The 57671-nt window shown below is 36.2% G+C and carries 58 protein-coding genes (1 of these 58 only partly in view); 31 read left to right on the top strand and 27 right to left on the bottom strand.

Going from position 1 to position 57671, the window contains the following annotated elements; all coding sequences use genetic code 11:
* Positions 1-54: 54 nt before the first annotated feature.
* From ASG31_RS02130 to ASG31_RS02085, 10 genes are all read left to right on the top strand, one after another.
* Entirely contained in the window at positions 55-1050 is a 996-nt protein-coding gene (locus tag ASG31_RS02130) for an outer membrane protein assembly factor BamD (RefSeq protein ID WP_056028040.1), read from the top strand.
* A gap of 42 nt (positions 1051-1092) precedes the next feature.
* Positions 1093-1416: a DNA-directed RNA polymerase subunit omega gene (locus tag ASG31_RS02125; protein ID WP_056027429.1), complete on the top strand. Its 324-nt coding sequence runs from the start codon at positions 1093-1095 to the stop codon at positions 1414-1416.
* Between the two features lie 118 nt (positions 1417-1534).
* Positions 1535-2737, top strand: a complete 1203-nt coding sequence (coaBC, locus tag ASG31_RS02120; protein WP_056027427.1) for a bifunctional phosphopantothenoylcysteine decarboxylase/phosphopantothenate--cysteine ligase CoaBC — start codon at positions 1535-1537, stop codon at positions 2735-2737.
* Between the two features lie 37 nt (positions 2738-2774).
* A complete protein-coding gene (locus tag ASG31_RS02115) occupies positions 2775-3677 on the top strand; it encodes a DUF4835 family protein (protein WP_056027425.1) in 903 nt (300 codons plus the stop codon).
* 133 nt (positions 3678-3810) lie between these two features.
* Positions 3811-5460, top strand: coding sequence for a DNA repair protein RecN (locus ASG31_RS02110; RefSeq protein WP_056027423.1), 1650 nt, complete (start codon positions 3811-3813; stop codon positions 5458-5460).
* 250 nt (positions 5461-5710) lie between these two features.
* On the top strand, positions 5711-7174 hold the full coding sequence (locus ASG31_RS02105) for a DUF5687 family protein (RefSeq protein ID WP_056027422.1): 1464 nt from the start codon (positions 5711-5713) through the stop codon (positions 7172-7174).
* Between the two features lie 150 nt (positions 7175-7324).
* On the top strand, positions 7325-8107 hold the full coding sequence (locus ASG31_RS02100) for an ABC transporter ATP-binding protein (RefSeq protein ID WP_082504411.1): 783 nt from the start codon (positions 7325-7327) through the stop codon (positions 8105-8107).
* 275 nt (positions 8108-8382) lie between these two features.
* Positions 8383-8943, top strand: a complete 561-nt coding sequence (locus tag ASG31_RS02095; protein ID WP_056027420.1) for an RNA polymerase sigma factor — start codon at positions 8383-8385, stop codon at positions 8941-8943.
* Positions 8930-9541: a hypothetical protein gene (locus ASG31_RS02090; RefSeq protein WP_056027418.1), complete on the top strand. Its 612-nt coding sequence runs from the start codon at positions 8930-8932 to the stop codon at positions 9539-9541. Before ASG31_RS02095 ends, ASG31_RS02090 begins: the two co-directional genes overlap by 14 nt.
* Positions 9542-9570: 29 nt before the next feature.
* A complete protein-coding gene (locus ASG31_RS02085; RefSeq protein ID WP_056027417.1) occupies positions 9571-10608 on the top strand; it encodes an outer membrane beta-barrel protein in 1038 nt (345 codons plus the stop codon).
* Positions 10609-10855: 247 nt separating this feature from the next.
* Here the strand turns inward: ASG31_RS02085 and fumC are convergent, their stop codons facing one another.
* On the bottom strand, positions 10856-12250 hold the full coding sequence (gene fumC / locus ASG31_RS02080; protein WP_056028038.1) for a class II fumarate hydratase: 1395 nt from the start codon (positions 12248-12250) through the stop codon (positions 10856-10858).
* A gap of 198 nt (positions 12251-12448) precedes the next feature.
* On the opposite strand from fumC, the gene ASG31_RS02075 reads away from it, so the two are divergent.
* The 3 genes from ASG31_RS02075 to ASG31_RS02065 all read left to right on the top strand — a co-directional run bounded on the left by ASG31_RS02075 (position 12449) and on the right by ASG31_RS02065 (position 14965).
* On the top strand, positions 12449-14056 hold the full coding sequence (locus tag ASG31_RS02075) for a fumarate hydratase (RefSeq protein ID WP_056027415.1): 1608 nt from the start codon (positions 12449-12451) through the stop codon (positions 14054-14056).
* Between the two features lie 98 nt (positions 14057-14154).
* Positions 14155-14442, top strand: a complete 288-nt coding sequence (locus tag ASG31_RS02070) for a hypothetical protein (RefSeq protein WP_056027413.1) — start codon at positions 14155-14157, stop codon at positions 14440-14442.
* Positions 14443-14587: 145 nt separating this feature from the next.
* Positions 14588-14965: a MauE/DoxX family redox-associated membrane protein gene (locus ASG31_RS02065; RefSeq protein ID WP_056027411.1), complete on the top strand. Its 378-nt coding sequence runs from the start codon at positions 14588-14590 to the stop codon at positions 14963-14965.
* Positions 14966-15033: 68 nt separating this feature from the next.
* Here the strand turns inward: ASG31_RS02065 and ASG31_RS02060 are convergent, their stop codons facing one another.
* The gene (locus ASG31_RS02060; RefSeq protein ID WP_056027409.1) at positions 15034-16392 is read right to left on the bottom strand and encodes an acyl-CoA dehydrogenase family protein; all 1359 of its coding nucleotides are present in this window, start codon (positions 16390-16392) and stop codon (positions 15034-15036) included.
* A 290-nt stretch (positions 16393-16682) separates the two neighbouring features.
* Between ASG31_RS02060 and ASG31_RS02055 the strand changes: the two genes are divergently transcribed.
* Entirely contained in the window at positions 16683-17606 is a 924-nt protein-coding gene (locus ASG31_RS02055) for a DUF4349 domain-containing protein (RefSeq protein ID WP_056027408.1), read from the top strand.
* Between the two features lie 60 nt (positions 17607-17666).
* On the opposite strand, the gene ASG31_RS02050 is transcribed toward ASG31_RS02055, so the two are convergent.
* Positions 17667-19097 carry a glycoside hydrolase family 125 protein gene (locus ASG31_RS02050; protein ID WP_056027406.1) on the bottom strand — a complete coding sequence of 477 codons (1431 nt, stop codon included), beginning with the start codon at positions 19095-19097 and terminating at the stop codon, positions 17667-17669.
* 238 nt (positions 19098-19335) lie between these two features.
* On the opposite strand from ASG31_RS02050, the gene pgi reads away from it, so the two are divergent.
* The 7 genes from pgi (at position 19336) to ASG31_RS02015 (ending at position 26342) form a co-directional block, all read left to right on the top strand.
* Positions 19336-20976, top strand: a complete 1641-nt coding sequence (gene pgi / locus ASG31_RS02045) for a glucose-6-phosphate isomerase (protein ID WP_056027404.1) — start codon at positions 19336-19338, stop codon at positions 20974-20976.
* 112 nt (positions 20977-21088) lie between these two features.
* Positions 21089-21973 carry a bifunctional 5,10-methylenetetrahydrofolate dehydrogenase/5,10-methenyltetrahydrofolate cyclohydrolase gene (locus tag ASG31_RS02040; RefSeq protein WP_056027402.1) on the top strand — a complete coding sequence of 295 codons (885 nt, stop codon included), beginning with the start codon at positions 21089-21091 and terminating at the stop codon, positions 21971-21973.
* A gap of 73 nt (positions 21974-22046) precedes the next feature.
* Positions 22047-22676, top strand: coding sequence for a 7-carboxy-7-deazaguanine synthase QueE (locus tag ASG31_RS02035; RefSeq protein ID WP_056027400.1), 630 nt, complete (start codon positions 22047-22049; stop codon positions 22674-22676).
* 36 nt (positions 22677-22712) lie between these two features.
* Positions 22713-24080 carry an exopolysaccharide biosynthesis polyprenyl glycosylphosphotransferase gene (locus ASG31_RS02030; protein ID WP_056027398.1) on the top strand — a complete coding sequence of 456 codons (1368 nt, stop codon included), beginning with the start codon at positions 22713-22715 and terminating at the stop codon, positions 24078-24080.
* Positions 24081-24161: 81 nt separating this feature from the next.
* The gene (locus ASG31_RS02025) at positions 24162-24914 is read left to right on the top strand and encodes an MlaE family ABC transporter permease (RefSeq protein WP_056027396.1); all 753 of its coding nucleotides are present in this window, start codon (positions 24162-24164) and stop codon (positions 24912-24914) included.
* Complete coding sequence (locus tag ASG31_RS02020; protein ID WP_056027394.1) at positions 24914-25729, top strand: ABC transporter ATP-binding protein; 816 nt, start codon at positions 24914-24916, stop codon at positions 25727-25729. Before ASG31_RS02025 ends, ASG31_RS02020 begins: the two co-directional genes overlap by 1 nt.
* Positions 25713-26342, top strand: coding sequence for an outer membrane beta-barrel protein (locus ASG31_RS02015; RefSeq protein WP_056027391.1), 630 nt, complete (start codon positions 25713-25715; stop codon positions 26340-26342). The genes ASG31_RS02020 and ASG31_RS02015 overlap by 17 nt, the downstream gene beginning before the upstream one ends.
* Positions 26343-26376: 34 nt before the next feature.
* Here the strand turns inward: ASG31_RS02015 and ASG31_RS02010 are convergent, their stop codons facing one another.
* Both ASG31_RS02010 and ASG31_RS02005 read right to left on the bottom strand, forming a co-directional pair.
* The gene (locus tag ASG31_RS02010; RefSeq protein ID WP_056027389.1) at positions 26377-26694 is read right to left on the bottom strand and encodes a hypothetical protein; all 318 of its coding nucleotides are present in this window, start codon (positions 26692-26694) and stop codon (positions 26377-26379) included.
* Positions 26695-26751: 57 nt separating this feature from the next.
* Positions 26752-27558 carry a M48 family metallopeptidase gene (locus ASG31_RS02005; RefSeq protein WP_056027387.1) on the bottom strand — a complete coding sequence of 269 codons (807 nt, stop codon included), beginning with the start codon at positions 27556-27558 and terminating at the stop codon, positions 26752-26754.
* 108 nt (positions 27559-27666) lie between these two features.
* Here ASG31_RS02005 and ASG31_RS02000 point away from each other — a divergent pair, with 108 nt between their 5' ends.
* Complete coding sequence (locus tag ASG31_RS02000; protein WP_056027384.1) at positions 27667-28215, top strand: DUF4251 domain-containing protein; 549 nt, start codon at positions 27667-27669, stop codon at positions 28213-28215.
* Here ASG31_RS02000 and meaB read toward each other — a convergent pair.
* Complete coding sequence (meaB, locus tag ASG31_RS01995; RefSeq protein ID WP_056027381.1) at positions 28212-29198, bottom strand: methylmalonyl Co-A mutase-associated GTPase MeaB; 987 nt, start codon at positions 29196-29198, stop codon at positions 28212-28214. The genes ASG31_RS02000 and meaB overlap by 4 nt on opposite strands.
* A gap of 132 nt (positions 29199-29330) precedes the next feature.
* Here meaB and ASG31_RS01990 point away from each other — a divergent pair, with 132 nt between their 5' ends.
* On the top strand, positions 29331-29633 hold the full coding sequence (locus tag ASG31_RS01990; protein WP_056027378.1) for a c-type cytochrome: 303 nt from the start codon (positions 29331-29333) through the stop codon (positions 29631-29633).
* Between the two features lie 181 nt (positions 29634-29814).
* Positions 29815-30447 carry an NAD(P)H-dependent oxidoreductase gene (locus ASG31_RS01985; RefSeq protein ID WP_056027375.1) on the top strand — a complete coding sequence of 211 codons (633 nt, stop codon included), beginning with the start codon at positions 29815-29817 and terminating at the stop codon, positions 30445-30447.
* A gap of 81 nt (positions 30448-30528) precedes the next feature.
* On the opposite strand, the gene ASG31_RS18690 is transcribed toward ASG31_RS01985, so the two are convergent.
* The 8 genes from ASG31_RS18690 to hemA all read right to left on the bottom strand — a co-directional run bounded on the left by ASG31_RS18690 (position 30529) and on the right by hemA (position 36682).
* Positions 30529-30687 (bottom strand): hypothetical protein, encoded by a 159-nt coding sequence (locus ASG31_RS18690; RefSeq protein WP_206549380.1) that lies wholly within the window; start codon positions 30685-30687, stop codon positions 30529-30531.
* Positions 30684-31142 (bottom strand): DUF6934 family protein, encoded by a 459-nt coding sequence (locus ASG31_RS01980; RefSeq protein WP_056027373.1) that lies wholly within the window; start codon positions 31140-31142, stop codon positions 30684-30686. Before ASG31_RS01980 ends, ASG31_RS18690 begins: the two co-directional genes overlap by 4 nt.
* A 63-nt stretch (positions 31143-31205) precedes the next feature.
* Positions 31206-32237: a uroporphyrinogen decarboxylase gene (gene hemE, locus ASG31_RS01975; protein ID WP_056027370.1), complete on the bottom strand. Its 1032-nt coding sequence runs from the start codon at positions 32235-32237 to the stop codon at positions 31206-31208.
* A 30-nt stretch (positions 32238-32267) separates the two neighbouring features.
* Positions 32268-32945, bottom strand: a complete 678-nt coding sequence (locus ASG31_RS01970) for a uroporphyrinogen-III synthase (RefSeq protein WP_056027367.1) — start codon at positions 32943-32945, stop codon at positions 32268-32270.
* A 175-nt stretch (positions 32946-33120) separates the two neighbouring features.
* Entirely contained in the window at positions 33121-33777 is a 657-nt protein-coding gene (locus ASG31_RS01965) for a peptidoglycan recognition family protein (protein WP_056027364.1), read from the bottom strand.
* Between the two features lie 6 nt (positions 33778-33783).
* Positions 33784-34365: a DUF1287 domain-containing protein gene (locus tag ASG31_RS01960; protein WP_056027361.1), complete on the bottom strand. Its 582-nt coding sequence runs from the start codon at positions 34363-34365 to the stop codon at positions 33784-33786.
* 147 nt (positions 34366-34512) lie between these two features.
* Complete coding sequence (gene hemC, locus ASG31_RS01955; protein ID WP_185113188.1) at positions 34513-35421, bottom strand: hydroxymethylbilane synthase; 909 nt, start codon at positions 35419-35421, stop codon at positions 34513-34515.
* On the bottom strand, positions 35408-36682 hold the full coding sequence (hemA, locus tag ASG31_RS01950; RefSeq protein WP_056027356.1) for a glutamyl-tRNA reductase: 1275 nt from the start codon (positions 36680-36682) through the stop codon (positions 35408-35410). Before hemA ends, hemC begins: the two co-directional genes overlap by 14 nt.
* 236 nt (positions 36683-36918) lie before the next feature.
* Between hemA and ASG31_RS01945 the strand changes: the two genes are divergently transcribed.
* The 5 genes from ASG31_RS01945 to rodA are packed head-to-tail and all read left to right on the top strand — an operon-like array spanning position 36919 to position 42576.
* Positions 36919-37944, top strand: a complete 1026-nt coding sequence (locus ASG31_RS01945; RefSeq protein ID WP_056027353.1) for a rod shape-determining protein — start codon at positions 36919-36921, stop codon at positions 37942-37944.
* 28 nt (positions 37945-37972) lie between these two features.
* Positions 37973-38827, top strand: coding sequence for a rod shape-determining protein MreC (gene mreC / locus ASG31_RS01940; protein WP_056027350.1), 855 nt, complete (start codon positions 37973-37975; stop codon positions 38825-38827).
* Complete coding sequence (locus ASG31_RS01935; RefSeq protein WP_056027349.1) at positions 38820-39326, top strand: hypothetical protein; 507 nt, start codon at positions 38820-38822, stop codon at positions 39324-39326. The genes mreC and ASG31_RS01935 overlap by 8 nt, the downstream gene beginning before the upstream one ends.
* Positions 39323-41350, top strand: a complete 2028-nt coding sequence (locus ASG31_RS01930) for a peptidoglycan D,D-transpeptidase FtsI family protein (protein ID WP_056027347.1) — start codon at positions 39323-39325, stop codon at positions 41348-41350. Before ASG31_RS01935 ends, ASG31_RS01930 begins: the two co-directional genes overlap by 4 nt.
* The gene (rodA, locus tag ASG31_RS01925) at positions 41347-42576 is read left to right on the top strand and encodes a rod shape-determining protein RodA (RefSeq protein WP_056027343.1); all 1230 of its coding nucleotides are present in this window, start codon (positions 41347-41349) and stop codon (positions 42574-42576) included. The genes ASG31_RS01930 and rodA overlap by 4 nt, the downstream gene beginning before the upstream one ends.
* 51 nt (positions 42577-42627) lie before the next feature.
* Here the strand turns inward: rodA and ASG31_RS01920 are convergent, their stop codons facing one another.
* From ASG31_RS01920 to ASG31_RS19140, 6 genes are all read right to left on the bottom strand, one after another.
* The gene (locus ASG31_RS01920; protein WP_231433710.1) at positions 42628-43794 is read right to left on the bottom strand and encodes an HlyD family secretion protein; all 1167 of its coding nucleotides are present in this window, start codon (positions 43792-43794) and stop codon (positions 42628-42630) included.
* Between the two features lie 124 nt (positions 43795-43918).
* Entirely contained in the window at positions 43919-46186 is a 2268-nt protein-coding gene (locus ASG31_RS01915; RefSeq protein ID WP_056027337.1) for a peptidase domain-containing ABC transporter, read from the bottom strand.
* A gap of 20 nt (positions 46187-46206) precedes the next feature.
* A complete protein-coding gene (locus tag ASG31_RS01910) occupies positions 46207-47004 on the bottom strand; it encodes a GLPGLI family protein (protein ID WP_056027334.1) in 798 nt (265 codons plus the stop codon).
* Between the two features lie 72 nt (positions 47005-47076).
* Positions 47077-48315: a vitamin K epoxide reductase family protein gene (locus ASG31_RS01905; protein ID WP_056027329.1), complete on the bottom strand. Its 1239-nt coding sequence runs from the start codon at positions 48313-48315 to the stop codon at positions 47077-47079.
* Between the two features lie 20 nt (positions 48316-48335).
* Positions 48336-49163, bottom strand: a complete 828-nt coding sequence (locus ASG31_RS01900) for a GLPGLI family protein (protein ID WP_157844428.1) — start codon at positions 49161-49163, stop codon at positions 48336-48338.
* 65 nt (positions 49164-49228) lie between these two features.
* Positions 49229-49405, bottom strand: coding sequence for a bacteriocin-like protein (locus ASG31_RS19140; protein ID WP_410493178.1), 177 nt, complete (start codon positions 49403-49405; stop codon positions 49229-49231).
* Between the two features lie 255 nt (positions 49406-49660).
* On the opposite strand from ASG31_RS19140, the gene ASG31_RS01895 reads away from it, so the two are divergent.
* Complete coding sequence (locus ASG31_RS01895; RefSeq protein ID WP_056027323.1) at positions 49661-49939, top strand: helix-turn-helix domain-containing protein; 279 nt, start codon at positions 49661-49663, stop codon at positions 49937-49939.
* Between the two features lie 39 nt (positions 49940-49978).
* The gene (locus ASG31_RS01890; RefSeq protein WP_056027321.1) at positions 49979-50560 is read left to right on the top strand and encodes a pentapeptide repeat-containing protein; all 582 of its coding nucleotides are present in this window, start codon (positions 49979-49981) and stop codon (positions 50558-50560) included.
* Positions 50561-50605: 45 nt separating this feature from the next.
* On the opposite strand, the gene serS is transcribed toward ASG31_RS01890, so the two are convergent.
* The 7 genes from serS to ASG31_RS01855 all read right to left on the bottom strand — a co-directional run.
* Entirely contained in the window at positions 50606-51886 is a 1281-nt protein-coding gene (serS, locus tag ASG31_RS01885) for a serine--tRNA ligase (RefSeq protein WP_056027319.1), read from the bottom strand.
* 116 nt (positions 51887-52002) lie between these two features.
* Entirely contained in the window at positions 52003-52509 is a 507-nt protein-coding gene (locus ASG31_RS01880; protein ID WP_056027316.1) for a hypothetical protein, read from the bottom strand.
* A 62-nt stretch (positions 52510-52571) separates the two neighbouring features.
* Complete coding sequence (gene asnB, locus ASG31_RS01875) at positions 52572-54464, bottom strand: asparagine synthase (glutamine-hydrolyzing) (protein ID WP_056027312.1); 1893 nt, start codon at positions 54462-54464, stop codon at positions 52572-52574.
* Between the two features lie 52 nt (positions 54465-54516).
* Positions 54517-55767, bottom strand: a complete 1251-nt coding sequence (locus ASG31_RS01870) for a polysaccharide biosynthesis C-terminal domain-containing protein (RefSeq protein WP_056027309.1) — start codon at positions 55765-55767, stop codon at positions 54517-54519.
* A 1-nt stretch (position 55768) separates the two neighbouring features.
* Complete coding sequence (locus ASG31_RS01865; RefSeq protein ID WP_056027306.1) at positions 55769-56896, bottom strand: glycosyltransferase; 1128 nt, start codon at positions 56894-56896, stop codon at positions 55769-55771.
* An 86-nt stretch (positions 56897-56982) separates the two neighbouring features.
* A complete protein-coding gene (locus ASG31_RS01860) occupies positions 56983-57471 on the bottom strand; it encodes a hypothetical protein (protein ID WP_056027303.1) in 489 nt (162 codons plus the stop codon).
* A 71-nt stretch (positions 57472-57542) separates the two neighbouring features.
* A protein-coding gene (locus ASG31_RS01855; protein WP_056027300.1) for a hypothetical protein crosses the window boundary here: on the bottom strand, positions 57543-57671 show its final stretch. It continues 963 nt past the right edge of the window; the window shows 129 of its 1092 coding nt (coding positions 964-1092); its start codon lies off the right edge, out of view — the gene reads right to left on this strand; the stop codon is at positions 57543-57545.

The raw sequence follows: 57671 nt of genomic DNA, 5'->3' as shown, positions 1-57671 counted from the left end.
TTTTATTTTTGCAAATTAAAAGTTCGGAAAAATACCGAATCTGTTGAATTCCTTATGAAAAAGTATATTTTAGGTATTTTCGCTGTAGCGGTACTTGCTGCCTGTAAAAGCACTCAGCAAAAAGCATTAACCAGTGCGGATAAAACCTTTATCCTGAAAACTGCGAACGAAAATTTTGCTAAAAAGAAATGGAAAAATGCTTTGGCATTATATGACAGGCTTCCAAACCTTGTTGCCGGTACAGATGATGCTCCCAATGTAGTTTTCAATTCTGCTTATGCCAATTATTATGATAAAAATTATAAGCTGGCGGGGCACCAGTTTAAAAATTTCTCAGTAAGTTTTCCTCTGGACAGCAGAAAAGAAGAAGCTGCATACATGTCTGCACTTTGCTACTATAACGGTTCTATGGATTACAACTTAGACCAGTCCAGTACAGAATTAGCCATTAATGAGCTTCAGGATTTCCTTACCAATTATCCGGATTCTGAAAGAAGCAAAAACATCAACACCATGATTGATGAGCTTTCTTATAAGCTTGAGTTCAAGGCCTACGAAAATGCAAAACATTACTACAAAATGGGAGATTATAAATCAACCGGTGTGGCATTTGAAAACGTTCTGGAAGATTTCCCGAGTACAAAACTCCGTCCGAAAATCTACGATTATATGATGAATGCGCGCTATTCTTTAGCGATGGGTTCTGCTTATGAACTGAAAGATGAGCGTATTGAAAGTGCTTTAGCTTTCACAAGACAGGTTGAAAAAGAACTTCCAAATACAGAATATTCTAAAACTGCGGTTGAACTGAGAAGTAAACTGGAAAAAGAGAAGAAAGATTTTGTGGTAGTGAAGAAACAGAATGAAGAAAGAATTGCCTTACTGAACGAAAGACAGAAAAGAATTGCCGAGCAGGAAGCGAAAAAGGTAAAAATTGAAGGACAGATGAAAGATCAGATGGAAAACGAAAAGCAGGCAAACCAGATGAGGAGAGACAGTGCAGTGCTGCAGACACCTCCGCCGGCAGCCACTTTCAAAATCCAAAGATAAATCGTACATTTGCCATCTTAAAAATAAATTAATTTTCTCAAAATGAGCGTAAAAGATACAAAAGCAGAAGTAAATACCATTACTTACAACAAAGACAAGATTGAAGACAAAGTAGGATCAATCTACGAGGCGATTGTTATCATGGGCAAAAGAGCTGAGCAGATCAATGCAGAAATCCGTACAGAATTGCATAATAAATTGGACGAATTTGCAGTGCACAATTCTACTCTTGAAGAAGTTTTCGAAAACAGAGAGCAGATTGAAATCTCTAAACATTACGAAAAACTGCCGAAGCCAACTTCTATCGCTATTGAAGAATGGTTGAACGATGATGTTTACTTCAGAAAGACTGAAGAAAGAAAATAACAATATGTGTTTTTTATAAGCAAAGGTCATAAGAGAATTTTTCTTTTATGACCTTTGCTGTTTCAAACAGCGTTATTCCCTAAAAAATAAGTATTTTAGTATTTTAAAAATATTTTTAATGTCAATCTCAGGGAAAAAAATCCTTCTTGCAGTTTCCGGCGGCATCGCAGCTTTCAAAATTCATTTTCTGATTCGGGATCTGATTAAAAAAGGTGCGGACGTACAGGTGATTATGACTTCTGATGCCACGCAGTTTGTGACCAAGCTCAGCCTTTCAGTTTTATCTAAAAAACCTGTTTACAGCGATTTTTATGGAGAAAACGGATCGTGGAACAGCCATATAGATCTTGGGCTTTGGGCTGATCTGATGATTGTGGCACCATGCACTGCAAATACTTTAGCCAAAATGGTCAATGGGATTTGTGATAATCTGCTGATTGCAACTTACATGTCTGCAAAATGCCCTGTAATTATTGCTCCGGCAATGGATTTAGATATGTACAGACATCCGTCCACGAAGAAGAATCTTGATCTTGCTGAGAGCTTCGGTCACATCGTAATTCCCGCAGAAAGTGGCGAACTTGCGAGCGGACTCGTCGGTCAGGGAAGAATGGCTGAACCCGAAACGATTGTCCAAACCATCGAAGATTTTTTCAGTTCAAATCACAATAAAACTTTAGAGGGAAAAACAGTTTTAATAACAGCTGGTCCTACCTATGAAGCCATTGATCCGGTGCGATTTATCGGAAATCATTCTTCAGGAAAAATGGGCTATTCTCTTGCTGATGAAGCGGCAAAGCGGGGTGCGAAAGTGATTCTGATTTCCGGGCCGAGTTCAGAGAAAGTTTCAGAGCAAAATATTGAACTTCACAAAGTTACTTCGGCAAAAGAAATGTTTGACAAAGTTTTTGAGTTTTATGATAAGGTTGAAATAGGTATCGCAAGTGCTGCCGTCGCAGATTACACTCCAAAAACAGTGGCTTCTGAAAAAATTAAAAAAAATGAAGACAGTTTTAGCATTGAATTAATCAAAAATCCGGACATTCTGAAAACGATGGGCGAGCAGAAAAAACATCAGTTTTTGGTAGGCTTTGCCCTTGAAACCCAAAATGAAGAAGAAAATGCCAAGGGAAAACTTCACAAGAAAAATCTCGATATGATTGTTCTGAATTCGTTGCGTGACGCCGGTGCCGGATTTAAAAACGATACCAATAAAATAAAAATTTTCACGAAAACAGAAAAAAAAGAATTTGACTTAAAATCTAAAGATTCTGTCGCAAAAGATATCCTCGATTTTGTTGAAAATCAATATTTAAAATAAATTTAATAAATTTCCGTTCTCAATTTTAATCTTTGAAATGAAAAAATACATCATCATACTATTTCTGCTCTTGATTTCTCAGCTTTCTTCTGCTCAGGAAATTCTGGCAACTGTTCAGGTTAATTCCCAGCAGATACAGGGAAGTAATCAGCAGGCGTTTAAGGCTTTGGAAAAAAGTTTAAGAGACTTTATCAACAATACAAGCTGGACGGGGAAAAAGCTTCAGAATTTTGAGAAAATCAAATCAAATTTTTCTCTTGTTCTCAGCGAAAGAGACGGCAATAAATACCGGGGGAGCATCGTTGTGCAGGCCGTGAGACCTGTTTACAACACTACTTATGAATCTCCGCTTCTCAATGTTCAGGATACAAAATTTGCATTTGAATATGTTGAAAATGAAAATCTGGTATTCAATGAAAGACAGTTTTCAGGGAAAAATCTTATTGATGTGATCAGTTTTTATGTTTACGTTATTTTAGGGTATGATTCAGACAGTTTTCAGTCTAACGGTGGAACTCAGTATTTTGCAAAAGCACAGCAAATAGCCCAGAATTCTCAAAACAGAGGCTATGAAGGCTGGAACCAGATCAACGAACCGCGAAGCAGAACTATTTTAATTGGTGAAATTCAAAACCCGAACATGAATCAGTTGCGTGCCACGATGTACACCTATCACAGAGCCGGGCTGGACAATCTTTTCAATCAGGACCAGAGCCAGGGAAAAAAAATTATTGCCGATGCACTGCTGCAGCTTAAGATGTATGAGAATAATTTTCAGCAGAATTATTTCTTTAATCTCTTTATGGATAATAAAAGTGACGAGATTTATAATATTTTTAACTCCGGAAACAATGGCGCTGTCAACATAAATGATCTGAAACAGCTGATGATTGTTTTTGCACCAAAATTTGCTGAAACAAAATGGAATAAATGGAAGTAAAGGCTGAATGATGTTTCTTTTAAAGTATTCTTAAGATAATTCAGACCGAAATAGAAGTACCCCATCATTCGCACAATTGCTGAATTCTCGTTACTAAAATTTATATTTGCATTACAAATGCAGACTTCGTAATATGCTTTCCAGAATCTACATCAAAAACTTTGCGCTCATCGATGTGCTCGAAGTGAATCTTAATAAAGGCTTACAGGTAATCACCGGCGAAACCGGTGCAGGAAAATCTATTATCCTCGGGGCATTGCGTCTGATTTTAGGGGAGAGGGCAGATCTCAAATCCATATCAAAAGCTGAAGAAAAAAGTATTGTAGAAACCGAATTTTCTCTCAATAATCAGTTCAAAAAGTTTTTTATAGAGAACGATCTCGATTACGAGCATCAAACAATCATCCGTCGTGAAATTCTTCCATCAGGAAAGTCGAGGGCGTTTATCAATGATGTACCTGTGACTCTGGATATTCTTAAGGAGCTGACTTCGCAGTTGGTAGACATTCATTCTCAGTTTGAAACTTCCAATTTATTTACCTCCGAATATCAGTTTAAAATAATTGATGGAATTTCGGGTAATAAAACAATTCTGGAGGCGTATCAGAAAGAATTTTCAGATTTTCAAAGTCTACACCTTCAGCTTAAAAAATATAAAACCCAGCTTTCAGAAAATAATAAAGAAAGCGATTACAAAAATTTTCTTTTAACTGAACTGGAAGAAATTGATCTGGACAATATTGATTACGAAGAACTTCAGAACCAGCTTTCGGTGCAGGAAAATGCAGAAATGATTTCTGAAAATCTGGCTCAGATTCTTTCAAGATTTCATCAGGAAGAAATGGGGATTTTTTCGTTTTTCAATGAAGCTAAAAATAAACTTTCTAAAATTGCTGAAGTTTCGCAAAGTTTTTCTGAACTCGACGAAAGGCTGGAAACGTCTTTTTTAGAACTGAAAGATATTGTTTCTGAACTGGAAGATGAAGCGGAAAAAATTGAGATCAATCCTGAAAATTTGGCGCTTCTAAGTCTTCTCAATAACAAACTCAACACTCTTTTCATCAAACATAATGTTTCTGATGTTGATAGTCTGAAAGAACTGAGAGATCAGCTTTCCGGCGAACAAAAAGGAGCTACGGAACTGGAAGAACTGATTGCTCAGGTTGAAAAAAGCATTGTTTCAAAAGAAAAACTGCTGGTAGACCTTTCAAAGAAACTTTCAGATAAGCGAAAGAAAAACACACCGGTTTTCATCACGAAAGCAGAAAAATTATTAAAAAAACTCGGACTTGAAAAAGCTAAAGTAGAAATTGATCTTCAGGATGCTTTAGAATTCAACAGCTTTGGGAAAGAAAACATTCAGCTTTTATTTCAGGCCAATTCTGGTTTTCCTTTAAGACCGATTCAGACCGCTGTTTCAGGGGGAGAACGTTCCAGAGTAATGTTGGCTGTCAAAAAAATTATTGCGGAAAGCGACGAACTTCCCACTTTAATTTTAGATGAAATAGACACCGGAGTTTCCGGAAAAGTAGCCGAAGAAATCGGAAATCTGATGCGGGAAATGTCTGAAGATATGCAGCTGATTGTTATTTCTCACCTCGCACAGGTTGCAGCAAAAGGAAATGACAATTATAAAGTGGTGAAACAGGATGTGAACGGCAAAACGCAATCTAATATCATTGCTCTTTCGGAGGAAGATAAACTGAATGAAATTGCGCAGTTGCTTTCCGGAAGCAAGATCACGGAGGCAGCGATGGCGCAGGCAAAGGAATTAATAGGTTAAATAATTATTATGAAAGAATTTACTATCGAACATGTGGGAAAAGGATTACTTATGTGGCAGTTATTTTTATCGCTGCTTTTAGTCTTCATCATTTTTCTGTTATTTAAAGTTTTCGGTCGTTCTAAAAAAGACAAAAGCAGTAAATCGTAAAGCTCTCACCACAATTCATTAAAATCCAATTAAAATCACTGTTTCAGGACAAACTTGTAACAAATTTTTAATTATGTTTACCAATACAAAAAAGTAAACTATGTTTAAAAGGTTTTTGAAGCTGGAGTGGAAGAGTTTTTTTCGTGGCTCTTCGGTGGGAATCAATCTGGCGATGAAGATTTTCAGATTTATTGGGATATGTTTCTTCATTTTGTGGCTTGGGATGATGGCTTTTGTAGCCTTTTTCTACGTGCAGGAAGAGATGAAGATGGATCCGTTGCGAATGATTTCACGTTTTTTAATCATAGGATGGATTGGCGATTTGTATTTTAAATATATGCTTCAGCAAATTCCTACGCAGAACATAAAACCTTTTCTTACTTTAAATATCCCCAAGAAAGTAGTAGTAAACTATACTTTAATAAAAACATTTCTTACCCCACTCAGCTGGTTTAATTCAATTTTTCTCATAACATTCTGCGGAATTTTAGCCTACAGCGGTTATGATTTACCGGGAATTTTCGCCTGGTTTATCGGAGTATCATCTTTATTTTATCTGAATAATTTTCTCAATCTTTTATTTAACGATAAAGAAAACATTGCCATTGGCGTAGGAATTTTTACAGCAGCTCTTGCAGCTTTAAATTATTACGAAATTATTCCGGTTTTATCATACTCAGAAACAGTTTTTTACAGTTTTTATAAGCATCCTTATTTAGCTGTAGTTTCAGTTCTTCTGTTTGCCGCACTTTGGAAAATTACTTTCAACTACATCCGGAAAGGTTTCTATCTTGATGAAGGTCTTGAAGCCAAAAAAGAAATCGGAAAGACAGAAAACATTGAGTTTCTGAACAAATACGGAGCTATCGGAACATTTATCAACAATGATATCAAAATGCTGAAACGAAACAAGGTGACGAAAGGTGTCATGACGGGCAGTGTGATGTTTCTTTTTTACGGCCTTATGATGTTTGTGAATGATGTCTATAGTGGTCCGGCATGGATGATGTTTATGGGACTCATGGTGACGGGAGGTTTTCAGTTTACTTTCGGTGGGAGAGTTCCCGCTTTCGATAGTGCCTATTACCCTCTCATGATGACGCAGAATGTTCCGTACAGAGAATATCTGAAAGCAAAATGGTGGCTGATGAATATAGTCACGGCAATTTCCATTGTCATTGCTCTGTTCTACGCTTATTTTGGCTGGGAGATTTATTTCGCATTCTTCGCTGCGGGATTGTACAATATCGGAGTTAATTCACAATTTACCCTTCTTTCCGGCGCGTATAATAAAAATCTGATAGACCTTAATTCAAAAGAAAAAAGAGTGGGACAAAAAAACACGTTTACATTCAAAACTATCCTTCTGATTATTCCTAAAATGCTTTTGCCAATGGGAGTTTATTATGTGATGAATTATTTCTTCGGAATTTCCACAGCTGTAATTTCTATTGGGATTCTGGGCTTAATCGGATTTCTTTTCAGAGAAAAAATATTCGATATGATTATTGAAAAATATAAAACTGAGAAATATAGTACGATTGAGGCTTTTAAGAAAGACTAAGTTGAAAGAACCAGGTAAAAAGTGTAAAGAGCCAAGTAAAGTAATTCTGGTTCATACTGAAAAGTTCAAGTAACAGTCTTCAAGCTCGAAAGTAGTGTTATTAGCAAAACCAAACACCCATCATCCTACACCAACATAATACCCAAAAAAATGATTATAATTCAAAACCTTAAAAAAACATACGGAACTGCAACTGTTCTTAATATAGAAAATTTAGAAATTACCAAAGGCGAAACTTTCGGTCTGGTTGGAAACAACGGAGCGGGAAAAACAACGCTTTTTAGTTTGATGCTTGATTTAATACAGCCAACAACTGGTTTTGTAAGTGTTGAAGACATTAAAGTCAACGAATCTGAGGCCTGGAAAAATAAAGTTTCAGCTTTTATTGACGAAACTTTTCTTATTGGATACCTTACGCCCGAAGAATATTTTTATTTCATCGGAGAACTGAGAGGTCAGAATAAAGCTTCTGTAGACGAGTTTTTAAAGCAGTTCCATGATTTGTTTAACGGTGAAATCGTCAATGCAGGAAAATACGTTAGAGATTTATCGAAAGGAAATCAGAAAAAAGTAGGAATTGTTGGTGCATTAATCGGTAAGCCTGAAATTATTATTCTGGATGAACCATTTGCCAATCTCGATCCTTCCACGCAAATCAAACTGAAAAATATGATCCGTGATTTTGCAAGAGAAAATGGCGTAACGTTTTTAATTTCAAGTCATGATCTTGCCCACACAACAGAGGTATGCAACAGAATTGTGGTTGTGAATAAAGGCGAAGTCGTGCGTGATATCCAAACCACTCCGGAAACTTTGCGTGACCTTGAAAAGTATTTTGAAGATCAGGTCAACTCAGTAAAGCAGGAAGTGATTTCTGAAGAGCCTGTAATTAGAACTGATTTACCAACAGAAAATACAAGCGGGACGTTTTGACTAAATCTAAAAAAATATCAACGGTAAAGTGAAAGCCCTGAAGGGGCAACAACATCAGCATCGGGTGCAGCCCCATGTATATAAAAGAATTGTAATCATAAGCCCTGAAAGGGGCGACATCATACGAATCATATCTGATTCAATGTTTTTTTTAAAACAAATTAGTAAAATATAACATTCATTTTCAGTAGGTTACGAAAAATTTCAATAAAATTAAAAAAAGACTGTAACCATTTTAAACTTTTGCTGTCTTTAGTATAGAAACAGAATAAACCATGAAGCTTTTGTTTGGAAATAAAAAAGATGATTTGCTGAGCCGCCTCAAAAGGCAGGATCCGGCTGCGCAGAAAATCTTTTATGATCAGAGTGTAAAGAAATTTCTGAGTGTGGCAAAAAGCTACGTCAGCGATATCTATCAGGCGGAAGATTGCGTGATCAAAGCATTCTGCAAAATTTTTAAACACATTGAAAGCTTTCGTGGCGAAGGAAACTTCGAAGGTTGGGCGAGAAAAATTGTAGTCAACGAATGTCTCAATTTCATTAAAAGCCGCAAAACGGTTTTTTACCTCGACGACGTTCATGCTTCTGTTCCGGAAGATTTGCAGGAAGAGACTTTTGATTTTGACTTTAATGCTCAGGAACTTTTAGATCAGCTTCCGGATGCGTACAGAATGGTTTTCAACCTTTATGTGATTGAAGAATATTCGCATCAGGAAATTGCAGATACGCTGAACATTTCCTTAGCAGTTAGCAAAACCCAACTCTTCAGAGCAAAAGAAAAATTAAGAAAGATTTACTTTCAACAACAAAAACAACTGAAAAATGAACTCGTTTAATAATAATTTTGAAAAACAATTCAAAAAACAAATCGACGAAAGAGAGCTTACTCCTTCAAGAGATTTGTGGGCGGAAATTCAGGCTCAGACTGAAAATTCTGTTTCCGGAAAATCTAAATTTAACTGGGTTTATCTGGCTGCATGTTTTGTTGTAATCTTTGGTTTGGGAGCGGTTTTATTTTTTAATAATAATGCTGAACCAAAATCACAACTGGCTGAAACGGTAAACATACCTTCTCAAAAACAGGAAAATCCGGTAGAATCAGAGAAAATTAACTCAAAAGAAATTGTTCCAGAAAAAGCAGAAGAAAAATTTGCTGAGACTAAAAATATTCCTTTGCAGGAAAAAACAGTGCAGGAAATTAAGACTCAGAATAATCTGCCACTCATCAAAGAAAATCCTTCGGAAGTTGCTTCTCAAATCATTATTCAGAATCAGCCTGCGAAAATTATGGCAAAATCCGATTCTGTACAGGTGAAGAAGAAAAAAAGATTCGTTGATCCTTCAACCTTACTTTTTTCAATCGAGCATAAAGATGTCATTGAAAAATCTAAAGACGGCAGCAATGTCGCAACCATCGATCTGAACAATAAATAATTCAATTTTAAACTAAAAAAAATAATATCATGATTAAGAAATTTATCATCACAGGAATGTTGTGCCTTGTTGCAACCACAGTTAATGCACAGAAAAAAGCGTTGGGAATCAATCTTCAGTCTAAAGAAGACACTACGGTAAGTCCGATCGTTAAAGAGAAAGTAGAAGAATATGCTGCAAAGATCAATGCAATTATTCAGGAAGAAAAAAAGTTGATGGAGGGCGAATTGGCGACTCTTCAGGTAAAAAATTTAGATAAAGCTGAATTCGACAGGCAGAAAGCACAAATTGCGGACAGCTATTCGGATAAAATAGATGCAAAAATTGAGGCATTGGGTTTTGATTTGGATCAGGTCATCCAAAAACAAGTGAGATATTCTCTTTTAAATTCTGACGTAACTTCAAACGAAGAATTAAAATCACAATTGCTTAAAAAATACCGCCCCGTAAAAAATCTTGAAGGATATTTCTCTTACGGAATCATGACTTTGACCAACGATAAACCTGATAACGATTTAGATAAAAATTTAGGGTATGCCAACAATCTGGAATTTGGTTTGAAATTTAATTACCAGTTCAGCAGAACGAGCCCGTGGGGATTGATTTCAGGTTTAGGGTTTTCATGGAGAACGGTTCGTCCGGACAATAATATGATTTTCGCCAAACAAAACAGCGATGTGATGTTGGCAAAATATGAAGGAAGTTTAGATAAGTCTAAATTGAGAACGGGTTATTTGATGGTTCCTTTCGGATTTCAATATAATTTTTCTAAAATTAAAAATGCCGGAATGGATGTTCAGTACAGACCTTATTCAGACGGTTTGAGAATGACTGCAAACGTTTATGGCGGTGTGAGAATGTCAACTAATAATATCGTTAAAGGAGATTCTCAAAGTTTCAGAGACCGTTCCAACTATCAGGTAAATCCTTTTGTTTACGGCGCTCAGTTCACGGTTTCTTACGATAACTTAAGTGTTTTCGTCAAAAGAGATTTCAGCAATTTCTTCAAAGATTCTTATTTTGAAAACGACAAAGCTTTGGTTTTCGGAATTGCTTTAGGCTGGTAAGATTTTTCACATTTATATTTAACAGAAAACTCCGCAGAAATTTATTTTCCACGGAGTTTTTATCAAATTATTTGTTTTAATTCTCTCACAGATCTCAAGGATTTTCACAGATGAATTTGAAAAAAAAATATGCTGAATCTGTAAAAAATCACTGTGAGATTATCTCACGCAGATTTTGTAAATAAAGCAGATCAAAAATCTGTGCGATCTGTGGGGCAATAAATCTATGCGATCCGTGAGCAATATTCTATTTCAAACTTCCCACCATATCTTCTGGTTTCACCCACTCATCAAACTGCTCCGAAGTGACAAAACCAAGGTTAATCGCTTCTTCTTTTAAAGTCGTTCCGTTTTTGTGAGCGGTTTTTGCAATTTTGGCAGCATTTTCATAACCGATATGCGTGTTCAGAGCGGTTACCAGCATCAGAGATTTATCAACCAGTTCTTTAATTCTCTCATGATTCGGTTCAATGCCAACGGCGCAATGGTCATTGAATGAAATACAAGCATCAGCGATTAATTGAGCCGACTGCAGGAAATTGTAAGCCATCACCGGTTTGAAAACATTCAGTTCATAATTTCCCTGAGTTCCCGCAAAAGAAATTGTAGTGTCATTACCTAAAACCTGAGCACAAACCATTGTCAAAGCCTCATTCTGTGTAGGATTTACCTTTCCAGGCATAATGGAAGAACCTGGTTCGTTTTCCGGAATATGAATTTCGCCAATTCCAGAACGTGGTCCTGAAGCCATCAACCTGACATCCTGAGCGATTTTATATAAAGAAACCGCCAATTGCTTCAACGCGCCGTGAGATTCTACAATCGCATCGTGAGCGGCCAAAGCTTCAAATTTATTTTCGGCGGTTACAAAAGGAAGATTCGTGAATTTTGCTATGTAATCCGCTACTTTTACATCGTAACCTTGGGGTGTATTTAAACCAGTTCCTACTGCAGTTCCGCCCAAAGCCAATTCAGAAAGATGGGGTAAGGTGTTTTTTAAAGCTTTGATTCCGTAGTTCAACTGAGAAACATATCCTGAAAACTCCTGACCTAAAGTCAATGGTGTTGCATCCATCAAATGCGTTCTCCCGATTTTTACAATGTCTTTAAATTGAATTGCTTTTTCATTCAACGTATTTTTTAGTCTCTCAACTGCAGGAATTGTAACTTCAACTACTTTTTTGTACGCCGCTATGTGCATTGCTGTTGGATACGTGTCGTTGGATGACTGAGATTTATTCACATCGTCATTCGGGTGAACTTCAGTTTTGTCGCCTAAGTTTCCGCCAGCGTTAAAATGAGAACGGTTGGCAATCACTTCATTCACATTCATGTTCGACTGTGTACCAGATCCGGTTTGCCAGATAACCAAAGGAAACTGATCATTCAGTTTTCCATCCAGAATCTCATCACAAACCTTGCCGATCATATTCCTTTTTTCTGCGGGAAGAACTCCCAAATCTGTATTGGTAAATGCCGCAGCTTTTTTTAAGTAAGCAAATGCTTCGATAATTTCATGGGGCATTGAACCTTCGGGACCGATTTTAAAATTGTTTCTTGAACGTTCTGTCTGCGCGCCCCAAAACTTGTCAGCAGGAACCTGCACTTCACCCATGGTGTCTTTTTCTATTCTGTAATTCATTGTGAAATTGTTTTCTTCAGATTTAGGCTGAGGTTTAGGTTTAATCAGACTTAACCTTAAGCTCAGCCTCAATTGCTAAAGTTAAACAATGTAAAACAACTCCGCAATTTATAATCATTATAAATACGCATCTAAATCATTGATTTTACTCATGCTTTTTTCACGATGTTTTATTTTTGCACCGAAAATAGAAAGTAAATGGATTTTAGATATCAGGATCCGTATCCAATTTTGAAAGATGATACGGTTTATAAAAAATTGACTTCAGACTATGTGAAAGTGGAGCAGCATGGTGAAAGAGAAATTTTAACCATCGACCCGAAAGGCTTGGAGCTATTGGCTGAAGAAGCTATGGCAGACGTTTCTTTCATGCTCCGTTCTTCGCATTTGGAAAGTTTAAGAAAAATTATTGACGATCCTGAGGCGACTGATAATGACAGATTTGTTGCTTATAATTTACTTCAAAATGCTGCGGTAGCGGTGGAAGGTGCTTTACCTTCTTGCCAGGATACAGGAACGGCAATCGTGATGGGAAAAAAAGGTGAAAACGTTTACACAGGCGTTGAAGACGGCGAATATTTAAGCAAAGGAATTTTCAATACCTACCAGAAAAGAAACCTAAGATATTCTCAGGTCGTACCTTTGACGATGTTTGATGAGAAAAATTCAGGTTCAAATCTTCCGGCGCAGATTGATATCTATGCTAAAAAAGGAAATTACTACGAATTTTTATTCTTGACGAAAGGTGGTGGTTCTGCCAACAAAACTTTCCTTTATCAGAAAACGAAATCTTTACTGAACGAAAAATCTCTTGAAGCTTTTGTAAAGGAAAGAATTTCAGATTTGGGAACAGCGGCTTGCCCGCCTTACCATTTGGCTTTGGTAATTGGAGGAACTTCTGCTGAAGCAAATTTGGCAGCGGTGAAAAAGGCATCTGCAAAATATTACGACAATCTTCCGACAGAAGGAAATGAAGCCGGGCAGGCGTTCAGAGATTTGGAATGGGAAGCAAAAGTTCAGAAAATCTGTCAGGAAAGTGCAATTGGTGCTCAATTTGGCGGGAAATATTTAACGCACGATGTTAGAGTAATCAGATTGCCTCGTCATGCAGCTTCCTGTCCGGTAGGAATGGGAGTTTCCTGTTCGGCAGACAGAAATATTAAAGGAAAAATTACCAAAGACGGTATTTTTTTAGAGCAATTGGAAGTAGATCCGAAAAGATTTTTGCCTGCAACACCACCACATTTGGAAGCAGCGGTTGATATTGATTTGAATAAACCAATGCCGGAAATTTTAGCTGAACTTTCAAAATATCCAATCAAAACAAGATTAAAATTAAACGGAACTTTAATCGTTGCAAGAGATATCGCTCACGCAAAAATCAAAGAATTGTTGGATGCAGGACAGCCTATGCCTGAATATTTCAAAAATCACCCTATTTATTATGCCGGACCTGCGAAAACACCGGAAGGAATGCCTTCAGGAAGTTTCGGGCCAACGACTGCGGGAAGAATGGATGTTTATGTTGACGAATTCCAAAGTCACGGTGGAAGTATGGTGATGCTCGCAAAAGGAAACAGAACTGCCGATGTAACCAATGCCTGCAAGAAGTATGGCGGTTTCTACATCGGTTCAATTGGTGGACCGGCTGCAATTTTAGCAAAAGACAATATTTTGTCTGTTGAGGTGGTCGATTTCCCGGAATTGGGAATGGAGGCAGTAAGAAAAATTGAAGTGAAAGATTTCCCTGCATTCATCATAACTGACGATAAAGGCAATGACTTTTTCGCAAATTTGGCACATTAATTAGTTTAAATTTAAAATAAATAGCGAAAATCAGCTTTCATCTTTTGCCTAAGAGGTAAAAATGTTCTATTTTTGCGTAAATCTTTAAGAAAAGAATCATGATGTTATCAGCATTTTGGCCGTTTTACCAATTCATCTGGACAGTTTACTTCGTTTGCATGTTGCTTGTCGGGTTTTGGTGTATTTTAATGTTTTTCGGATTTGTTATTCCTCTTTGGCTGACTGAAGGTTTAAAGGAATATTTCGGAAAAGTAAAGCCTTTTGATCCTGAAAAAATCAGAAGCAAAATGCTTTATGAGCAGAAAGGTGTAGAAGTTATTTACAACTCTCCGAAAGGTCACGGTCCTTTTATTCATGATAACCACGGAAGTAACGGACATCATTAATTGATTGTCAGTTCTTTTTCCCCTGAATTCGGAAGAAGGACTATCAAAGCAAAACAACATATATTTAAAACCACTGTTTTTACAGTGGTTTTTCTGTCTTTTTCAGCTTTAAAATATTTTATTACATTTGAAGAAAATCAATAGTATGAAAATCTTGAAATTAATTATCTGCCTGCTTTTCGGGCTGATGATTGCTAACGCTGGCTTAGACAAGTTCCTGCACTACATGCCGATGCCGGAAATCACACCGGAACAGATGAAGATTTTTGATGCGTTCAACGAATTGCACTGGCTGATGCCTTTGGTAGGAGCGGTAGAAATTATTGGCGGATTACTATTTATCTTTCCAAAAACAAGGGCTTTGGGTGCTATCGTGATCTTTCCGGTAATGGTCGGAATTATTCTTCACGTTTTCACCATCGACAAATCTACAATGGGAATGTCAATCGCAGGTGTCTTGTTTTTAATCAATCTTTGGATAATTTTCGACAATAAAGAGAAATATAGAGCGTTGCTGAAGTAAGAATGTGAATTGTGAATAGTGAATTGTCAATTCGCTTGCGGAGCAAAATTTACAATTCACTACTACCTTTATACAAATGCGCTGAAACCTGTAATTGAACGGCCCACAATCAGTGAGTTGATCTCTTTTGTTCCTTCGTAAGAATAAATTGCTTCTGCGTCGGCGACGAATCTCGCGACATCGTATTCAAGCAGAATTCCGTTTCCACCCATCACTTCACGCGCTCTGGAAACGACGTCTCTGGTTCTCATCGTACAGAAAACTTTGGCTAAAGAGGCGTGTTCATCTTTTAAAGTTCCTTCATCCTGCATTTCAGAAAGTCTGAAAACCATCGTCTGCATTGCGGTAAGGTTAGAAAGCATCTCCACCAGATGTCCCTGAATCATTTGAAATGATGCAACCGGTTTTCCGAACTGTTCTCTTGTTCTTGTGTAATCAAGCGCACTTTCGTACGCACCTCTTGCACAGCCTGTCGCCATCCATGCAACACCGGCTCTCGTCATTCTCAAGACTTTTGCCGTGTCTTTAAATGAATTCGCATTTTGTAAACGGTTTTCTTCAGTCACCAGACAGTCTTTAAGAGTAATTAATCCGTTCTGAACTATCCTCAAAGCCATTTTTCCTCTGATCTTCTCTACAGAATATCCCTGATTATCTTTTTCAACGATAAAACCTTTCACTTCACCATCGTCTAAATCTCTTGCCCAAATAATAATGATATCCGCAAAAGTGGCGTTGCCGATCCATTTTTTCTGTCCGTTTAAAATCCATCCTTCAGGTGTTTTTTTGCAGGTAACTGTTAAACCACCTGCCGCTCCTGAACCCACTTCAGGTTCAGTTAAGCCAAATGCTCCGATTTTTTCAAATTTCTGCATTTGAGGAAGCCATTTCTGTTTCTGCTCTTCCGAACCGCAAATATAAATTGAGCCCATCGAAAGACCAGACTGTACTCCAAAGAATGTTGCGATCGAGGCGTCAATTCTTGCCATTTCCATCGCAATGACACCTTCCATTAAAAAAGGCATTCCTTTGCATCCATAGCCTTCGTAGGTTACGCCGCAGATATCAAGTTTCTGAAATTTTGGAATCAATTCGTGCGGAAATTCATCACGCAACCAGTAATGATTTACCAACGGTTTGACTTCTTTTTCCATAAAATCTCTCACCTTCTGCTGAACATCGCGCTGTTCGGGCGTTAACGTATGGTAAACATCATAGAAATCGCCATCGATGGGCGGAAGTTCTCTGGATTTTTTATTCGGGTCGAGCATTTTCATCATTCCGCTGAGCTGTTTGTCATCCAGTTTGGAAAAATTTTCCATGAGTTTCGGAAGATTTACCTTTTGTGAAATTTCGCTGAGCTGGTCAAAATCAATCGATTTAAACAATTCTATGGCGTTTCTGATTTTGGAAAAAGTTTTAGACATATTGATTTCTGTTTTGATTTGTAAAATTTAAGCAAAAATCAATCCGAACGTGGTACACAATGCGATAGTGTAATTTACAAAGTGTTGATTCATAATTAAATAAATCAAAATAATTGTTTACAAAATGTTACCTGTAATATTCAAACATTGCAAGCAATTCCTGCTCAACTTTGGATTAAGCAAGAAATTAAAAATCAATATTATAAAATCGCCAATATCTAATGCTACTGGTAAAACACATACCAAATGGCGATTCCATATGACATTTAAAAATAAATAAATATATACATATGAAAACGACTTACATCAGATTAACGATCGCAGCAGCACTGTTATTAGAAATTTATTCATGTAAAAAAGGAGAGGCTTCAACTTCTGATCTTGAGGCTTATTCTAAACCCGATTCTGCAATTAATATAAGTGCAGATAGTATTTCTTCGGTTGCAACAATGTCTGTAAAAGAAAAGCAATTCATCAAAACTGCCAATGTAAACATGGAAGTTAAAGATGTTTACGATACAACAATTTCAATTGAAAAAACAGTTCAGGAATTGGGAGGTTTTGTTACGCACAGCGATTTGCAAAGCAAAGTAATTTCTGAAGACACTTACAATACTTCCGGTGAGGATGCGATGCTCGTGAAAAAATATCAGACAGAAAATTCAATGCTGGTAAGGGTTCCCACTTCAAAATTAGGCGAACTTTTAACCTTAATCAATGATAAAAAACTGTTTCTAAACTCAAGACTTATCAATGCCGAAGATGTGACTTCAAGTATTAAATATGCAGAATTGGAAGGCAAAAGAATCAAGAAAACTGAAGAAAATATTTCAAAACTCAAGGCAACTCAAGACAAGGTAACTTTAGATAACGAAAATATGTCCGATGGAAATCTTCAGCAGCTTGCCAACATGGATGTTTCGGATAATTTAAAGTACAGCACAGTTGAGATTTACATTCAAGAACCTAAACTTCGCATCGCAGAAATTGCGGTGACCAACACAAAAAACATCGACAATAAATATAAATTTAATTTCCTTTATGATGTGAAAAATGCTTTTACAGAGGGCTTTTATCTGATTCAAAAACTGTTCGTAGGGCTTGTAGCCATTTGGCCAATTGTATTAATTGCAGGAATCGGATTTTACTTTTACCGAAAAAACAAATCTAATAATAGAATTCAGCAGACAAAAGAACACAATTCGGCATCCTAACCATTAGGTTATCAACATAGATTTTTCTGAGCCTTCACTTTTGTGGAGGTTTTTTTATAATTAAAACTTTCGTTTCAGGATTTCTGGTTTTGTTTTGTGGAGATGCAGAATCAATTCGCCAAAAAGCGTGTTGGCCCATGCAAACCAGGATCTGGTATAATCTTTCGGATTGTCTACATCGAAAGACTCGTGGATAAATCCGGTTTCTGCATGAGTGGCTTTAAGCATTTTTAAAACTGAAACAATTTCTTCGTCATCATCAGTTGTCAAAGCCTGCATAATCAAACCCAGAGGCCAGATTTTGTGTTCGCCAATATGCGGACCGCCAATTCCTTTCGCAAATTTACCTTCACTGAACCACGGATTTGCTTCACTCAAAGAAAATTTCCTCGTATTTCTGTACACTTCATCATCTTTTGAGGCGTAACCTAAATAAGGAATTGACAAAAGATTAGGAACATTCGCATCATCCATAAACAGAGCATTACCGAAACCATCAATTTCTAAAGCATAGATTTTGCCGGCTGTGGGATGATTCAGAATCGCATATTTCTGAATGGCTTCATCCACTTCCTCTGCTAAATTTTTAAATTGAATGGAAAAATTTTCATCGTTTAAAATCTTGGAAAAAATCTCTGCCGTCTCCCTCAGAGAAACCACTGCAAACATATTCGAGGAAACTAAAAACGGATAAAAAGTCGCATCATCAGAAGGTCTGAACATCGAATGAATCAAACCGATTTTCTTTGTCGGATTTCCGTAACCGCCTGCAAACTGCGTATCTAAAGGATTTCCATTTGATCGTTGAAATTTATAGGGTCCTTTTGAATCTTTTCTTTGTTGTTCTTTAAAGGTCTGCAAAATCAAAAGCATTGCCTTTTTCCAATCTGTATCAAAAACAGAAAAATCTCCGGTTGTTTTCCAGTAATTGTAAGACAAGCGCATCACGTAGCAAAGAGAATCGACTTCCCATTTCCGCTCGTGAATTCCAGGTTTCATTTCCGTTAAATCATCTTTCCACTCGCTGACTTTGTTGGCATCATCAAAAAAAGCATTGGCGTACGGGTCCAGCAGAACACATTCAACCTGTTTATTGATCACGCCTTTTAATAGATCTTTAAGATTTTTGTCTTCATTAGCCAGACTTAAATACGGATAAACCTGCGCCGAAGAGTCACGAAGCCACATTGCATCGATGTCTCCGGTAATCACATAAGTAAAAGGTTTGTTATTCTTCTGATAAAATTTTACAGTTGTATCTAAAGTGTTGGGAAAACAGTTCTCAAACAACCACGCCAATTCAGGATCAGCGATGGATTTTTTGATGGTTTTAATTGTGTTTTCAACGGCTTCTGAAGTGAATTTTCGGTCGGATAACTTTGGTCTTTTGGACACAAAATCGTTTTTAAATACAAAAGTAGCAGAATTCGGTATTGCAAATATGCCTAATCCGAGAGATGATTTTTTGATGAATGTTCTTCTGCTTATCATTTTTGATTGGTTTAAAATTTTTATTCCAAATCTAAGAGTTTTTTATTCAATCAAAACTTTTAACATCTATCATGAGCAACTGATCTCATTTGATATTACAAAACGTAGGGACTGATTTTTAATCCACAATTAACATCATTGCCCGAAAATTCCGTAAATTTGTCAATCGGAATTTATCAACCGGATTTGAGGATAATTTGTTCAAATTTACTCCTCAATTCTAATTCAAAATTTAAATATGCTATCTAAAATAAATCCTACACAAACCGACAGCTGGGTCTCTCTTGATGAACATTTTGGCGACAACGACTTCGAACTGAGAAGTCTTTTTCAGTACAATCCGAATCGTTTTGAAGAGTTTTCTATCAAAAAAGAAAATTATATTTTCGATTATTCTAAAAATTTAATTGATTCAAGAACTAAAGAATTATTATTAAATCTTGCGGTAGAATGTCAGTTGAGGGAAGCTATCAATAAAATGTTTTCAGGAGATAAAATCAACGAAACAGAAGGTAGAGCAGTTCTTCACACGGCATTAAGAGACTTTTCAGGTAAAGAAATTTTGGTAGACGGGGAAAATATCAAACCTCAGATCAAAAGAGTTTTGGATCACATGAAATCTTTTTCTGAAAACATTATTTCAGGAAATCACAAAGGTTTCAGCGGAAAAGAAATTACAGATGTTGTCAATATTGGAATTGGTGGTTCAGATTTGGGACCTGTAATGGTTGTTTCTGCTTTGAAGCATTTTAAAACAAGATTAAACATTCATTTTGTTTCTAATGTAGATGGAAATCATATCGCAGAAGTTGTAAAAGACTTAAATCCTGAAACAACTTTATTCATCATTGCTTCAAAAACGTTCACGACGCAGGAGACAATGACGAATGCAAACTCTGCTAAAGACTGGTTCTTGAAAGCCGGAAAACAGGAAGATGTAGCAAAACATTTTGTTGCTTTATCCACTAATGTTCAGTCGGTTAAAGACTTCGGAATTGCAGAAGAAAACATCTTCGAATTCTGGGATTGGGTTGGCGGAAGATATTCTTTGTGGAGTGCAATCGGTCTAAGCATCGTACTTGCTGTAGGATATGACAATTTCGAACAGTTATTAAAAGGTGCTGAAGATACAGATCAGCATTTTCAAACGGCAGATTTTTCAGAAAACGTTCCTGTTTTGATGGGGCTTTTAGGAATTTGGTACCGTAATTTTTATGCAGCAACAACTCATGCAATTCTTCCTTACTCTCAATATTTAGACAGGTTTGCAGCATATCTTCAACAAGGCGATATGGAAAGCAACGGAAAATGTGTTGACAGAAACGGAGAATTTGTGGAATATGAAACGGGACCAATCATTTGGGGCGAACCTGGAACAAACGGACAGCACGCTTTTTACCAGTTAATTCATCAGGGAACAGAATTGATTCCTGCGGATTTTATTGCTTATGCGAAAAGTCCAAATGAAGTTTCTGATCATCAGGATAAATTATTGGCAAACTTCTTTGCTCAGACTGAAGCTCTGGCTTTCGGCAAAAATGAAGAGGAAGTAGAAGCAGAATTAAAATCTTCAGGGAAATCTGAAGAAGAGATTGATTTCTTATTAAATTACAAAGTCTTCCACGGAAATACACCTACAAACTCATTGTTAATCAAAGAACTAACTCCTTTTTCATTGGGTCAGTTGATTGCGATGTATGAGCACAAAATATTTGTACAGGGTGTCATCTGGAATATTTTCAGTTTTGATCAGTTTGGGGTTGAATTAGGGAAGGTTTTAGCCAATAAAATCTTACCCGAATTGGAAAATAATGAGGAAGTCACTTCTCATGATAGTTCCACGAATGGGTTGATTAATTATTATAAATCAAACAAATAGCTTCTGGCATCTAGCTTATTGCTATTGGCTTTAAAAATACGATGCATAAATATTTTGAATTATAGCTAGAACTGAACTTAAAATTTAATAAAAGTAAAAAATAAAAGTAAAAATGGCAGAAATTCTTGACGGATTAAAAGTTTCCAAAGAAATAAAAGCAGAAATCAAGGTTGAAGTTGATAAAATTATAGAAAGCAAACGAAGAGCTCCGCATTTGGTGGCAATTCTTGTCGGAAACAACGGTGCAAGCAAAGCTTATGTAAATGCAAAAGTGAAAGATTGTGAAGAAGTTGGTTTTCAATCAAGTTTAATTAAATTTTCCAGCACAGTTTCAGAATCTGAATTGCTGGAGAAAATTGAGGAACTTAATAAAGACAAGTCTGTAGATGGATTTATCGTTCAGTTGCCTTTACCAGACCAAATTGATCAGGAAAAAATCATCAACGCAATTGATCCACGAAAAGATGTTGACGGTTTCCACCCAACAAATTTCGGGAAAATGGCTTTGGAAATGGATACATTCTTACCTGCAACGCCATTCGGAATTTTAACTTTATTGGAAAGATACAATATCGAAACGAAAGGTAAAGACTGTGTAATCATCGGTAGAAGTAAGATAGTAGGAAGACCGATGAGTATTTTGATGGGAAGAAAAGATTTTCCTGGAAATTCTACGGTTACTTTGACGCACTCTTACACAAAAGACATCGAAGAATACACGAAAAAAGCAGACATCGTGATTACAGCTTTAGGAGATCCACATTTTTTGAAAGGTGAAATGATCAAAGACGGAGCAGTAATTGTTGACGTGGGAATTACAAGAGTGGATGACGATTCCCCAAAAGGATATTATCTGGCAGGTGACGTTGATTTCGACAGCTGTGCCGAAAAAGCAAGCTGGATCACGCCGGTTCCGGGAGGAGTAGGGCCAATGACAAGAGCAATGTTGATGAAAAACACCATCATTGCCTACAAAACTTCGGTTTACAACGATTAATTAAACAAAAACTTTCTTTTTTGGAGGTGGGAAAAGTCCCGCTCCTATAGAGAGGGATTTAGGGAGAGGAAAAATGGATTTAGTAGAAGATATATTATTAAAAGAAGGTAAAATGCTCCCGGTGATGGAGCATTTTTACACTATTCAGGGGGAAGGTGCGCATACAGGAAAAGCGGCTTACTTCATCAGGCTGGGCGGTTGCGATGTCGGTTGCCATTGGTGTGATGTGAAAGAAAGCTGGGATCCTGCGCTTCACCCTTTAATGAATGCTGAGGAAATTGCAGAAACTGCTGCCAGCCATTGTAAAATTATTGTTTTGACAGGTGGCGAACCATTGATGTGGAATCTGGATGTGTTAACCGGAAGGCTCAAAGAATTGGGCTGCACCGTTCATATCGAAACTTCAGGAGCTTATCCCATGAGCGGACAACTGGACTGGATCACACTTTCACCAAAAAAAACCGGACTTCCGAAAGAAGAAATTTATCAGAAAGCTCATGAATTAAAGGTGATTGTTTTTAATAACAATGACTTGAAATTTGCCGAAGAGCAGGCTGCAAAAGTTTCGGGAAACTGTAAATTATATCTTCAGAGTGAGTGGAGCAAACGTGACGAAATTTATCCTAAAATTACAGATTTTATTCTTGCAAATCCGCGCTGGCAGGCTTCTGTGCAAACTCACAAATATCTGAATATTCCTTAAAATTAGCTATCTTAGCCCCTAAGTTTTCAGTACGCGATGCAGAGAATACGGTATTCCAGATATTTAAAAATAATTATTGTTTTGCTAGACCTTCTGGTACTCGCATCGGTATTTATTTTTTTCTATCTGAGCAGGAATTCAAATCTCATTCACGACATCAATCTCTGGTACGAAAATTCTTTCCCGCTGATCTTGCTGATTTCCTTCTGGCTGCTCCTGAGTGGCCGCACAAAGATTTACAACATCCCCAGAAATCTCACTTACACGCTGTTTATAGAACGAATTATTGTTCAGTTTATTCTTTTTGTAATTGGTTTGGTACTCATCAGAAAGGTGAGCAACAATCAGTTTTTCAGAAGTGAGCTGGCTTGGCTGTCGCTGTATCTGTTTGTTTTTGTAGTGTTTTCAAAATCAGTTATTTATTTCGGAATTAAATTTCTGAGATCCCGCGGCGTCAATCACCGGAATGTCATGTTTCTTGAAGAAAATTCATCCACCGAAGTTTTAAGAAATATTCTGACGGAAAGAAAAGATTTTGGATATAAAATATTTGAATATGAAAGATCTCCGCAGAGCAGTTCTTTAACTCAGTTCTGGAAAAAAAATGGTATACATACCGTATTCATTCCCACGCAGAACTCACTGGATCAGCAGACTGAAGAATCAATCTACAGGCTTGCAGAAGAAAACAAAGTAAACATCACGCTGGTGCCTTCTTTATCCCAGAACGAGTTTTTTCTCTATGATCTTTCATATATCAAAACACAGCCTGTTTTAAAGCAGGCAAAATATCCGTTAGATTATTTTTCTAATTATATTCTGAAACGCAGTTTCGACATTATTTTTTCGGTCTTTGTTTTGCTATTAATCTGTTCGTGGATGTTTCCGCTGATTGCCATTTTAATCAAACTGTCATCCAAAGGTCCAGTTTTTTTTGTTCAGAAAAGATATGGTTTTCAGGAAGGGATGTTCAGCTGTTTAAAATTCAGAACAATGGTGGTGAACGAAGATTCATATACAAAAACCACCGAAAAGAACGATAAACGGATCACAAAAATTGGTAAATTTCTGAGAAAAACAAGCCTTGATGAGATGCCACAGTTTTTAAACGTTCTGAAAGGTGAAATGTCTGTGGTGGGTCCCAGACCTCACATGATTGCGGTGGATGATCACTATAAGCCAAAAATTGGACGCTACAGCCTGAGAAGTCTGGTAAACCCCGGTATTACAGGGCTTGCACAGGTGAACGGTTTACGGGGAGATTCCGGTGATGGGGAAGTGGAGATGAATAAAAGAATTTTGGCAGACGCATTCTATGTGAGAAACTGGAGTTTTGTTTTAGATTTAGTCATCATTTTTAAGACCGTTTTGCTGGTGATTAAAGGAGATGAAAATGCAGGATAGAATGCTTAAAAGCTGTAAAAGTTTATGGCAATCTTACTTTCAGCGTCCTTAAAATAAATAAAAATAGCATAATTTAGCAGAATGTTAAAAAAGTTTTTTACAGCCATAGGAGAATACATGATCCTGATCGGTAAATCTCTTCAGAAGCCCCAGAAAATGAGGGTTTTCTGGAAGTTGTTTATGCGTGAAATCAATGATTTGGGAGTCAACTCATTTGGGCTCGTGATCTTCACTTCGATATTCGTGGGGGCTGTAGTGGCCATACAGATGTTTAATAACTTCGATGCGTCTTCGTTCCCCATTCCGCCTGCCTTTGTAGGGTATGCAACCAAAGCGGTTTTGGTACTAGAATTTGCTCCTACTATTATCAGTCTTATTCTGGCAGGAAAAGTAGGTTCCTATATTGCCTCAACTATCGGTACAATGCGTGTTTCTGAACAGATTGATGCTTTAGATATTATGGGAGTAAATTCTCCAAACTTTCTGATTTTACCTAAAATACTCGCCTGTCTGATTTTTAATCCTATTTTGATTGCCATCAGTATCGTTTTCGGTATTTTAGGAGGATACATCGCAGGAATCATTACGGGTAGCTGGACAACCGCAGATTATATTGCCGGAATTCAGATGTATATGCCTAATCTTTTCATTTACTATGCTTTCGCCAAAACGATTGTTTTTGCTTTTGTGATCGCTTCTGTTCCATCGTACTTTGGGTATAACGTGAAAGGAGGTTCACTGGAGGTGGGTAGAGCAAGTACACAGGCTGTAGTTTGGACGATGGTCTTCATCATTATTTCAGAATTACTTTTAACGCAAATAATATTAAGCTGATGATCGAGGTAAAAAATCTTAAAAAGAGTTTTGGTGATGTTGAAGTGCTTAAAGGAATTTCAACCACCTTCGAAAAAGGCAAAACAAACCTGATAATCGGGCAGAGTGGATCCGGAAAAACCGTTTTTCTGAAAAGTTTACTGAATGTTTTCCAGCCATCATCAGGGGAAATTCTGTTTGACGGGAGAGATATTAACGTTATGAACCGTGAAGAAAAGCAGCAGCTTCGTTCAGAAATTGGAACACTGTTTCAGGGAAGTGCACTTTTTGACTCCATGACGGTGGAAGAAAATATTATGTTTCCGCTCGATATGTTTACCAATCTTACTTTCAGAGAGAAAAAGAGAAGGGTTTTTGAGGTAATCGGAAGAGTACATTTGGATAAAGCCAACAGAAAGTTTCCCTCTGAAATTTCCGGAGGAATGCAGAAACGTGTGGCGATTGCCAGAGCGATTGTAAATCACCCGAAATATCTGTTCTGTGACGAACCCAATTCAGGATTAGATCCCTACACATCAAACGTGATTGATGATCTTTTGGTGGAAATTACACAGGAATACGACACTACAACCATCATTAATACCCACGATATGAACTCGGTAATGACGATTGGCCAGAAAATCGTTTATCTGAGATTAGGAATTAAAGAATGGGAAGGCGATAAAGATATCCTCATTACTGCAGGCAATAAAAATCTGATTGACTTCGTTTATTCATCAGAATTATTTAAAGAATTGAGGGAGTACATGCTTGAAAATAACAAAACGATTGAAAATACAATCACTAATATTGACGAAAATGAAAAAGGTTCTTAATATAGCTTTAATAAGTTTTTCTGTCGCAGCATCTGCACAGATTTCGCTGGCTGGGAAAGCCAATTTAATTTTTCCTACAGGGTCGCCATCCTGGAGAAATATTTCAAACTCTGCAACCGCAGCATTTGAGAACAAAGGAAGTAACAGTGTTGGTTTCAACGCAGGTCTTTCTGTAAAAGTAGATTTACCTTTAGGATTTTTTGCAATGCCTGAAGTATACTACACCACTTTTAAAAACGAATTTACAGATCCGGTTTCAAATACTACCTTTGATGTAAAAAATAACAGATTGGATGTTCCGCTTTTGGTGGGACACAAGGTTTTGGGTAATACGCTTGGAGTGTTTATTGGTCCGGTAATGAGCTATAATCTGGCTAAGGAAGATACCTACAATGATTTTGTTGAAAATGCCAAGAAGCAGTTCACCGTGGGATATCAGTTTGGTGCACAAATTGAGCTGAAAAGTCTTATACTGAACGCGAAATATGAAGGTGCTTTAACCAAAGATCAGAGGGATTTTGTACGAAGAGTAGGAGGTGCCGGTAATACAGAAACTATTCGTTATGACAACAGAGCTAACCTTTTTATGGTGGGAATTGGTTATAAATTTTAATCCTATTTATATTTAAACACAAAAAATCCTCAAATTAAATTTGAGGATTTCTGTTTTGTTCTCTGTTCAGCTCGGCCTCACGCTGGGCTATTTGCTGAGCTTTAAGGTCCATTTCTGCTTTCTCCTGCTGGAGTTTTTTATATTCTTTACGGCGCTGTTCCTCTTTTATTGCGCTGCCTTTGCTGGAATAGCCCACAATACCTCCGATAATTAAGCCTATTCCTACGCCTCCCATGATTCCCATTACGTGGGGAAGACCAATCTGCTCAGTTGTAAAACCGTCAGTAGTGAGGTAGAACAGTAAGATTGCCAGTGCTAACAGTATGATCCCGGTAATTGTTAAATTTTTCATAGTGATTGTTTTAAAAAAAATAAATGCCCGACCATTACAATCAGGCAGTGTCTTTATTTACATCTTTCCTCCGGCAGCTTTGTAATATTCCAGAGCCTGTGGAAGGTTTTTATTTAAACCGGAGATTCTTGTCTCAGGATTAGGGTGAGTAGAAAGGAATTCCGGCTGTCTTGCTCCTGAAGACGCAGACTCCATTCTTTGCCAGAATGGGATAGACTGTCTTGGGTCATATCCTGCCATAGACATTAAATATAATCCCATTTGGTCTGCTTCAGATTCCTGATTTCTGCCATATTTCAACAATGCAACCTGAGAACCGATAGGGTATGCAGCCTGAAAAACTTTTGCCCACTGTGCATTTGAAATAGAACCACCTAAGATCTGACCACCATACTGAGCCACCATAGACTGAGATATCCTTTCATTGCCATGACCAGCAAGAGCATGAGAAACCTCGTGCCCCATTACTACGGCCAAGCCTGTATCATCTTTAGTAATAGGCAAAATTCCTGTGTAAACAGCTACTTTTCCTCCGGGCATACACCAGGCATTGATCTGCTTATCCTGAATTAGATTAAATTCCCACTGATAATTTGCAAGATCTGCCTGTCTGCCGATGCTTGCATAGTACTTCTCTGCTGCATTTTTTATTCTGTTTCCTACATTTACTACTCTGTTGGCATCAGCTGTGCCTTTTACCACTTTAGAACTTGTAAGTGTGCTTTTGTATTCCTGCGATGCCATCGTAAGAATCTCACTGTTGTTAGCAATCTGTAGTGAAGATCTGCCTGTAATTGGATTGGTAGTACACGCTGCAGCTGTAAATAGAGCAGCTCCCAAACCTAAAAAAAATTTCGTTTTCATTGGATGAAGTGTTAATATTTGCAGTCTTACAATATTTATTCCAAATTAAATGCAATCTGTATCTTAGCACTAAATTTGATATATAAATTAAATAATCTTTAAGATATCATGAAAAAGTATATATATGTATTTTTAATTCTGGGTTTTGTTTTGAATTTTCAAAAGGTAACTGCCCAGAGTAATACGCAGACTCAGACAGATGCTTTGGTTAATTCTGACGAATTCAGTTTTCACGCAGAAAGGGCTAATCCTACAAATTATGATGTGATCAACATTGCCAATTCTCTGCCCGGAGCTCCTGCTGTAAGAATGTTTCAGCTTCAGGGTGAAGGTTATGGTTTTGGTATGAAAAAGAATGAGCTGGTAGTTGTTTTGCCTTATTTTGGAAGAACTTTTAATCCCAGCTACGGTAATCCTGACGGTAACAGCTACAGATTTACCTCAAAAGATTTTACAGTAGAAAAAATGCAGAAGAAAAAAGGAAAATGGATTTATCAGATTAAACCAAAAGATGTAAACAATGTAAGTGATATTTTCATCGAAATATTCAAAAACGGAAAAGCTTTGGTTTCTATTAAAAGCAACGACAGACAGCCCATTTCTTATGACGGCTATATTTCAGCAAATGAAATTTCAGCTAAAAAAGAAAAGCTCTAATCTTTTTCGTTCAGGAATCGGTCAACAAATAATTTTGCTTCAGAACTCGGATTTGAAACCTGTTCTGAGGCATTTTTTTTATGCTTAAAATAAGCTTCTTCAAACATATTATTCTTTTTCAGCGAAGCTAAAATATATGACTGTACCCAATATTCAAAACGTTTTTCAGACTGTTGCTTCCGTACGAGTTCAAATCTTCCGGATTTCTTTTTCAAGGAAATGAAATCGTTAATTTTTTCATACACATCATTCAGTCCCTGATTGTTTAAAGCTGAACCTAACAGAATCTGCACTTTCCAGTCTTTTTCTTTTGGGGGAATAAAGTCTAAAGCACGTTTCAGTTCCAGTCTTGTATTTTTAGCTTTCTGAAAGTTGTCTTTGTTTACTTTATTAATAAAAATGAGATCCGTCATTTCCATGATTCCCCTTTTAATGCCCTGAAGCTCGTCTCCGCCACCGATAATTTTCAGAAACAGAAACACATCAGTAATATCAGCAACCAAAACTTCAGACTGTCCTACTCCTACGGTTTCAATTAAAATATAATCATATCCAGCCGCTTCGCAAATAAGCATTGTTTCAAACGTCGCATTGGCCACGCCTCCCAAGAAACCGGAACTTGGAGACGGTCTGATAAAAGCATTTTCCTCTTTTGAAAGTTCTTCCATTCTGGTTTTATCACCTAAAATACTACCTTTGTTAATTGAAGAACTGGGGTCTATAGCCAAAACCGCAACCTTTTTACCCTGAGAAATAGTCAGCAGCCCGAAATTTTCAATAAAAGTTGATTTACCAGCTCCCGGAACACCCGTGATTCCTACCCGAACAGAATTGCCGGTGAAAGGCATGATGAGTTTCAGTAATTCTTCTGCCTGATGCCTGTGCTCTGCTTTTTTGCTTTCAACCAGAGTAATGGCTTTTGCAATCAGACGTTTATTGCCTGAACGTATTCCTTCAAAAAGTTCGTGTGTGGAAATCTTCATTGGCTCAAAATTAAAAAAATTAAAACATAAAAACTGGCAGAAAAAAATCTTAATTTTAATGTTTCTAAATTAAGATTTTAAAACTCATAATAAATAATGAAACACTAATTTTGTTTTTCAAATTATTAAAAAATGAAAAAACTAATAGGTGGTGCGTTTTTTACTGCATTGTTAATAACATCCTGCACACCAAAATCAACGGCAGTTGCAACAGCAGATACACCTGCAGTAAAAGTAAGTACAGCTGAACAGATTGCACAGGGAAAAACGATTTTTGAAAATTCATGCAAAAAATGTCATGGTTTACCGAAGCCTGATGAGTTTACATCAGTTCAGTGGGTGGGAATTATGAATTCTATGGCTCCTAAAGCCAGACTGAACGATGAGCAGCATCAATGGGTATACGACTACATTGTTTCAGCAAAAACAAAATAATTTCTATTACATTAATCTCTTTCAGTTTTGGAAGAGATTTTTTCTTGCTCAATAAGCTTTTTTTATTTAATTGTAATTATTTTTGTTACATTATAGATTTTACCAATAGTACAAATAGCCTGTTTCTGGGCTTTTTTCTTGAATTTTCTTCTAATTTTGTCCTGTAAAATTTATTCAATACATGGAATTATTAGAAAAACTGAACTGGAGATTTGCTGCAAAAGCGATGAACGGACAGAAAGTATCTCAGGAAAAAATAGACAGAATACTGGAAGCGGCAAGATTGGCTCCCACTTCAAGCGGTTTACAGCCTGTTGAAATTATAGTAATTACCAATCAGGAGATTAAAGAACAGATAAAGCCTCACGCCTGGAATCAACCGCAGATTACGGATTGTTCGCACCTTTTGGTTTTTGCAGCGTGGGATAATTACACCGAAGAGAGAATAAACAAAATGTTTGATTTGACCAATGAAATCAGAGGTTTTAAAAATGAAGGGTGGGAAAATTACAGACAGCAGCTTTTAGCGATGTATCCTCCGAGACCGGCAGAAGAAAACTTTAATCATGCGGCGAAACAGGCTTACATTCCTTTCAGTGCAGCGATTATTGCTGCAGCTTTTGAAGGAGTGGATTCAACTCCGATGGAAGGTTTTTCTCCTGAAGCTGTGGATGAAATTTTAAATTTAAAAGAGAAAGGTTTAAAGAGTGTGCTTCTTCTACCAATCGGTTATAGAGATGCCGAAAACGACTGGTTGGTCAACCTGACCAAAGTGAGAAAATCTAAAGAAGATTTCATCACAGAACTGAATTAAGAGCTAATTTTTTTTTCATAGAAAATCCCTTTCAAACTGTCTTGAAAGGGATTTTTGTTTTATGTAGAATAAACTCAATCTTTAGTCTTTATGCATGTTCTTTGGCAGTTTCGCTGTCAATAGCATTTTGTTTGCTTTTTCCAGTTTTTCAGGAAACATAATTTTATTACGTAATTTCTCCAAACTGTTATCAATAGCAACTAAGGGAAACTTATTATTTAAAATCTTTACATTTTTCATATTTCAAATCTTTTAAATTTTCTTTGCGCTAAAAATCCATCATAATCTATACCAATTTGAAAATCAATAAATTCATCGCCAATTTGACCATAAAGATAGAAATCTTTTTTCATTTGATCATAGAATTTTGTGATTCCCATTCTGTAAAGTCTGGTTCTTGCTTTTGTACTTCCTGTGGCATAGACGTAAACATCAGGAAATTCATTTAGAAATACATACAATGCAGATACGACAGTTCCTAAAATTTTTTCAGTGTCTCCATTATCAGAAACTGACAAATCGTCAATTTCATAAGTTGATTGATTATAATCTCCAAAAGCCAAATTGAAAATTTGCGAATTCGTAGTTTCCTGAAATTCAATAATTTTTCTAATAGCTCCCTTTGAACCTTCACTTATAAATTCAAAACGAGTAAAAGTGCTCTCTGATTTCAAATGGTATTTTTCTACTTTCATTGTAAATTTTTCACGTATAAATTTAATGAAAATTAAAAATCCAAACGAAAATTTTCAGATAACTTAATTACCAGGCTTCCAATCCACAACGGCCCTGATAAACGCCTCCGCATTTTCCACAGGGATATTCGGTAAAATTCCGTGTCCCAGATTGACAATGTATTTATCTTTCCCGAAACGGTTAATCATCTCATGAACCATTTTTCTGATTGTTTCAGGAGTTGAATGCAATCTTGATGGGTCAAAATTTCCCTGCAAAGTCACAGAATTATTAGTAAACTTTCTCGCTAATTCGGGAGTGATTGTCCAGTCAACGCCTAGTGCAGAGGCTTTTGATTTCGTCATATCTTCCAAAGCAAACCAGCAGCCTTTTCCGAAAACCACAACGTGCGTCAATGGTGCCAAAGCTTCAACAATCTTGTTAATGTACTGATATGAAAATTCCTGATAATCTGCCGGAGAAAGCATTCCGCCCCAAGAATCGAAAATCTGAACTGCAGAAACGCCTTTTTCAACTTTTCTCTTCAGATAAGCGATTGTTGTATCTGTGATTTTCTGTAATAATTTGTGAGCCGCTTCGGTTTGCAGGAAACAGAAAGATTTGGCAATGTTGAAATCTTTGGAACCTCTTCCTTCGATGCAGTAACATAAAATCGTCCATGGTGAGCCTGCAAATCCAATCAAAGGAATTTCGTTATTCAGCTTTTCCAAAGTCATTTCTATCGCATCGAAAACATATCCTAAAGTGTCATTCACATCAGGAACAACGATCTTATCCACCTGTTCTGCGGTTCTGATGGGCTCATCCAACCAGGGACCGACTGATTCTTTCATTTTAAAATCAATTCCCATCGCCTGAGGAACTACCAGAATGTCTGAAAACAAAATCGCAGCATCCAACGGAAATCTTCTGATGGGCTGAACAGTAATTTCAGAAGCCAGTTCCGGAGTCTGGCATCTTGTGAAGAAGTCGTATTTGTCACGAAGGGCAATGAATTCCGGCAAATATCTTCCTGCCTGTCTCATCATCCAAACCGGTGGTCTTTCTACAGTTTCGCCACGAAGTGCTTTTAAATATAGGTCGTTTTTAATCATAACTTAGCTTTTGGCTTTTGGCTCATGGCTTTAAACGCTCAAGTTTGCCGACAGCATTTTTAATAAATCTTCTAAATTGTTTTTTCTACTGGTAAAAATTTTATTATCAGTAAATTTTTCTAATTCTTTGGAAGTGGTTTCGCCAATCGAAAAAAGCAGCGTGTTATCCAGAGAATTATTTTTCGCAAAACTACGAACTCCGCTTGGGCTAAAAAAAACTATGGCGTGATATTTCTCATTAATTGTAGGATTGAGCTCTTCAGTTTCATAAACCACCACTTTTTTATACTGAATATTTTGCAGCGGAAGTTTCTTATCCAAAACATCGAGCGCCAGATTTCCACAGAAATGAATGAATTTCTCCTGTGAACATTTTTCAATAATAAACTTTAAAAGCGTTTCGGCATTTTTTAAAACTTTAAAGGTTCCAAAACCGTTTTTCCTAAGTTCTCTCTTTGTTTTTTCGCCAACGCAGTAGATTTTGTTGTAGTTTTTTGATGTAAAATCTTCATCAGGCTTAAAACCGTTTTCAAAAAATGATTTTACGCCGTTTGCACTTGTGAAAATCAGTGAATTATCTTTTAAATCAAAACTATTTACAGAAAGGGATTTTATTTTGATGACCTCAATTGTTTTAAACGAAATAGCACTTCCCAGTTTTTCGGAAATATATTCTTTGTCTAAATTTTTGGTGAATAAAATGTTCATTTTTTTAAAAACAAAGGTGTTTGGGCTGCGAAATGTAAAGAATTCGCAAATACAACAGTAATTTTGTCTTTCCGTAGGAATTTAAACGGTTTTACATTAACGCATTGAGATTCTTTCAGAAAGACAAAAATACTGCTAAAAACCTAACGTTTATTTTTTATATGAAAGATTAGTTTTAAGGCTTGTCTTTTAGTTTTAAATCAGAAACTTTCTGTCTTACTTTGTTCATAAAATCTTTTCCGGGATCTTCTTTTCCTGTGAAATATTTCGGGTCAGATTCTTTCCAAAGTTTTGAATTTCTGAAAACTCCGTATTCCGAATGGCCGATGAGGTATTCAATTTTATATTTTTGAGTTAAATATCTGATTAAGTTAGCGTTGGCTTCGATCTGTTTGTCTGTAAGTGGCTGAGTTTTACTCCCGATATTTTCTACTCCGATGGCGCAGTAATTTAAACCAATCGTGTGTCTCGCAAACTGATTGGGTTCCATCAGCTGATAAACCGTTCCGTCACGATCAACGATGAATTGTGATGAAACATTAAGCGTGCTTTGTCTTTTCAAAGTATTTCTGGCGCTTTCAAGATGTGTATTATTGAAATATTTAAAATTACTTTCCACCGTTCCGCCTGCGGTGTAGTGCAAAACAATTATTTTAGGAACAATGGTCGGTGTTTTCTGGATTAAACCGTGATGGTCTTTCAGATATTCCAGACTCAAACGGACTCTTTCGGCAGAATAGTTAATCGGTTTTTCAATAATTTTTAAACCTGAATTTTGTGCAGAACTGAAATTTAAAACGAATAAAAAAAGAAGGAAAATCACCTTTTTCATGCCTGATTATTTTGAATATTGGTAATGTCCCGTAATCGTAAATTTAAACAGACAATCTTCAATCACCTGTCCGCCACCGATGTTGTGAACAATTAAATACCGTTTTCCGTCCGCTGATTTTTTGTTGACTACAATTCCGATGTGCGTTAAATTTCCGGGAAGAAGCCACGTTACGATATCTCCGGGAGCGTAGAGTGCAGGATTGGTTTCAATAGATTTTGATTTTCCGAATTTGGCAAAGAAAACCCTCAGATTGGGAACTCTTCTGTGGTCGATGTTGGTGTCCGGTCTTTTCAAACCCCAGTTTTTCGGATATTTTGAGAAGTTTTTCTTCATATCTTCATGCACTTCCTTCTGAAGATCAATTCCCAGTTTTCTGTATGCACGAATGACCACATCTGTACAAACACCTTTGTCCGCGGGAACATCGCCGTTCGGATATTTGATTGAAAAATAGGCAGGATCGTAAACTACACGGTCTTTTGTGAGACTCAAAGCAGCATCAGACAGTTTTTGGGCAAACTGATTCTGCGCGTTGGCTGCAAAAAAGAAAAACAGAAGAATGAGTATGGAAAAATATTTTTTCATCAATTAGAAATTTGAAGATAGACTTTCTGTAAAGTTCAAAAATTAAATCCAAACAATAAAGAATCTGAATATAAAGAAATGTTAAGATTCTGGAGAAGTATTAATTTTACCTAAACCTAAACCTAAACCTAAACCTAAACCTAAACCTTAAATCTTATTTTTAATCTCCGCCATCATTTCTTTTCCGCCGTTTTCCAAAACGATATTTGCAAACTTAGCTCCGAAATTTTCTTCTTCATTAAATTCAAAACTTTCGTCGGTGGCGATATAGTTTTTACCATCCAGCGAGCAGAGTGCAGCTTTTAATCTGATTTTATCTTCAAATTGTTCGGCAAAAGCACCAATTGGAGCGGTGCATCCACCTTCCAGCGTGCTGAGGAAATTTCTTTCAATTTCCACGCAGATTTGTGTTTCTCTGTGATTGATTTTAGCTAAAATTTCGTTGATCTCTTTCTTCTCCGAATGTCCGGCAACAGCCACCACGCCCTGAGACGCAGCAGGAATCATCATCGGAAGAAATTCGTAATCGATATCCATTTTCATTCTTTTGATTCCGGCCAGTGATAAAATTGTCGCATCAAAATCCTGTTCCTCCAGTTTCTGAAGTCTGGTCTGAATGTTTCCTCTGATGTCAAAAAATTCCGTTTCAGGATACTGTTTCAGCCAGAAAGCGCGTCTTCTTAAGCTGCTTGTCGCCAATTTTAGTTCGTGTAATTCTTTATTAACGGCAGATTTTCTTCTGATTAAAACATCCTGTGGGAAATCTCTCGCCAGACAGGCCACGATTTCGATATTTTCAGGAAGTTTTGTAGGAACGTCTTTCAATGAATGTACAGCAATATCAATTTCGTCATTCAGTAAAGCAATGTCTAAATCTCTCGTGAAAACGCCTGTGATTCCCAATGAATAAAGGGGTTGGGTAAGATTTTTGTCGCCTGAAGAAACAATCGGAACAATCTCGGTGGTGTAATTTAATTCCTGCAGTTTTTCTGCCACTTCCTCTGCCTGCCAAAGGGCGAGTGCAGATTTTCTTGTTCCTATTCTAATGTTTTTCATTGAATTCATTGTTGGGTTGTTCCACTAAAATTTCGTGCATCAGTTTGCTGATTTCTTCAGCTTTCAAAGGATTGTCGATGATGTATTTTGCAAAACGGTTGGTAATTTTCTGAATCAGTTTTTCAGAAAGTTCCATATCGTTGATGTTGATGTATTTATTTTTTCTGTAAAAGTTGTGCATTTCGTTGCGTTCCATATTTTTCAGAACGGCTTTGAAATGATGAATATTCGGCGCCAGTTTTCTCTTTTTTTCCCATTCAAGAAAATCTTTGGTCATTTCTTTAATGATGACCTCCGCTTTCGGGATTTCCTTCTCCCTCTGCTGAATGGTTGCCTGAATCTGTTTCGAAAGTTCGTCAACATCGATCAAAGTTACATTTTCAAGCTGAGAAACGTTTTTATCAACGTTGTTTGGAATAGAAAGGTCGATAATTAGAATTTCTTTTCCGTTGGTCAAATGAGATTTGTTGATAATCGGAGTTCTGGCACCTGTAGCAACAATCAGTATGTCTGTGTTTTCAAGTTCCTTATCAAAATCAGTGTAGTCAATATTTGGAATATTGTATTTCTCGGAAATCTTCGCTGCTTTTTCCTGAGTTCGGTTGGCGATTTTTATTTTGGGCTGATAAACGTGTTTTACCAGATTTTCAACCGTGTTTTGCCCGATTTCTCCAACGCCGAGAAGAAGAATATTTTTTTCGGTAAGTCTCTTCTGATTGTTTAAAATATAATGAACCGCTGCATACGAAACCGAAGCCGCACCATTGGAAATCCCGGTTTCATTTTTAATTCTCTTAGAAATCTGAATTGCAGAATTAATAGACCTTTCTAGAAACGGATTAGAATTCTGTCTTTCTCTTTTGAAACGTGCATACGCTTTTTTGATCTGCCCAATGATCTCAAAATCACCAATGATTTGACTTTCAAGCCCGGCTGCCACTCTGAAAAGATGTTTTAAAGCTTCTTCTTTGGTTGCGATATTGGCGAAATTTAAAAAATCTGTAAGCTGCACGCCGATCGTTTTGCAATATTCTTCTGCAATGAGAAGGTAGTTGCTGGTGGTGGTATAAATTTCTGTACGGTTGCAGGTAGAAACAACGAAAGCGTCACCAAGGTCCTGCTCGTGAACTTTGGTTACAAAACTTTTGATGTTTTCATCAAAAAAAGCGAATTTTCCTCTTGTCTCAACATCAGCTTTCTCGTAACTTATAGAAAGTACGGCAAAATTTGATGTCTGATGAACTGTAGAATACTGTATCATAAACAGGTGCAAATTTAATTCTTTTTTATCAAAGCATTTTGTGATTTGGTAAATGATAAATATCGTAAAAAGCTATTTATAATGATGATAAACAAAGAACTATTAATCCATTTCCACTCAGGTCATCATTAACAGTTGTTTGAAAATTTAATAAAATTTTAACCAAATAATTTAAAATGAGATTTTATGGCTGATGTTAAATTTATATCTTTGTAAACTTAAACCAGCAGAAACTTATGGGCATATTCGATATGTTTACGCAAGAAATTGCGATAGACTTAGGCACCGCAAATACTCTTATAATACATAATAATAAAATTGTTATAGACCAACCTTCCATTGTTGCTATTGAGCGTTCTACAGGAAAACCAATCGCAGTGGGAGAGCAGGCTAAACACATGCAGGGAAAAACACATGAGGATATCAAGACCATCCGTCCTTTGAAGGATGGAGTTATCGCAGATTTCCATGCTTCTGAGCACATGATTAAAGAGTTTATCAAGAAGATTCCTGGTATTAAAGGTAGATTTATTCAGCCCGCATTAAGAATTGTAATCTGTATTCCCTCAGGGATTACGGAGGTTGAAAAAAGAGCGGTTAGAGATTCTGCACAAAAAGTAAATGCTAAAGAAGTACGTCTGATTTATGAACCAATGGCAGCTGCAATAGGAGTTGGTATTGACGTTCAGAAGCCAGAAGGTAATATGATTATCGACATAGGTGGCGGTACTACAGAAATTGCTGTTGTGGCATTAGGTGGTATTGTATGCGATAAATCTGTAAAAATTGCAGGTGATGTATTTACAAATGACATTGCTTATTTTTTAAGAACGCACCATAATTTATATATCGGAGAAAGAACTGCTGAAAGAGTGAAAATTGAAGTAGGTTCGGCTGTTGAAGATCTGGATGTGGATATCGACGATATCCCGGTGCAGGGTAGAGATTTAATTACCGGTAAACCAAAAGAAATTATGGTGGGTTACAAAGAAATTGCCCGCGCCCTTGATAAATCTATCATCAGAATTGAAGATTCTGTAATGGAAACTTTATCGCTTACTCCTCCGGAACTTGCGGCTGATATTTACAAAACAGGTATTTATCTTGCCGGTGGTGGTGCTTTGCTGAGAGGTTTGGCAGACAGACTTCACAAGAAAACCGGTCTTCCTGTTTTCGTGGCAGAAGATCCTTTGAGAGCTGTTGTAAGAGGTACGGGTATCGCACTTAAGAATATGGATAAATTCAATTTCTTAATTAAATAATTTTAACTTTTTACGACCTTTTATCTGAATGGGATTTTTGCTGAGAATTTTTTCGAAGAACTCTTTGTTTATCTTCTTTATTTTTCTGCAGATCATTGCTCTTGTTCTGATATTTTCTAAAAATGCAATGCAGAAATCGTGGCTTGCAGGGCAAAGTGCTGCTTTTAATGCATGGGTTTCAGGCTATATTGACGAAGGGGTTTCTTATCTGAAACTCAAAAAAACCAATGAAGATCTCGTGGCTCAGAATAAAATGCTGATGACACAGCTTTACGGGAAAGAGTTTGCCAAAAAACCGATGTTCAGAAAAGTTCACGATACTTTAGGCGGTGGCCAGATCTATACCTTTGTAGATGGGGATATTGTTTTCAACAGCATCAACAGAAGAAATAATTATTTCACAATCAATCGTGGCAAAAGAGACGGAGTTTACCCTCAGATGGGTGTAATGGCACCGAAAGGCATTGCCGGAATTGTGATTAATTCTACAGATTCTTACGCTTTGGTTCAGTCGGTATTAAGTACTAAAAATATCAGAGTAAATGCTTCTTTAAAGAAATCGGGTTACTTCGGAACGCTTACCTGGAAGGGTGATAATTCAAGAATAATGCATTTGGCAGATATTCCGAAATATGTTTCCGTAAGAGTGGGTGATACTATTGTGACGGACGGTAAATCAGCTATTTTCCCTCAGGGAGTAATGATCGGAAAAGTCGCAGGATATTCAGTAGACAATCAGACGGGTTTCTGGGATATCTCTGTAGAACTGAGCGAAAAAATGGGAGCTTTAAGTAAAATTTATGTGGTTAAAAACCTGAAGAAAGCTGAAGTGCAGAAAATTCAGGATACCATGCAGGCTGTAATAAAAAAAGAAAATGATTAGCAGAACCATCTTTACTGATTTTTTAATCATAGCTTTTCTTGTGGCACTGCAGATTTTTGTGCTAAACAGGATTACGCCTTTCGATAAATACACTCCGGTTATTTATCCTGTATTTGTCATGTTTTATCCTTTTTTCAGGAATAAATTTCAGTTTCTTGCTCTGAGTTTTATTATCGGGCTTTCCATAGATATTTTCCTGCACTCGGGTGGTAATAATGCGTTTGCGACTACTTTAATCGCCTATTTCCGGACATTGATTTTCCGAACATCCACAGATACATCTACAGATTTCTTCTCATTTCAGTCTCTGCAATGGAGTCAGTTTCTGCTCTTTCTGTTTACGAGTATCTTTATGCATCAGCTGTTTGTGCAGTTTATAGAATTTTTCAAATTCACACGGATTTTTGAAATCTTCCTTAATGTGTTGGTAACAAGTATAATTTCGTTTATATTTATAATCATTTACGCATTAATCTTTAAAATCAAACAAAAAGTTTGAATACACGCTATTTAAAAATCTTCTCCGTTCTCATTGTCATTGCCCTTATTTTTGTGGCAAGACTCTCTTATCTGCAGCTGTTTACAGACCGTTATGCGCTTAATGCTGCCAATACTTCCATCAAAACAGAATATATTATCCCTCAGCGTGGTGTGATTTTCGACAGAAACGGAAAAATTTTGGTGGGAAACCAGCCTGCCTACGAAATTTCTTTCACCCAGGCATTAATGAAGCCAGATTTTGATACCATTGCGTTCTGTAACTTAATGAAGATCTCTAAAAATGATTTCATTAAAAGAGTGAATACCATCAAACAGGAAAAATATTATTCAAAACTCACCCCGATGACGTTCTTCAAAGATTTAAGCAGAGAAGAAATTGCAAGAGTTCAGGAAATTATTTTTAAATATCCCGCTTTCAATATTGTTTCAAGACCTCAGAGACAGTACGAAGTTTCAACTTCCGGAAATCTTTTAGGCTATACCAACGAGGTGAATGATAGTGAAATTAAAAAAGATTCAACCTATTACCTTCCTGGCGATTTTATAGGGAAAAGTGGTGTGGAAAAGGCCTACGAAAAGGAACTCCGTGGCATTAAAGGGATCAAATACATTCAGAAAGACATCAAACTCCGTAACGTGGGGCCTTATAAAAACGGAACTTTGGATAAGGAGGTTGTCACAGGAAAAGACATCACCTTAACCATCGACTATGATCTCCAGAGAATGGCAGAAGAAATGCTGGTGGATAAACACGGTGCCGTAGTCGCCATTGATCCTAATAACGGTGAAGTTCTGGTAGCTGCTACGGGTCCGGACATTGACCCTAACCTTTTTACCGGCCCAAATAAATCAAGAAATCTTTACAGACTTTCTAAAGATACCATCTACGAAAATAAACCCACCTTTGACAGATCGCTTCAGGCAGCGTATCCTCCCGGGTCAACGTTTAAACTTCTGACAGCGCTTGCAGCAATGCAGATGGGCGTGATGACAGATAAAACAATTTTCCCATGCGGAGGAGGTTTTTATTACAGAGGAAAAAGAATAAAAGGCCATGGTGGCGCAGATCCGCTGATTCCGGCAATTCAGGTTTCGAGCAACTGCTTTTTTACCTACGCTTTTATTGCCATCATCAAAAAATATCCGGGAAACCCATCAAAAGGTGTAGATGAATGGAAAAAAATCATGAGCAGCTTCGGTGTCGGTGAGTTTTTAAATAATGACTTCGCCGTTGGTGCAAAAGGAAGAATTCCGTCTGGAGATTTTTATGAAAAGCGTTTCAAAGCAATTATGAAAGCCAACGGATCTCAGAAAGTAGATTTTAAAAACTGGGACGAAATGCCTACCGGCGCCATCTACAACGGGATGGGGCAGGGTGACGTTCTGGTAACGCCGATTCAGCTGGCAAATTATGTATCGGCTATTGCAAACAGAGGTTGGTACTACACCCCTCATATTGTGAAATCAATTGACGGGAAACCAAATCCAGATCCAAGGTTTAAAAAGAAACATCAGACTTTGGTTGATGCCAAACATTTTGAACCGGTTTTAAAAGGGATGGAAGCCGTAGTGCTCGCCGGAACCGCAAGAGGTTTGAAATCCAGTGAGTTTACACAGCTCGCTAAAACGGGAACAGCGCAGGTTCCTCAGGGTAAGGATAATTCTATCTTTGTTTTAATTGCACCTGCCGACAAGCCTAAAATCGTCGTCGTTGCCGTGATGGAGCATGCGGGTTTTGGTGCAACATGGGCAGGCCCGGCCTGTACTGTAATCGCTGAAAAATACATTACCGGAGATTTGAAGCGTGAGCATCTCTACAAAAAAATGATCACCTCGAGTTTTATGCCTGAATACAAACGCCAGTGGATTGCTGATTTGAAAAGGAAAGGTCTCTACAAAGAGCCAAAACCGGATTCTTTAAAACTGAAAAAAATTCAGGACAGTCTTGAAATGGTGAAAAAACAAAAAGCCAAACTTCAGGAAAAAGAAAAAGCAAAATCTTCTAAAAACCCGAAATTATGAAGTGGACGGAAGGAATAGACAAACTTGGGCTGGGACTTTATATTTTGCTGTGCAGTTTTGCCATTGCCAATATTTACAGTGTAAATGATGGTTTAGGAAAAAAACAGCTTATATTTTTCGGGATATCAATCTTCGTAGGCTTAATCATCTTTTTCAGCAGAAGTAAGTTTTTCGAAAATCTGTCAGCTATATTTTACATCGGTGGTGTCTTGCTTTTAATAGGACTTTTTCCTTTCGGAACCGAAATTTTAGGACAGAAAAACTGGTATAAATTCGGAAGTGTAACTATGCAGCCCGTAGAATTTTCGAAGATTGGCACTGCCCTGATGCTTTCAAGTTATGTGTCCGGAGCAGAATTTAATTTAAAAAACAGAAAATCTTTAATCACCACTCTGGCAATCATTGGAATTCCTGCTGTGGTTGTTTTAATGATTCCCGATGTTGGTTCATTGCTCGTCTTTCTGGCATTTTTCATTGCGCTGTATCGTGAAGGTCTGAGTGGTTTATTGTTTGGTATTGGAGGTTTGTTTGCCGGAGTATTTTTAATTTCTCTTGCGATAAATCCGCTCTACGTTGCCATTGCAATTGTGCTGATTTACGCGGTTGCGATATTTTTAAACTACCATAGAATGTCATGGGATGTGATCTCTATTGCTGGTGTTGCGGGGTCTCTTATCCTGCTTTGCGGGTTGGCATTCGGAACACCTTACGTTTTAGAAAAACTTCCGAAACACCAACGAGAAAGAATTGAGGTTTTGTACAAAGGTGAAAAAGCGTTCAGAGATACATCAGGTTACAATTTGCTGTATTCAAAAACCGCCATCGGTTCTGGTGGAATGTTTGGAAAAGGTTATCGTGAAGGTTCCGTTACACAAGGGAAATTCGTTCCTGAGCAGGAAACAGATTATATTTTCTGTACTGTGGGCGAAGAGTGGGGATTTGTAGGAAGTGCTGTTTTGGTATTATGTTATATGGTTTTCATAGGCAGAATTTACTACCTCGCAGAGAAGCAAAAATCAAGTTTTAACCGGGTTTTCGGATATTCGTTTGCATCAATTCTTCTGATGCACTTTTCCATCAATTTGGGGATGGTTATGGGCTTGTTTCCAACGGTTGGGATTCCATTGCCGTACTTCAGTTATGGTGGGAGTTCTCTTCTTGCCTTCTCTATTATGACTTTTATTTTCTTTAAATTAAATTACACCGATAAGAACAGTTTGGTGTAGGGTGTCGGAAGATGGAAGTTGCGAAATAAATTTAAAATTTTTGGTAAGATTTTAATTCTGATATCCAAGTAATTTCCTGATCTGATAGAAAAACCGTTGAATAAGGCGTAAATCCTGCGTTACTATTTCTGCGTTTCCTCTTAATTCTTTATCAAATTTCAAGGTTTTATTATAAGAAGTTTTGAGGCCTTTTTGTAGAACGATATCTACATAATAATTTCCTTTATCATCCGGAATCATTGATATATTCTTTACTTTTCCTTCTATAATTCCGTATTCCTGAAAACGGTAGTTGTCTAATTTAATTAAAACTTTTTGACCTGTAATAATTTTCCCGGAGTTGGCTGTTGGTACAGACATTCTGCCAACTAATTGCTCTGTGTGATCTGGTAAGATAGAAACTATAGGATCTCCTGCTTTTACAAACTGATTTTCACCAAAAAACTGCTGGAAACTGGCTACGCCATTTGTAGAAGAGGCAATAATATAGCTTTGTTCCCATTGCTTCAGAGATTTTCTTAACTGCTCAAACAGTTGCAGTGTCTGGGAAGAATAATTGATTTTGTCTTTTTCTGAATTAATGGTAGTTCCGCTTTTCGTTTTATTCAAATTTGAGACGCTTTCCTGCATCTGAGAAATAGAGATGTTAATATTTTCTAAGTTCTGCTTAGCCTGAAGATATTTTATTTTCTCATTCTCCATTTCCATCGCAGCAATTACGCCCTGATTATACAAATCCTCTGAGCGCTGGTAATTCCTTTTGGTTAGCTCATATTTTGTAAGCTCCATCTTTTTTTGAATTTGCAGGTTGGCAATTCTGCCTTTTGATTCAGTTAAACTTTGGTTGGGTGCTAAACTTTCAGGAGCATAAGGCTGCAATCTTGAAAATAAGCTTTCATCCTGAAAAGCTTTTGAAAAGTTATTGTAATCTCCCTGCAGTTCACCTAATTTAAAATGCGATGCTTTGCTGAGGGGAAAAGAAAGCAGTTCGTTTGGAGAAATAGAATCAACCAATTTTTTAAGCTCCAATACATCAGAATAATTTGCCGTAGACTGCAGAACAAACAGAATATCTCCTTTTTTTACTTTCTGATGGTCTTTTATAAAAATTTTTTCAATTTTCGAGTTGCTTCTTGCTTCAATTTTCTCGGGAGGATTTTGCGAAGTGACCACAATGGGTGCCGGAACAAATTCGGGATATTTGATGATATAACTCATTATTAGGATTAAAATAAGAGTCAGAAATATTATTGTATTGCCCCATCGGAATATCCAGTGAGGTGGCTCTGTAAGGATATCCTGAACGCTTTCTGAGCGAAGTTCAATATGATCTAAAATGTTTTTAATTTCCAAGTTCCAATTGATTTTTTACGAGTCTGTAATATTCTCCTTTTTGTGCTACCAGCTCAGCGTGATTGCCTTCTTCAACCACTTTTCCTTTGTCCAGTACAATAATTTTGTCAGCATGTTTTACGGTGGAAAGCCTGTGTGCGATCACTATTGCAGTTTTGCCTTTATAGAATTGCTCCAGATTTTCCATGATTACTTTTTCATTATTTGCATCTAAAGCAGAAGTGGCTTCATCAAAGAAAATATATTCAGGAGATTTATATACAGCTCTTGCGATGAAGAGCCGCTGTTTTTGTCCGCCACTAATTCCTACACCTTCATTTCCAATTTTTGTATTGTAGCTGAGAGCTAAATCTTCAATAAAATCTTTGATATTGGCTATTTCTACGGCTCGCCTCAATTTTGTTTTGTCTACATAATCTTCACCAACTGCGATATTATTGGCAATTGTATCGTTAAAAATATACCCTTCCTGCATTACAACTCCACACTGGTCTCTCCAGAATCTGGGCGAGATATTTTTCATTTGTGTACTCCCAATTTTTATTTCTCCTTCATTAGGTTCGTAAAATTTCATTAATAGTTTTAAGAGTGTTGTTTTTCCGCTTCCGCTGGCTCCGACTATTGCAGTTGTTTTTTGGAAAGGAATAGTTAAACTTAAATTTTCAAAAACGGGAATATCTGAACCAATATACCTGAAAGACATATTATCAATCTCAATGTCTTTTTGCGGAATTTCTACAGCATATTGCTCGTTTTTATTCTCTTCATCTGCTTTATCATGAATTTCGCCTAATCTTTCCAAAGAAATTTTTGCATCCTGAGTCTGTTTAATAAAATCGATTAACTGAAGTAGCGGACTGTTTAATTGTCCGATAATATATTGTACGGAAAGCATCATCCCTAAAGTAAGATTTCCTTCCAAAACAAGTTTTGCTGAAAGAAAACTTACCAAAATATCTTTCATCTGATTAATGAAATTACCTCCTACAGATTGCCACTGTTCTAATGAGAGCGATTTTATTCTTAATTTAAATAGTTTTACCTGCAGAAACTCCCAGTCCCAGCGTTTTTGTTTTTCGGCATTGTGCATTTTGATTTCCTGCATGCCGTTGATGAGTTCAATAACTTTGCTTTGTTCCTGAGAAACCTGTGAAAATCTTTTGTAATCGAGTTCTTTTCTTTTATTTAGAAAGAAGGTAATCCAGCCTACGTATAAAATTGCTCCAACCAGATAAACAATAAATAATCTGTAATCATAAAACAGCAGTATGATGCTGTATATGACAAGGTTGACTAATGAGAAAAGTGTACTTAATGACGAGCTTGTTAAAAGCTGTTCGATCCGGTGATGATCGTTAATACGCTGCATAATATCTCCTGTCATTCTCGTATCAAAGAAACTTATGGGGAGTTTCATTAATTTGATAAAGAAATGTGAAATAATGGAAATATTGATTCTTGTAGAAAGATGCAGTAATATCCAGCTTCTGATAATTTCAATTCCCATTCTACCTAAGAAGAGCATTACCTGAGCAATCAAGACAAGATATATAAAATTCAGATCCTGATTTTGGATTCCTACATCAACGATACTTTGGGTTAGAAATGGAAGAATCAATGATAATAAGCTACCTGCGAGCAGACCTACTGCCAGCTGAAGAATCATCGATTTATATTTCAGTAAATATTTTGACAGAAACGAAAAGCTGGCTTTGCTTTCTTCATCATCAAATTCAGTTTGAAAAAAAGCAGGTGTAGTTTCAAGTATTAAAGCAATCCCTTCTTCAGTATTTTCATTGGCATTTTCGCCAATCCAGAACTTTATAAACTCTTCTTTTGTGTATGTAATCAGACCGTAACTTGGATCTGAAACTAAAACCATCCCCCTTTCCCCCAAAGGGGGAGCCATTCTAAAAAATTTGCGCAAAATTTTTCCATTTTTCTCCCCTTCGGGGGAAAGGGGGATTATCCCATACACCACCACAAAATGCTGCTTATTCCAGTGCACAATGCATGGTAAAGGAACTTCATCTGCAAGGGTATTAAAATCAATCTGAACTCCCAGCGAGCGAAAGCCTAAATCTTCAGCTGCGTCGCTTAAGCCTAATAACGAGCTACCTTCTCTTGTGGTTTCTGAAAGATTTCTGATTTGTTGAAGTGAAATCGATTTGCCATAAAATTTACTGATAATTCTTAAGCAGGTTGGACCGCAATCTTTGGTGTCGGGTTGTTTGTAGAATGGGAATTTTTTTTTCAATGATAATTAGTATATGAACACTAGTATTCAATTTTGTGATTAATCTCAATAGGGTTGTTATTATCTTTTAATTTTTTTTGCATTTCTACTGTTGCTTCACGACCATCTATAGCTATGTTTTTACCATTGCCATCATCCTTATAAATAGGCCACATATTTCTTTGCTTTAAATCGATGTAGGGATCGTTATAATAAATTTTCATTTTGTCTTTGAACTGTTCAAAACTAAGAGGAATTCCTATTTTTCGACCTTTTATAAACAGGATTGAGCTTTTTATTTCTACAAGTTTAAAACTGTAATCTTTTTTATTGTCTTCAATCTCAAGAATTAGCCCTGGAAGCTTACAAAAAACATAAGGTCCATCAGGAATTGGAATTTCTTCAGTATACCATCCTGTCCAATTTCTACCACCATATTCACATACTGCTTTTTTTGCTTGAAATTCCCCAATTTTTTTCGTTTCATCTATAATATTCCAATTTAAATTTTCTGTAATAGAAATATCATAGATATCATTAAACCTTGTTCTTATTTTTTTTGTAATGATACTTTCTTTTAAATCTTTAACAATGTAGATCTGCAGAGGTAAATTCTGATCAGATTGGTATCCATATTTACCATTTTGAATAAGCGAGTCAGATTTTTTTTCAATTTCTGACCGAAAAATTGATACATATTCATTTCTATCTAAATAATAAAATTCAGAAATTATTTTATTATTTGCTTTACTTGTCATTTCATAAATGAATATTTTCTGACTCAAAACAAAATTTGGACATGATATAAAAAGAATCGTGTATAAAAATACTATTCTCATTCTTTCTCGTTTTCAAATTTTATAATAGGTCAAGTCTTACACTTGACCTATTAAATTAATTAATCGCGTTGATTAAATAGTTACACATCTTAAACACTGATTTCCATTATCTCCGTTTGGGCTCCATAATCTACAAGCCAAATCATATCCACCAGGACAATCATCATCACTTTGGCATAAATGAGCATCTTTGCAATAACCGCAAAAAGGGTTTGATATAACAGCTATTTTTAGCTTTGCAGTGGGATTTCTTAAAATGAATCCACCTGTGCTCACTTTAAAATCAACTTTATTTTCTTCTTTTAGAAGTTGGTCTTTAAAAATCTCATAGTTTCTTTTAAATCTAAGATTTTTAATATTTTCTTTTCTGTAATTTTCCTTTTCTTCAATGGTTTTAGAGAAATTTTCAACCCCTAAAAAAGCGACGATGAAAGTAAAAACACTTACCAAAAGTTCAAAAAACTGAAATTCTGATTGAAACTGAAAAATAGATATGACAAATTGTAAAATTAAAATAGCAATGACCAAACCGCAAACTTTACAGAAACTCTTTTTTGAAATTTGGTAATAAACAGAGTAAATAATTGACAACATTGCCAAACTGCTGATAAACAAAAACAAAACACTTGTCTTGGCGATAAACAACGGCAAAACAGATAAGCCAATAAAATAAATAAAACCAAAATCTGAAAAAGAAAGGCCAAGCAATTGAAGATCTTTAGACTGAATAATGGTTTTGCAGGCATCTACAGAAGAATTTTGTTTTGCTCCCACCCCGCAAAAATTTTGCAATATGGGTGATTCTTTCCCGAATTTTTCTTTGAAAATTTCATAGAAAACATATACTCCAGCAAATGACAAAATCTGAAAAACGAAAGTCCCCAAGTTCCAATGGTACGCATTTGCAAAAAGCATTACGAGAAAAGCAATCCCAAAGATTGATTTATGTAAAAAATTATTCTTTACAGCTACCTTATCTTCTTTTATTTGCTCAAAAAGCAGAATAAAATCTGTGGAATTATTTTTTAGTTCTTCAAAAGTAATTTGTTCTTCTTGATCTGCATAAACTTTTACGAGATCGCCACTTCTTTTTACGAGTGAGAAATTATTTTTATAGATCGTTATAAATTCATCAGGGAGTTCAACCCAATATTCTTTTTCTAAATTATAAGCTTCATTCTTAATGCCCAAAAAATTTAGGGTATCGCTAAATGCGAGAGCAGATGGGTAGTTGGGATGGGAATTAAATTGAAAGCGGAATTCTTCTACTGGAAGATTAAAATTGGAAATTACTTTGCGGAAAAATTTCATAGAATTTTATGAAGTTAGGTTTATTTTTTCAGAAGATTTAATTCAATAATATTATTGTCTTTTTTTATTTGGTCTTTTCTTCGCTTTTCTTCTAGTCTTTCTGTTTCTCTTCCACTTATTAAAACTCCTGTTGAATTTGTATAATCTGGAAATGTACCTGCCAAGTCAGCAATTGGATATTTACGATAATTTTTAAATATTTTTTCATATTTGGAATTTGAGATTTTAAAAAGTTTAAAATTACCTAGCTCAGGATATACAAAATTTACAGCTGTTTTTCTTATACCTTTTAATTCAAAAGTATGGTTTTTACCAATGTCTTCAATTTTTAAAATTAGACCCGGTAAGCCATAAAATTTGTATGGACCATCTTGTATTGATATTTCTTTTGTGAACCATGCAATCCACTTTCTTCCTCCGAATTCTGTCCTCGCTTTTTGGGTTCTATAACCCAATATATTATCAAATTCTTGTAAGATATTCCATTCTAAAATTATATTTTGAGAAACTAAATATTTGGAATTTGAAATGATGGTAATATAATCAATGGTAGTAGACTGTAATTGCTTTCTTACTCTATCGCTATTCATTAATTTATTAGGAGGCATCATAAAAACCCCTTTTTTGCTTTCAACCAATAATGTAGAATCAGATTTAAACTTATCCATACTATAAAATTCCGATCTGTCTTTATTTACACTAAGAGTCATTATTTCAGTATTAATGACTTTTCTGTTAGTTGAATCAGAAATATATCTGTGTTCGTAAATAAATGAGCTGTTTTGTCCATAGAAAAAACAAGAAGTAAGTATTGTAAAACTATTTATTAATAAGTATAATCTATTCATAATAATTGTACGGTTAATAAAAATATGGTTGTATATTTTCAATACAACCACATATTCAAATAAATTTAGCAGGGTGTAGGTGTAGCTCCTTGAACACACGAAGGAATGGCATTTATAACACATTCGCTACAATTAGTTGTTCCTGTCCAGCAACATTTCCAATTGCCTTTAACGTCCTCAATACGTTTTCCGCCGCTTAAAGTTTTTAACTCTTCTCTAGAAAGTTTTTTTAAATTTTTCATTTTTTTTAATTATTTAATTTTAGTAATAATTTTGCCATATAATCCCTGGCATGGGCTACATACTAATCTTGGCTTTTCCTTGCTCTATCTGCACGTGCACATACGAAAGAACAATGCTTATCACAATTCTTAGTTTTCCAAATCTATAAAACATCTACCACACAAAAAACCAAAAATTATAGCTTTTTATAGGCTATAATTTTGAAATACGAAAAATTGTATTAAATTCGTTCTACCAAACACATATTTCACAAAATGACGAACGAGAAATTGATTTCTGCAAGAAAGGCAAAAAAAATGACGCAGACGGATATCGCAATCTATCTTAAGATCAGCCAGCCTCAATACTTTAAGAGAGAAAAAGGGCAAGTGAAAATCATAGACACAGAATGGAGCAGTATTGCCAAATTGTTGGGAGTGCAAGTAGAAGATATTTACGAACCTTTTGCCGGACAAATTACTTTGCATGATCAACTGAGTTTAGAGATCGATTCTTTGAAAGAAAAATTAAAAATGTTGGAAGAAAAAGATTAATATACCTTACTTTTAGCAATTATTGTTTTTACTGTTTCAATGAATTCACTTTATATTTCAGAACAGAATTTTAATCACATTGCTTTCTCAGAATCTCCTTTACAGTCAGGTGAATACGAAAACTGCACCTTCAAAAACTGCAACTTTGAATACGCCGATCTTTCCGGTTTTAAGTTTAATGACTGCGGGTTTACAGACTGTAATCTGACTATGGTTAAATTAAATTCTACCGCGTTTCGGGATGTCAGTTTTAAAGATTCAAAAATGCTCGGTCTTGCTTTCGATTCCTGTAATGATTTCGGTCTTTCCTTTAAATTTGAAAACTGCCTGCTCAGTAATTCTGTATTTTATAAATTATCACTCAGAAAAACAGTTTTTAAAGACTGCATCCTTCACGAAGCCGATTTTTCTGAAACTGATCTTCGAAACGCTGCATTTCTGAATTGTGATCTTTCAGGTGCCACTTTTGACCGTACCAACCTTGAGCAGACCGACTTTAGAACCGCTTACAGTTTCGCCTTTAATCCCGACAATAATAGAATGAAAGGAGCAAAATTTTCTCCTTCAAATCTTTCTGGTTTACTGCTTCATCATAAAATTATCATCGACAAAAATGCATAAAAAAACCACCCCAAAAAGGTGGTTTTATTCTATTTTAAATCAAATTTAATTTATCAAATCAAACTTAGCATATTCAGCAACTTTTTTCGGAAGTCTAATTCCTTCGGAAGTCTGATTATTTTCAAGCAAAGCTGCCATAATTCTTGGCAAAGCCATTGCAGAACCGTTCAAAGTATGCACCAGTTGGGTCTTTCCGTCTGCTTTGTAACGGCACTTCAATCTGTTCGCCTGGAAGGTTTCAAAATTGGAAACTGAGCTTACTTCCAGCCATTTTTCCTGAGCAGCACTCCACACTTCAAAATCGTAAGTCATCGCAGAAGCAAAACCAGTATCGCCACCACAAAGTCTTAAAACTCTATAAGGAAGCTCAAGATCACTTAAAATCTCCTTGATATGTTCTACCATTTCTTCCAAAACAGCATAAGAATTTTCAGGCTTTTCGATTCTTACAATTTCTACTTTCTCAAACTGATGAAGACGGTTCAGACCTCTTACATGAGCACCGTAGCTTCCCGCTTCTCTTCTGTAACACTGAGAAAAAGCAGTATTTTTAACCGGAAGATCTTTCTCCTGAAACAAAACATCGCGGTAAAGATTCGTCACAGGAACTTCAGCTGTAGGAATCAAAAATAGTTTTCCTACAGTAGTGTTATTCGCAATTTCATACATCTGTCCCTCTTTGTCAGGCAATTGTCCCGTCCCGAAACCTGAAGCTTCGTTTACAACGTGAGGAGGATTCACTTCCATATAGCCTTTGTCCACATTTTTATCTAAAAAATACTGAACCAAAGCTCTCTGTAATCTCGCACCTTTTCCAAGATAAACCGGGAAGCCTGCACCGGCAATTTTCACTCCCAATTCAAAATCGATCAGGTTGTATTTTTTTGCGAGTTCCCAATGAGGAATTGCACCTTCGCCCAAACCTGCCACGTCGTGAGACTGATAGATAATTTCGTTGTCATCCGCAGATGCACCAGCTTTTACCTGCTCATTCGGAATATTCGGAATTTGATATAAAATGTTGGTCAAATCTACTTCTAAACTGCCCAGTTTAGTCTCCAGTTCTTTGCTAGACTCTTTATATTGTGCAGTTTTAGATTTCGATGATTCTGCCTCTTCTGTTTTGCCCTCTCTCATTAAAATCCCAATTTCTTTGGCGATTTTATTCATTTCGGCAAGTTGAGAATCCAATTCAAATTGAATTTTTTTTCTTTCGTCGTCGGTAGCAATTGCTTCGTCTACCAATTCAGGATTTTTGAATTGTCTTTTTTTAAGACCTTCTAAAACGCGTTCCTTGTTGTCGCGCAAAAAATTGACCTGTAACATATTGGGTTTAAAGTTTTAGGTTTAAAGTTTAGGGTTTGATTTAAAGTTTTTCTTTCAAAGGATTGTGAACTTCAAACCTTGAACATTAAACTTTAAACTGTTCCTGCAAATTTAAATTATTTTGTAATGGTAAATGTATTTCCGGAGGTCGAGGTTTTACTGAAAACTTCATTTTTATTATAAAAAACTTTAGCAACTTCAAAAACATCAGGAGTCCAACGGTACTGAATTTCCATGGTGTCTCTCACTTCCGTAAAAAGGGTGTCGTTTACTTTTTGATTCATTCTGAAAGCAATTTTAGACTGGTAGATTCTGTTGTCGCTGGCATCTGAAGAAAGCAGTTTTCTGGTGGCTCCGGCGGTGTACTCAAAAAAATACGTAGAATCTGCCTGCATCGTGGGACCGGAGAAAGATACCGGAGAACTGTCATTTTCACCAAAAACATCATTCATACTGAACTGTGAGTACGAACCTACTTTTGCAGGATTCAAAAGATCCTGTCCACCAGATGTTTTCATGTAAAAAGTCATAATCTGATCAATATTCTGCAGGCTTTCTTCGTCCCTTCTACAGCTGAGAAGCGCCAATAAAAAAAGTGATATTCCCCAAAAGGATTTTTTCATAGTACAAAGGTAATTTTTTTTATTTAAGATGAGAAAAACTTCCGCCTTCCGTTATCTGTACTTTAAAAATATTTCTGATACCAAAGTTCAAATGTCACAAGCTGCCAGATTTTTACGCTGTCGTAAACTTCTGTTTGACCGTTTTTCCACTGATCGATGATTTCTGCGTTAAAGAAATTTCTCTTTTTAAGACTTTCGAGGTTTTCGGTGATGAAACTCTGAACTCTTTCATTGTTCTTTATAAAATAGTTCAGGGGAAATGAAAACCCTTTTTTGGGCATATTCAAGACTTCTTTTGGAAGATAATTTCCAGCAACTTTTCTCAGCAGAGGTTTGTTTTGAATACCATTAAACCTGAATTTCTCCGGCAGTGTTGAGACGAAATCAATTAACTCATTGCTCAGATAAGGGTAACGGAATTCTACACCATATTTCATGGCACTGAGATCATCTCTGAAAACGTGGTGCGACGAAAGTGAATATTTCATATCATATTCAAAATAACCTTGATAGTTTTTGGTTTCACTTAAATGAAATCTAGTTAAATCTGTATTGAGTGTTTTAAAAATATCAGATTTAAAAATATTTTCAGCCTCCAAAGGCTTCATTCCGACCTGACTCTGACGGAAAAAATCAAACATAAAATCCTGTGAAAAGTAATTTTTAACCTTCTCAGAAAACGGGTTTTTAGTTAAAATAAAATTTCGGACAAAATTGAAATTCTTCAGCAAAAACCATTTTTTAAGTTTTAAAGTATGACCGTAACCAGCAAAAAGCTCATCCGCTCCATTGCCGCTCAAAACCACTTTAAAGCCAGATTTCTGTGCAAATTCTGCTGCGTTCATCAGCACTTCCAGACTTGAATAGGGTTCTTCAAAATGCTGAATATTCTCTTTTAAATCTGCTAAAACTTCGTCATCGCTCACCGTTTTTATATGGTGTTTAATTTCAAGTTTTTCAGCGACCAAAGAAGCGTTTTTCACTTCGTCTTCAGCAAATTTATACTGAATAGTAAATGCGTTGACATCATTTTTAAAAGGTTTTGCTTTTGAAGTAATTAAAGTAGAATCAATTCCTCCGCTCATCATGCTTGTGACCGGAACGTCGGCATAAAGTTGCTCGGAAACACTTTTAGAGAGCAATTCATCGATTTTTATTACCGCTTGTTCCTCAGTAATTTCAGAATTAATTTTTGAATTTAAAGTCCAGAATTTTTCTTCTTTAATGGAATGATTTTCTAAATCTAAAATCATCAAACATCCGGCTTCTAAAGAAAAAATATCTTTGAAGCAGGTTTCCGGAGCTAACGTGGTTTGAAATAGAAAATTGGTGTAAACGCCGTTCCAGTTGATCTCGGGTTGTACAAATTCGTTTTTTAAAAGAGATTTTATTTCTGATGCCCAAACGAGTCCATCATCATTTTTACTATAAAATAATGGCTTCAAACCCATTCTGTCACGGCCGAAAATGATCTTTTTCTGATTTAAATCTACAATGCAGATGGAAAACATGCCGTCCAGCTTTTCAAACATAGAATTTCCCCAGTGTTCGTAAGCTTTCACAATGACTTCTGTATCGGAACTGCTTTTAAAATGATAATTGAAATGTTCGAGTTCAATGCGTATTTCTTTAAAATTATAAATCTCGCCGTTAAATGTGATGATTACATTTTCATCCGTTGAAGTCATTGGCTGGTGCCCGTTTTCCGAAAGATCAACGATAGAAAGTCTGCGGAAACCCAATGCCAGATGAGATTTTTCATTATCAAGAATCGGGAAGGTTTCTTTGATTTTTTTTGTTGAATCAATTCCCGAAAAAGATTTTCCTTTATCTTGATTTAAAAGCCAGAATCCCTCATCATCTGGGCCTCGATGCTGAATTGCTTTATTCATTTCCAGAATATTCTTCGTAGAAATTTCTTTATTGAATAAATAATAACCGCAGATTCCGCACATGATTTTGTTGTTGTGGTGTAAAAATAAGAAAAGTGCAGGATTTTCAGGGATTTTACTTTTTCAGAAATTTCAGTTTAATCTCATTGAAATCTTTTTTAGAAATCAGAAAATCTTTAAAACCAAATGATGTTGAACGGTAAAAATGAAAGAATAAAATCAATGCTGAAACGCTGTAAGAAGCAACCGTTGCAGCTCCGGCTCCATCAATTCCGTATTTTGGAATAAGGATAATTGATAAGATAACAGTCACAATTAAACCTGCTACCGATTTGATGTTGAGGATTTTAAGGTCTTTAATTCCTGAAAAGTAATATCCCACCATATCGCTGACTGCAATGGCGAAAATTCCGGGAGATATGATGAGTATAATTTCTTTGGTATCTCGAAAAGTGCTTCCGAAAATGACCTCGTAGACAGAAGCAGGTATTAATATTATTCCTAAAATAAATATCAGCATCAGGTTAAACGAAAGTTTTAGTGAATGCTTGGTTTTTAGAATAGATTCTACCCTGCTTTTACTGTTAATTACTTCAGAATACAGGACTACAGCGATGCTTCGGGTAATCGTCCAGATGGCTTCGGCAAAGGTAATTCCTACAGAAAAGATTCCTACAGCAGAAATTCCCTCGTAATGTTCAAGAAAATAAAATGAAAGTCTGTAGTTTAAAAACTGAATCAGCGCGCTGAGCTGATTTTTCCAGCCGTAATCAAACATATTTCTGAAAACTTCCGATGAAAATGTAAACTCTGAACGCTTGCATTTTTTAATAATCTGAAAAAAACTGATTAAAAATAAAGTGAAAAGGCAAAAAATCTGCGCTGTAAAATAACTTGAAACGTCTTTTAAATTTAAAATAAATATAAATCCGAATAGAAAAATGACATGTAAAAGTTGCTGTAAAACAGTGTAAAGATTAAACATTTTGATATTCCGCATGCCAATAAACAGATTGATGTTGACAGATAAGAGTGCGGAAAACATTGAAATTCCAATCAAATGAAAAAGATACGCCGACTGTATTTCCGAAAACGAAAAAATCAGCGGAACTGTGATACCGGTAAGAACAGACCACCAATAAGAGTACATTATAATCTGTTCGGTCTTAAACTTCGATGCGAAAAAAGAAGTGCTGCTGCCAGAAAAAATACTGCTGAAAAAACTTACAATTGCGGCATTGGCAATCACAATCGAGATAGTTCCTTTGCCTTCACTTCCCCAAAACTGTGTAGAAAAAATCACCATTCCGAAACTCAGAATGAGAATTAGAAAGCGGGACACAAATGTTTTGAGAATGGTGAGCATCTTACCTGTCTGTTTTTATAAATTGTATGAAGGAATCTCTGATCACATTCCAGTTGTACTTTTCTCTAAAAACTTCCGATGCTTTTTGTGCGTGATCGTGATAAATTTTAGAATTTTTGACATAATTTAAAATGATATCTGCAATTTTTTCTGCATTATCAGGCTTAACTAAAAAACCAAATTCTGAGACATCTATGTGCTTGCGGATGCCTTTTAAATCTGAATAAATGACAGGTTTTCCGGCTCCGATGTAGTAAAAAAGCTTGATGGGAAGTGAGTGGTTGTTTTCAAAATTCAGCTCGCGTAAATCAAAACAAAGGTCAGCTTCGGCAAAACTTTCCGTGAATTTTTCAAATGTTGTCGGTTTTTTTATTTCGATATTTTCAAATTGATATTCAGACAAAATTTTTTCAAAATATATTTTATCTTCTTCATTTCTTGCAGATCCGATGATGAGAATTTTGATCTTAACGTCATTGTCTTTTTTTCTAACCAAATCAATCGCTTTAAAAAAATTACCAATTCCTTTATCCTGAGAAATCTGTCCGGTGTAACAAACCGTAATTTCGTTTGAATTTAAACTATTTATATTCGAAAAAATAAATTTTGGGTCAGGATAATAAGGAAGTATGATGTATCTTTTGAACGGAAAAAAATAAGCCAGCGGGAATTTCTTGGTGTCTTCCCCGAAAATAAAATCTGAGCTTAAAAATCCTGCATAAAGATTGATCATAAAAAATTTTAAAGCCTGAAAAATTTTAGCCGGATAAGGAATGGGGCTGAGCATCGACATCGCGGGATACCACTCTGTAACATCATAAATGACGGAAGTTTTTTTTGTTTTTTGAAATTTTTTTGCTGCAGATACAGCGAGCGGTTCTGAACAGATAATCATATCAGGTTGAAAACATTTACAGACTTTAAGGAAAACTTCAACCTTTTCCTGAAAGGATTGATTTAAAATAGAGTAGGATTCAATCTGTAAATTATCTGAAACTTCAATTAAATTTTCGCAGAGGCTCGTAATCTTAACTTCAAAACCATTTTCAGCAAGCGATTTTGCCTGATGATAATAGATGCGGTCATCTTTCGGATGATGCGCCGTGGTTAAAAAAAGCACTTTTTGCATTTGAAGTATCAAAATAACAAAATTTCCTCTGAAGTCTCAAAATAAATTGGAAACCGCAAAGGAAATTTGAAATATTGAGTTGAAAATTATTTAATAACCGAAGCCCAGCTTCTCTCGAAAGGCAGGAGGAAATTTCCTAAAAACTCGAGGTACGTATTTTTTGAAAAGTCGAAAACATCAATGTCTTTAGCGATTTCTCCGCTTCTCACTTTTGATTTGAAATCGATCAGTTTTAATGTTTTCACTTCGCCATTTTCTACAAAGCTCGCTTTCATTCTGTCGAATAATCCCAGCTGATATTCTTCGTCAATTTCACGCATAATTTTCCCAAGAGCATCGATGCTGCAGCCGGATGCCATCTCCTTTTCCTCATCTACACAAATCACAATGAACTGATTTTTTTCGATTTTAAATGAAGACGAAAGTGGTTTGCCGTGAGCAGCCCATGTTGCGAGAAAATCGTACAGTTTTTCTGTGATTTTTTTTGCTTCAACAGTTGCAAACGGTCTTGATGCAGGATATATAATGACTCTGTAGTCGTTGGCTTCTACAATATCAGATTCTTCAATTTTCATATGCTTATATTTTATCTGTAAAACAAAATCAGCGATTGTGATTTGATTTCAATAAATTTTAAAGTGTAAAATTAAGCAATTTTCCCGATTTTAAGATTAGGAAATCTTTTACTTAAACTATAGAAAAAAGTCATCAGAAGCAGCGCAATAAACGGAAAGAAAAATCTGATGGCCGCCGACTGCGGAAACAAAACGAATTT

Origin of the sequence: Chryseobacterium sp. Leaf404, from assembly GCF_001424145.1 — a bacterium.
GTDB lineage: Bacteria > Bacteroidota > Bacteroidia > Flavobacteriales > Weeksellaceae > Chryseobacterium.
This window is presented reverse-complemented; position numbering and strand designations above follow the sequence as displayed.

Excerpts from the sequence above, each read along its gene's own strand:
- ASG31_RS02130 (WP_056028040.1), top strand. The coding sequence starts at position 55 with ATGAAAAAGTATATTTTAGGTATTTTCGCTGTAGCGGTACTTGCTGCC.
- ASG31_RS02095 (WP_056027420.1), top strand. The coding sequence starts at position 8,383 with ATGAAGCTTTTGTTTGGAAATAAAAAAGATGATTTGCTGAGCCGCCTC.
- ASG31_RS19140 (WP_410493178.1), bottom strand. The coding sequence starts at position 49,405 with ATGAAAAATTTAAAAAAACTTTCTAGAGAAGAGTTAAAAACTTTAAGC.
- ASG31_RS02110 (WP_056027423.1), top strand. The coding sequence starts at position 3,811 with ATGCTTTCCAGAATCTACATCAAAAACTTTGCGCTCATCGATGTGCTC.
- asnB (WP_056027312.1), bottom strand. The coding sequence starts at position 54,464 with ATGTGCGGAATCTGCGGTTATTATTTATTCAATAAAGAAATTTCTACG.
- ASG31_RS02100 (WP_082504411.1), top strand. The coding sequence starts at position 7,325 with ATGATTATAATTCAAAACCTTAAAAAAACATACGGAACTGCAACTGTT.
- coaBC (WP_056027427.1), top strand. The coding sequence starts at position 1,535 with ATGTCAATCTCAGGGAAAAAAATCCTTCTTGCAGTTTCCGGCGGCATC.
- ASG31_RS01945 (WP_056027353.1), top strand. The coding sequence starts at position 36,919 with ATGGGCATATTCGATATGTTTACGCAAGAAATTGCGATAGACTTAGGC.
- hemE (WP_056027370.1), bottom strand. The coding sequence starts at position 32,237 with ATGATTAAAAACGACCTATATTTAAAAGCACTTCGTGGCGAAACTGTA.
- ASG31_RS02000 (WP_056027384.1), top strand. The coding sequence starts at position 27,667 with ATGAAAAAGTATATATATGTATTTTTAATTCTGGGTTTTGTTTTGAAT.
- ASG31_RS02020 (WP_056027394.1), top strand. The coding sequence starts at position 24,914 with ATGATCGAGGTAAAAAATCTTAAAAAGAGTTTTGGTGATGTTGAAGTG.
- ASG31_RS02060 (WP_056027409.1), bottom strand. The coding sequence starts at position 16,392 with ATGTCTAAAACTTTTTCCAAAATCAGAAACGCCATAGAATTGTTTAAA.
- ASG31_RS01985 (WP_056027375.1), top strand. The coding sequence starts at position 29,815 with ATGGAATTATTAGAAAAACTGAACTGGAGATTTGCTGCAAAAGCGATG.
- ASG31_RS02070 (WP_056027413.1), top strand. The coding sequence starts at position 14,155 with ATGATGTTATCAGCATTTTGGCCGTTTTACCAATTCATCTGGACAGTT.
- ASG31_RS01880 (WP_056027316.1), bottom strand. The coding sequence starts at position 52,509 with ATGAAAAAATCCTTTTGGGGAATATCACTTTTTTTATTGGCGCTTCTC.
- ASG31_RS02040 (WP_056027402.1), top strand. The coding sequence starts at position 21,089 with ATGGCAGAAATTCTTGACGGATTAAAAGTTTCCAAAGAAATAAAAGCA.
- ASG31_RS02030 (WP_056027398.1), top strand. The coding sequence starts at position 22,713 with ATGCAGAGAATACGGTATTCCAGATATTTAAAAATAATTATTGTTTTG.
- ASG31_RS02050 (WP_056027406.1), bottom strand. The coding sequence starts at position 19,097 with ATGATAAGCAGAAGAACATTCATCAAAAAATCATCTCTCGGATTAGGC.
- ASG31_RS02005 (WP_056027387.1), bottom strand. The coding sequence starts at position 27,558 with ATGAAAACGAAATTTTTTTTAGGTTTGGGAGCTGCTCTATTTACAGCT.
- ASG31_RS01860 (WP_056027303.1), bottom strand. The coding sequence starts at position 57,471 with ATGAAAATTGAAGAATCTGATATTGTAGAAGCCAACGACTACAGAGTC.
- ASG31_RS02015 (WP_056027391.1), top strand. The coding sequence starts at position 25,713 with ATGAAAAAGGTTCTTAATATAGCTTTAATAAGTTTTTCTGTCGCAGCA.
- ASG31_RS02090 (WP_056027418.1), top strand. The coding sequence starts at position 8,930 with ATGAACTCGTTTAATAATAATTTTGAAAAACAATTCAAAAAACAAATC.
- ASG31_RS01970 (WP_056027367.1), bottom strand. The coding sequence starts at position 32,945 with ATGAACATTTTATTCACCAAAAATTTAGACAAAGAATATATTTCCGAA.
- ASG31_RS02010 (WP_056027389.1), bottom strand. The coding sequence starts at position 26,694 with ATGAAAAATTTAACAATTACCGGGATCATACTGTTAGCACTGGCAATC.
- ASG31_RS02105 (WP_056027422.1), top strand. The coding sequence starts at position 5,711 with ATGTTTAAAAGGTTTTTGAAGCTGGAGTGGAAGAGTTTTTTTCGTGGC.
- ASG31_RS01960 (WP_056027361.1), bottom strand. The coding sequence starts at position 34,365 with ATGAAAAAATATTTTTCCATACTCATTCTTCTGTTTTTCTTTTTTGCA.
- mreC (WP_056027350.1), top strand. The coding sequence starts at position 37,973 with ATGGGATTTTTGCTGAGAATTTTTTCGAAGAACTCTTTGTTTATCTTC.
- rodA (WP_056027343.1), top strand. The coding sequence starts at position 41,347 with ATGAAGTGGACGGAAGGAATAGACAAACTTGGGCTGGGACTTTATATT.
- ASG31_RS01895 (WP_056027323.1), top strand. The coding sequence starts at position 49,661 with ATGACGAACGAGAAATTGATTTCTGCAAGAAAGGCAAAAAAAATGACG.
- ASG31_RS02025 (WP_056027396.1), top strand. The coding sequence starts at position 24,162 with ATGTTAAAAAAGTTTTTTACAGCCATAGGAGAATACATGATCCTGATC.
- ASG31_RS02125 (WP_056027429.1), top strand. The coding sequence starts at position 1,093 with ATGAGCGTAAAAGATACAAAAGCAGAAGTAAATACCATTACTTACAAC.
- ASG31_RS02065 (WP_056027411.1), top strand. The coding sequence starts at position 14,588 with ATGAAAATCTTGAAATTAATTATCTGCCTGCTTTTCGGGCTGATGATT.
- ASG31_RS01870 (WP_056027309.1), bottom strand. The coding sequence starts at position 55,767 with ATGCTCACCATTCTCAAAACATTTGTGTCCCGCTTTCTAATTCTCATT.
- ASG31_RS01935 (WP_056027349.1), top strand. The coding sequence starts at position 38,820 with ATGATTAGCAGAACCATCTTTACTGATTTTTTAATCATAGCTTTTCTT.
- ASG31_RS01890 (WP_056027321.1), top strand. The coding sequence starts at position 49,979 with ATGAATTCACTTTATATTTCAGAACAGAATTTTAATCACATTGCTTTC.
- ASG31_RS02085 (WP_056027417.1), top strand. The coding sequence starts at position 9,571 with ATGATTAAGAAATTTATCATCACAGGAATGTTGTGCCTTGTTGCAACC.
- hemC (WP_185113188.1), bottom strand. The coding sequence starts at position 35,421 with ATGAAAAACATTAGAATAGGAACAAGAAAATCTGCACTCGCCCTTTGG.
- meaB (WP_056027381.1), bottom strand. The coding sequence starts at position 29,198 with ATGAAGATTTCCACACACGAACTTTTTGAAGGAATACGTTCAGGCAAT.
- ASG31_RS01920 (WP_231433710.1), bottom strand. The coding sequence starts at position 43,794 with ATGAGTTATATCATCAAATATCCCGAATTTGTTCCGGCACCCATTGTG.
- hemA (WP_056027356.1), bottom strand. The coding sequence starts at position 36,682 with ATGATACAGTATTCTACAGTTCATCAGACATCAAATTTTGCCGTACTT.
- ASG31_RS01865 (WP_056027306.1), bottom strand. The coding sequence starts at position 56,896 with ATGCAAAAAGTGCTTTTTTTAACCACGGCGCATCATCCGAAAGATGAC.
- ASG31_RS02055 (WP_056027408.1), top strand. The coding sequence starts at position 16,683 with ATGAAAACGACTTACATCAGATTAACGATCGCAGCAGCACTGTTATTA.
- ASG31_RS02115 (WP_056027425.1), top strand. The coding sequence starts at position 2,775 with ATGAAAAAATACATCATCATACTATTTCTGCTCTTGATTTCTCAGCTT.
- pgi (WP_056027404.1), top strand. The coding sequence starts at position 19,336 with ATGCTATCTAAAATAAATCCTACACAAACCGACAGCTGGGTCTCTCTT.
- ASG31_RS01905 (WP_056027329.1), bottom strand. The coding sequence starts at position 48,315 with ATGAAATTTTTCCGCAAAGTAATTTCCAATTTTAATCTTCCAGTAGAA.
- ASG31_RS02075 (WP_056027415.1), top strand. The coding sequence starts at position 12,449 with ATGGATTTTAGATATCAGGATCCGTATCCAATTTTGAAAGATGATACG.
- ASG31_RS02035 (WP_056027400.1), top strand. The coding sequence starts at position 22,047 with ATGGATTTAGTAGAAGATATATTATTAAAAGAAGGTAAAATGCTCCCG.
- ASG31_RS18690 (WP_206549380.1), bottom strand. The coding sequence starts at position 30,687 with ATGAAAAATGTAAAGATTTTAAATAATAAGTTTCCCTTAGTTGCTATT.
- ASG31_RS01965 (WP_056027364.1), bottom strand. The coding sequence starts at position 33,777 with ATGAAAAAGGTGATTTTCCTTCTTTTTTTATTCGTTTTAAATTTCAGT.
- ASG31_RS01980 (WP_056027373.1), bottom strand. The coding sequence starts at position 31,142 with ATGAAAGTAGAAAAATACCATTTGAAATCAGAGAGCACTTTTACTCGT.
- ASG31_RS01990 (WP_056027378.1), top strand. The coding sequence starts at position 29,331 with ATGAAAAAACTAATAGGTGGTGCGTTTTTTACTGCATTGTTAATAACA.
- ASG31_RS01910 (WP_056027334.1), bottom strand. The coding sequence starts at position 47,004 with ATGAGAATAGTATTTTTATACACGATTCTTTTTATATCATGTCCAAAT.
- serS (WP_056027319.1), bottom strand. The coding sequence starts at position 51,886 with ATGTTACAGGTCAATTTTTTGCGCGACAACAAGGAACGCGTTTTAGAA.
- ASG31_RS01900 (WP_157844428.1), bottom strand. The coding sequence starts at position 49,163 with ATGAATAGATTATACTTATTAATAAATAGTTTTACAATACTTACTTCT.
- fumC (WP_056028038.1), bottom strand. The coding sequence starts at position 12,250 with ATGAATTACAGAATAGAAAAAGACACCATGGGTGAAGTGCAGGTTCCT.